Annotated in this window: 48 protein-coding genes and 1 pseudogene (2 of these 49 only partly in view); 31 read left to right on the plus strand and 18 right to left on the minus strand. The window is 38.3% G+C overall.

Going from position 1 to position 57671, the window contains the following annotated elements; genetic code table 11:
* Positions 1–7188, plus strand: the 3' portion of a protein-coding gene (locus ADU73_RS05505; RefSeq protein ID WP_062913259.1) for an MBG domain-containing protein. Its footprint begins 3627 nt before the window's first position; the window shows 7188 of its 10815 coding nt (coding positions 3628–10815); the start codon falls outside the window, past its left edge; its stop codon occupies positions 7186–7188.
* A 427-nt stretch (positions 7189–7615) separates the two neighbouring features.
* Here ADU73_RS05505 and ADU73_RS05510 read toward each other — a convergent pair whose 3' ends face one another.
* Positions 7616–8794: an SAM-dependent methyltransferase gene (locus tag ADU73_RS05510; RefSeq protein ID WP_056985968.1), complete on the minus strand. Its 1179-nt coding sequence runs from the start codon at positions 8792–8794 to the stop codon at positions 7616–7618.
* Positions 8795–8974: 180 nt separating this feature from the next.
* Here ADU73_RS05510 and ADU73_RS05515 point away from each other — a divergent pair, with 180 nt between their 5' ends.
* From ADU73_RS05515 to ADU73_RS05550, 9 genes are all read left to right on the plus strand, one after another.
* Positions 8975–9901, plus strand: coding sequence for a hypothetical protein (locus ADU73_RS05515; protein ID WP_046870935.1), 927 nt, complete (start codon positions 8975–8977; stop codon positions 9899–9901).
* Between the two features lie 120 nt (positions 9902–10021).
* A complete protein-coding gene (locus tag ADU73_RS05520) occupies positions 10022–10711 on the plus strand; it encodes a 2,3-diphosphoglycerate-dependent phosphoglycerate mutase (protein WP_046870936.1) in 690 nt (229 codons plus the stop codon).
* A gap of 501 nt (positions 10712–11212) precedes the next feature.
* Entirely contained in the window at positions 11213–11344 is a 132-nt protein-coding gene (locus ADU73_RS10720) for a KxYKxGKxW signal peptide domain-containing protein (protein WP_080945490.1), read from the plus strand.
* Complete coding sequence (locus ADU73_RS05525; RefSeq protein WP_062913260.1) at positions 11328–15683, plus strand: lectin-like domain-containing protein; 4356 nt, start codon at positions 11328–11330, stop codon at positions 15681–15683. Before ADU73_RS10720 ends, ADU73_RS05525 begins: the two co-directional genes overlap by 17 nt.
* A 385-nt stretch (positions 15684–16068) precedes the next feature.
* Positions 16069–17016: a helix-turn-helix transcriptional regulator gene (locus ADU73_RS05530; RefSeq protein WP_226996016.1), complete on the plus strand. Its 948-nt coding sequence runs from the start codon at positions 16069–16071 to the stop codon at positions 17014–17016.
* 177 nt (positions 17017–17193) lie between these two features.
* Positions 17194–18069, plus strand: coding sequence for a GW dipeptide domain-containing protein (locus ADU73_RS05535; protein WP_062916598.1), 876 nt, complete (start codon positions 17194–17196; stop codon positions 18067–18069).
* A gap of 24 nt (positions 18070–18093) precedes the next feature.
* Entirely contained in the window at positions 18094–18723 is a 630-nt protein-coding gene (locus tag ADU73_RS05540) for a uracil-DNA glycosylase family protein (protein ID WP_046871760.1), read from the plus strand.
* A gap of 93 nt (positions 18724–18816) precedes the next feature.
* Positions 18817–19497 (plus strand): hypothetical protein, encoded by a 681-nt coding sequence (locus ADU73_RS05545; RefSeq protein WP_046871759.1) that lies wholly within the window; start codon positions 18817–18819, stop codon positions 19495–19497.
* A gap of 185 nt (positions 19498–19682) precedes the next feature.
* Positions 19683–20621 (plus strand): hypothetical protein, encoded by a 939-nt coding sequence (locus tag ADU73_RS05550; RefSeq protein ID WP_062913261.1) that lies wholly within the window; start codon positions 19683–19685, stop codon positions 20619–20621.
* Positions 20622–20763: 142 nt separating this feature from the next.
* Here the strand turns inward: ADU73_RS05550 and ADU73_RS05555 are convergent, their stop codons facing one another.
* Genes ADU73_RS05555 through ADU73_RS05570 form a run of 4 tightly spaced genes read right to left on the minus strand, consistent with a single transcriptional unit; the run spans position 20764 to position 24809 of the window.
* A complete protein-coding gene (locus ADU73_RS05555) occupies positions 20764–22023 on the minus strand; it encodes an ABC transporter substrate-binding protein (RefSeq protein WP_046871758.1) in 1260 nt (419 codons plus the stop codon).
* A gap of 5 nt (positions 22024–22028) precedes the next feature.
* A complete protein-coding gene (locus ADU73_RS05560) occupies positions 22029–22850 on the minus strand; it encodes a carbohydrate ABC transporter permease (RefSeq protein WP_062913262.1) in 822 nt (273 codons plus the stop codon).
* Positions 22847–23758, minus strand: a complete 912-nt coding sequence (locus tag ADU73_RS05565) for a carbohydrate ABC transporter permease (protein ID WP_046871756.1) — start codon at positions 23756–23758, stop codon at positions 22847–22849. The genes ADU73_RS05560 and ADU73_RS05565 overlap by 4 nt, the downstream gene beginning before the upstream one ends.
* Complete coding sequence (locus ADU73_RS05570) at positions 23751–24809, minus strand: ABC transporter ATP-binding protein (protein WP_046871755.1); 1059 nt, start codon at positions 24807–24809, stop codon at positions 23751–23753. The genes ADU73_RS05565 and ADU73_RS05570 overlap by 8 nt, the downstream gene beginning before the upstream one ends.
* Before the next feature lie 262 nt (positions 24810–25071).
* On the opposite strand from ADU73_RS05570, the gene ADU73_RS05575 reads away from it, so the two are divergent.
* Positions 25072–26730, plus strand: coding sequence for an Ig-like domain-containing protein (locus ADU73_RS05575; protein WP_062913263.1), 1659 nt, complete (start codon positions 25072–25074; stop codon positions 26728–26730).
* Positions 26731–27401: 671 nt separating this feature from the next.
* Here the strand turns inward: ADU73_RS05575 and ADU73_RS05580 are convergent.
* Both ADU73_RS05580 and ADU73_RS05585 read right to left on the minus strand, forming a co-directional pair.
* Positions 27402–28256 carry an alpha/beta fold hydrolase gene (locus tag ADU73_RS05580; RefSeq protein WP_046871753.1) on the minus strand — a complete coding sequence of 285 codons (855 nt, stop codon included), beginning with the start codon at positions 28254–28256 and terminating at the stop codon, positions 27402–27404.
* A 27-nt stretch (positions 28257–28283) separates the two neighbouring features.
* Positions 28284–29231, minus strand: coding sequence for an amidohydrolase family protein (locus ADU73_RS05585; protein WP_046871752.1), 948 nt, complete (start codon positions 29229–29231; stop codon positions 28284–28286).
* Positions 29232–29337: 106 nt separating this feature from the next.
* On the opposite strand from ADU73_RS05585, the gene ADU73_RS05590 reads away from it, so the two are divergent.
* The gene (locus tag ADU73_RS05590) at positions 29338–29895 is read left to right on the plus strand and encodes a TetR/AcrR family transcriptional regulator (protein WP_046871751.1); all 558 of its coding nucleotides are present in this window, start codon (positions 29338–29340) and stop codon (positions 29893–29895) included.
* A 318-nt stretch (positions 29896–30213) separates the two neighbouring features.
* Here ADU73_RS05590 and ADU73_RS05595 read toward each other — a convergent pair whose 3' ends face one another.
* Entirely contained in the window at positions 30214–30675 is a 462-nt protein-coding gene (locus ADU73_RS05595) for a MarR family winged helix-turn-helix transcriptional regulator (RefSeq protein ID WP_046871750.1), read from the minus strand.
* 131 nt (positions 30676–30806) lie between these two features.
* Here ADU73_RS05595 and ADU73_RS05600 point away from each other — a divergent pair, with 131 nt between their 5' ends.
* From ADU73_RS05600 to ADU73_RS05620, 5 genes are all read left to right on the plus strand, one after another.
* A complete protein-coding gene (locus ADU73_RS05600) occupies positions 30807–33158 on the plus strand; it encodes an ABC transporter ATP-binding protein/permease (protein ID WP_046871749.1) in 2352 nt (783 codons plus the stop codon).
* Positions 33159–33183: 25 nt separating this feature from the next.
* Positions 33184–33804 carry a nuclear transport factor 2 family protein gene (locus tag ADU73_RS05605; RefSeq protein WP_158231695.1) on the plus strand — a complete coding sequence of 207 codons (621 nt, stop codon included), beginning with the start codon at positions 33184–33186 and terminating at the stop codon, positions 33802–33804.
* A 44-nt stretch (positions 33805–33848) separates the two neighbouring features.
* Positions 33849–34832 (plus strand): amidohydrolase family protein, encoded by a 984-nt coding sequence (locus ADU73_RS05610; protein ID WP_046871747.1) that lies wholly within the window; start codon positions 33849–33851, stop codon positions 34830–34832.
* A gap of 78 nt (positions 34833–34910) precedes the next feature.
* On the plus strand, positions 34911–35663 hold the full coding sequence (locus ADU73_RS05615; protein WP_046871746.1) for an SDR family NAD(P)-dependent oxidoreductase: 753 nt from the start codon (positions 34911–34913) through the stop codon (positions 35661–35663).
* Between the two features lie 22 nt (positions 35664–35685).
* Positions 35686–36285, plus strand: a complete 600-nt coding sequence (locus ADU73_RS05620) for a hypothetical protein (RefSeq protein ID WP_062913264.1) — start codon at positions 35686–35688, stop codon at positions 36283–36285.
* 52 nt (positions 36286–36337) lie between these two features.
* On the opposite strand, the gene ADU73_RS10425 is transcribed toward ADU73_RS05620, so the two are convergent.
* Positions 36338–36622 carry a hypothetical protein gene (locus ADU73_RS10425; RefSeq protein ID WP_145930486.1) on the minus strand — a complete coding sequence of 95 codons (285 nt, stop codon included), beginning with the start codon at positions 36620–36622 and terminating at the stop codon, positions 36338–36340.
* 79 nt (positions 36623–36701) lie between these two features.
* Between ADU73_RS10425 and ADU73_RS05625 the strand changes: the two genes are divergently transcribed.
* The 5 genes from ADU73_RS05625 to ltrA all read left to right on the plus strand — a co-directional run bounded on the left by ADU73_RS05625 (position 36702) and on the right by ltrA (position 41251).
* The gene (locus ADU73_RS05625; RefSeq protein ID WP_046871744.1) at positions 36702–37523 is read left to right on the plus strand and encodes a glycosyltransferase family 8 protein; all 822 of its coding nucleotides are present in this window, start codon (positions 36702–36704) and stop codon (positions 37521–37523) included.
* 159 nt (positions 37524–37682) lie between these two features.
* Positions 37683–38588: an ABC transporter ATP-binding protein gene (locus tag ADU73_RS05630; protein ID WP_062913265.1), complete on the plus strand. Its 906-nt coding sequence runs from the start codon at positions 37683–37685 to the stop codon at positions 38586–38588.
* A 13-nt stretch (positions 38589–38601) separates the two neighbouring features.
* The gene (locus tag ADU73_RS05635; RefSeq protein ID WP_046871742.1) at positions 38602–39375 is read left to right on the plus strand and encodes an ABC transporter permease; all 774 of its coding nucleotides are present in this window, start codon (positions 38602–38604) and stop codon (positions 39373–39375) included.
* 188 nt (positions 39376–39563) lie between these two features.
* Entirely contained in the window at positions 39564–39761 is a 198-nt protein-coding gene (locus ADU73_RS05640; protein ID WP_046870766.1) for a hypothetical protein, read from the plus strand.
* Positions 39762–39865: 104 nt separating this feature from the next.
* Positions 39866–41251, plus strand: a complete 1386-nt coding sequence (gene ltrA / locus ADU73_RS05645) for a group II intron reverse transcriptase/maturase (RefSeq protein ID WP_046870767.1) — start codon at positions 39866–39868, stop codon at positions 41249–41251.
* Positions 41252–41346: 95 nt separating this feature from the next.
* Here ltrA and ADU73_RS05650 read toward each other — a convergent pair whose 3' ends face one another.
* The 9 genes from ADU73_RS05650 to ADU73_RS05690 all read right to left on the minus strand — a co-directional run bounded on the left by ADU73_RS05650 (position 41347) and on the right by ADU73_RS05690 (position 49587).
* Positions 41347–41790 carry a GtrA family protein gene (locus tag ADU73_RS05650; RefSeq protein ID WP_046871867.1) on the minus strand — a complete coding sequence of 148 codons (444 nt, stop codon included), beginning with the start codon at positions 41788–41790 and terminating at the stop codon, positions 41347–41349.
* 21 nt (positions 41791–41811) lie between these two features.
* Positions 41812–43782, minus strand: coding sequence for a hypothetical protein (locus ADU73_RS05655; protein WP_062913266.1), 1971 nt, complete (start codon positions 43780–43782; stop codon positions 41812–41814).
* A 6-nt stretch (positions 43783–43788) separates the two neighbouring features.
* Positions 43789–44730 (minus strand): glycosyltransferase family 2 protein, encoded by a 942-nt coding sequence (locus ADU73_RS05660; protein WP_062913267.1) that lies wholly within the window; start codon positions 44728–44730, stop codon positions 43789–43791.
* A 33-nt stretch (positions 44731–44763) separates the two neighbouring features.
* The gene (locus ADU73_RS05665) at positions 44764–45384 is read right to left on the minus strand and encodes a phosphatase PAP2 family protein (protein ID WP_046871870.1); all 621 of its coding nucleotides are present in this window, start codon (positions 45382–45384) and stop codon (positions 44764–44766) included.
* Positions 45371–46030 carry a VTT domain-containing protein gene (locus ADU73_RS05670; protein WP_046871871.1) on the minus strand — a complete coding sequence of 220 codons (660 nt, stop codon included), beginning with the start codon at positions 46028–46030 and terminating at the stop codon, positions 45371–45373. The genes ADU73_RS05665 and ADU73_RS05670 overlap by 14 nt, the downstream gene beginning before the upstream one ends.
* 16 nt (positions 46031–46046) lie before the next feature.
* The gene (locus ADU73_RS05675; protein WP_046871872.1) at positions 46047–46718 is read right to left on the minus strand and encodes a hypothetical protein; all 672 of its coding nucleotides are present in this window, start codon (positions 46716–46718) and stop codon (positions 46047–46049) included.
* Between the two features lie 216 nt (positions 46719–46934).
* Positions 46935–48293, minus strand: coding sequence for a sensor histidine kinase (locus ADU73_RS05680; RefSeq protein ID WP_062903927.1), 1359 nt, complete (start codon positions 48291–48293; stop codon positions 46935–46937).
* Positions 48294–48336: 43 nt separating this feature from the next.
* Positions 48337–49035, minus strand: a complete 699-nt coding sequence (locus ADU73_RS05685) for a response regulator transcription factor (RefSeq protein WP_046871874.1) — start codon at positions 49033–49035, stop codon at positions 48337–48339.
* A gap of 141 nt (positions 49036–49176) precedes the next feature.
* Complete coding sequence (locus tag ADU73_RS05690; RefSeq protein WP_046871875.1) at positions 49177–49587, minus strand: peptide deformylase; 411 nt, start codon at positions 49585–49587, stop codon at positions 49177–49179.
* 304 nt (positions 49588–49891) lie between these two features.
* On the opposite strand from ADU73_RS05690, the gene ADU73_RS05695 reads away from it, so the two are divergent.
* The 9 genes and pseudogenes from ADU73_RS05695 to ADU73_RS10725 all read left to right on the plus strand — a co-directional run.
* A complete protein-coding gene (locus tag ADU73_RS05695) occupies positions 49892–50521 on the plus strand; it encodes an LPXTG cell wall anchor domain-containing protein (RefSeq protein ID WP_046871876.1) in 630 nt (209 codons plus the stop codon).
* A 130-nt stretch (positions 50522–50651) separates the two neighbouring features.
* A complete protein-coding gene (locus ADU73_RS05700) occupies positions 50652–51170 on the plus strand; it encodes a GNAT family N-acetyltransferase (protein ID WP_056986190.1) in 519 nt (172 codons plus the stop codon).
* Positions 51171–51460: 290 nt separating this feature from the next.
* Entirely contained in the window at positions 51461–54214 is a 2754-nt protein-coding gene (locus ADU73_RS05705) for a sigma 54-interacting transcriptional regulator (RefSeq protein ID WP_226996017.1), read from the plus strand.
* An 86-nt stretch (positions 54215–54300) separates the two neighbouring features.
* Positions 54301–54798 carry a PTS sugar transporter subunit IIB gene (locus ADU73_RS05710; RefSeq protein WP_046871879.1) on the plus strand — a complete coding sequence of 166 codons (498 nt, stop codon included), beginning with the start codon at positions 54301–54303 and terminating at the stop codon, positions 54796–54798.
* A gap of 17 nt (positions 54799–54815) precedes the next feature.
* Positions 54816–55289: a PTS sugar transporter subunit IIB gene (locus tag ADU73_RS05715; protein WP_046871880.1), complete on the plus strand. Its 474-nt coding sequence runs from the start codon at positions 54816–54818 to the stop codon at positions 55287–55289.
* Positions 55290–55312: 23 nt separating this feature from the next.
* Positions 55313–56116: a PTS mannose/fructose/sorbose/N-acetylgalactosamine transporter subunit IIC gene (locus tag ADU73_RS05720; RefSeq protein ID WP_046871881.1), complete on the plus strand. Its 804-nt coding sequence runs from the start codon at positions 55313–55315 to the stop codon at positions 56114–56116.
* The gene (locus ADU73_RS05725) at positions 56109–56969 is read left to right on the plus strand and encodes a PTS system mannose/fructose/sorbose family transporter subunit IID (protein ID WP_046871882.1); all 861 of its coding nucleotides are present in this window, start codon (positions 56109–56111) and stop codon (positions 56967–56969) included. Before ADU73_RS05720 ends, ADU73_RS05725 begins: the two co-directional genes overlap by 8 nt.
* A gap of 73 nt (positions 56970–57042) precedes the next feature.
* Entirely contained in the window at positions 57043–57459 is a 417-nt protein-coding gene (locus ADU73_RS05730; RefSeq protein ID WP_046871883.1) for a PTS sugar transporter subunit IIA, read from the plus strand.
* Between the two features lie 80 nt (positions 57460–57539).
* Positions 57540–57671, plus strand: a pseudogene (locus ADU73_RS10725) (glycoside hydrolase family 31 protein) (it continues 2067 nt past the right edge of the window).

The raw sequence follows: 57671 nt of genomic DNA on the forward strand, positions 1-57671 counted from the left end.
GTTTCATTTGATTCGGCCACGGCACCATTTATTATTGTTTCTGCTAAAGTAGCTGCCGAATTAAGCAAAACTAATTTTGATTATGACGGGACTACAAAAGCAAGCGGTACAACTGATTTGTATGTAGTGATTGCTGTTAATGATGGTTCAGCAACAACGCTTAAAGTTCCGTTATCAAATGAAGACGTTGATTTTGTAACTAACGGAACTAATGTCAATTCGTATGAATTTAATTTAAATACTGCAGGTTTGAAGGCGGCTAATGAGGCCCTTAGCAAGGCGACTAACGGCAATTATCAATTGGCGGCAGCAAGTGATGTAATGACTGGTTCGGTAACAATTAATAAAGCAAAAGCGACTATTAGTATTATTAGCAATGACAAGATCACGTATGATGGTAATGCACATAGTTTGAATATTGAAGTAACTGGGGCAGTGAATGGCGAAAAAATCACTTACGCATCTGTCAACAATAGTCATACGACGGTCGGCCAGTACACGGTTACGGCAATTGCTGATGCTAATGTTGTTAATAGCAACTATGAGATTGCCGTAAAAAATGGCTCAATGACAATCGTCAAAGCGCCAGTAACTCCTGGTGAAATTACTATTGGGGATGCAAATGCTGAAGATCTCAAAAAGACTTATAATGGCCAAACATTTAGTGGCAGCCCTATAGTTCAAGGACCAGAGACTGATGTTACCCTAACAAACGATGATTATGAGTATTTGGACGCTAACGGGAAGATTGTTACAGATCCCGTTAACGCTGGAAGTTATACGATCAAACTGACCCAATATGGAATCAACGCGGTTACTGATGCGAATAGTGATTATGACTTGGGTAATCTAAGTAATTTGACGAATAATGCCACAATTCAAAAAGCACAAGCAAAGATTAATATCACAAGTAATGACAACATCACTTATGATGGTGCTGCGCATAGTTTAGATACTGAGGCAATTGGGGCTGTCAATGGCGAGACAATCACCTATACAGTTACTAATAATAGTCACACGGCAGTCGGTCAATATGATGTATCGGCAAATGCGGATGCAAATGCAATAAATAGTAACTATGAAATCACTCCTGGGTCTGGTTCGATGAAGATTGTCAAGGCACCAATAACACCTGGTGAAATCATCATCGGTGACGCAAACGGAAATGATCTTGAGAAAACTTACAATGGCAAAACGTTTGATGAAAGCCCTGTGGTTCAAGGACCAGAGAAAGATGTTACCTTATCAAGTGGCGATTACGAGTATTTGGACGCTAACGGTAATGTTATTACCGATCCGGTTAATGCTGGTGATTACACGATTAAATTAACTGAATCTGGGATCAAAGTGGTTACTGATGCAAATCGTAATTTTGATTTAGGTGAATTAAGCAGTTTAACAAATAACGCTACCATTAAAAAGGCGAATGCAAATATTAATATCGTAAGTAATGACAAGATTACGTATGATGGTGCGGCACACAGTTTGGATGTTGCCGTGACTGGTGCAGTAAACGGTGAAACAATCGCGTATACAGTTACCAACAATAGTCATACAGCTGTTGGTCAATATGATGTTGCAGCAACCGCTGACGATGATGCCATCAATGACAATTACAATATTATGGTCACTAATGGCTCAATGACGATTGTGAAAGCAACAATACCGGAAGGCCAGATTAGTATTGGTGATGCGAATGGTTATGACTTGAGTAAGACTTACGATGGGAAGACATTCACCGAGAATTCAGCAATAGTCGTGCAAGGACCAGAAAAAGATGTCACCTTAGCAAATGGGGAGTACGCGTTTTACGATGAAGGTGGCAACGAAATTACGGATCCTGTAAATGCAGGTAATTATATGATCAAATTTACGGAAGCCGGAATCAAGGCCGTTACAGATGAAAATAGTGGATATGAATTAGGTGACTTAAGCATTTTGACGAATAATGCCACGATTAATAAAGCGAAGGCAAGTATCAACATCACAAGTAATGACAAGATTACGTATGATGGTGCTGCGCATAGTTTGGATGTTGCCGTGACTGGCGCGGTAAACGGTGAAACGATCACTTATCTAGTTACCAACAACATTCAGACAACGGTCGGCCAATATGATGTCGCGGCAACTGCTGATGATAACGCGGTTAACAGTAACTATGAAATTACCGCAGGAACTGGCTCAATGGTGATTGTTAAAGCACCAATAGCTCCTGGTGAAATTACTATCGGGGATGTAAATGGCGAAAACCTCAATAAGACGTACGACGGAAAAACATTTGATGGCAGTCCAGTAGTGCAAGGACCAGAAAAAGATGTCACTTTGGAAATCGGTGACTATGAGTATCTGGATGCTAACGGTGTTGTTGTTAAAGATCCTAAAAACGCAGGCAATTACACAATTAAGTTAACCAATGCCGGAATTAAAGCCGTTACTGCCGTAAATAGTAACTATGATTTAGGTGATTTAAGTAGTTTGACGAATGAGGCCACGATTAATAAAGCGAAAGCAAGCATCAACGTCGCAAGCAATGACGACATTACGTACGATGGTACGGCACACAGTTTGAAAATTGAGGTAGTTGGGGCAGCCAATGGTGAGACGATCATCTATACGGCTGAAAACAATAGTCAAACGACGGTCGGCCAATATGATGTTACGTCGACGGCTGATAAAAACGCGGTTAACAGCAACTACGAGATTACAGCAGAAACTGGATCAATGACAATTTTAAAGGCTCCGACGATGCCAGGTGAGATTATCATTGGGGATGCAAACGGTGCTGAATTAAGTAAAACGTATGACGGTAAGACGTTTAGTGGAAATCCAGAGTTAGTAGTACAAGGACCAGAAAATAATGTTTCCTTAACGCCTGGTGAATACGCCTATTACGATAAAGATGGTAACAAAGTTAATAATCCGGTCAACGCAGATCATTACACAATTAAATTAACTAAAGCCGGAATTGACGCGGTCACTGCCGCAAATAGTAATTATGATTTGGGCGATTTAAGTAGTTTGACGAATAATGCCACGATTAATAGAGCACCGGCGAATATTAATATCGTTAGTGATGACAACATTGTGTATGATGGCGATGCGCATAGTTTGGATATTGAAGTAACTGGTGCAGTCGATGGTGAGACGATCACCTATACACCAGCCAACAATAACCATACGACAGTTGGACAATATGATGTGACGGCCACTGCTGATGACGACAATCCAGTCAACAGCAACTACGAGATCACCTCTGAACCTGGCTCGATGACGATTGTTAAAGCACCAACGACGCCTGGTGAGATCACTGTTGGTGATGCAAATGGTGAGGATCTCAATAAAACTTATGATGGTAAGACGTTTAGTGGGAACCCTGTAGTGCAAGGGCCAGAGAAAGATGTTACCCTAACAACCGAAGAGTATGCATATTACGATAAAGATGGTAATAAAGTGCTTGATCCGGTAAATGCCGGCGATTACACAATTAAGTTAACCGATCTTGGGATCCAAGCGGTCATAGATGCCAACAGTGATTACGACTTAGGCAACTTAACTGTGTTAGCTAACAAGGCCACAATTCAAAAAGCGAAGGCTAGCATCAATATCACCAGTGATGATGCCATCACATATGATGGTACAACACACAGCTTGGATATTGAAGTGACTGGTGCAGTCAATGGTGAAACGATTACCTATACACCAGTCAACAATAACCATACAACTGTTGGTCAATATGATGTGTTGGCCAATGCAGATGATAATTTAATTAACAGTAACTACGAGATTACCAATGGTACCGGCTCAATGACGATTGTTAAAGCACCAACAACATCTGGTGAAATTACGATTGGTAATGCGAATGGTAATGATTTAAATAAGACGTATGATGGAAAGACGTTTAGTGATAGCACTGTAGTTCAAGGGCCAGAGAAAGATGTAACTTTAGCAAGTGGGGACTATGAGTATCTTGACGCTGACGATAACGTCGTTACAGATCTTAAAGACGTCGGCAATTACAAGATTAAATTGACTGAGTCTGGGATTGACGCGGTCACTACTGCGAATAGTAATTATGAATTAGGCGATCTAACTGCCGTGGTCAACAAGGCCACAATTAATAAAGCAAAATCAAGTGTCAACATTACAAGTAATGATGACATTACCTATGATGGTGATGCACATAGTTTAGCTATTGAGGTGGCTGGTGCGGTAAATGGTGAAACTATCACTTATAAATCAGTCAATAATAGTCAGACAATAGTTGGTCAATACGATGTGACGGCAACGGCAGATGAAAATGCAGTTAACAATAACTATGAGATTGCCAATGGTTCGGGTTCAATGACGATTGTTAAAGCACCAACGACGCCTGGTGAAATTACGATTGGTAATGCGAATGGTAATGATTTAAATAAGACGTATGATGGTAAGTCATTTGGTGAAAGGCCTGTGGTTCAAGGACCAGAAAAGGATGTAACTTTAGCAAGTGGCGACTACGAATATTTGGATGCCAAAGGTAATGTCATTACAAAGCCGGTTAATGCCGATGATTACACAATTAAACTGACTGAGTCTGGGATCAAAGCTGTGACGGCTGCAAATAGTGATTATGATTTAGGTAACTTAAGTAGTTTGACGAATGATGCCACGATCCGCAAAGCGCCAGCTAAAATTAATATTGTAAGTAATGACAATATTATGTACGACGGCGATGCACACAGCTTAGATATTGAGGTAACTGGCGTCGTCAATGGTGAGACGATCACCTACACGACAGAAAATAATAGCCAGACGACAGCTGGTCAATATGATGTGACGGCAACCGCAGACAATAATGCAGTTAATAGTAACTATGAGATTATTGACGGCAAGGGTTTAATGACAATTGTTAAAGCACCAACAACACCAGGAGAAATCACTATCGGTGATGCAGATGGCGAAGGCTTCAGTAAAACTTATGACGGTAAGACGTTTAGTGATAGCCCTGTAGTTCAAGGGCCAGAGAAAGATGTAACTTTAGCAAGTGGTGGCTATGAGTATCTTGACGCTGACGGTAACGTTGTTACAAGCCCTAAAAATGCAGGGAATTACACGATTAAGTTAACTGAATCCGGAATCAAAGCAGTTACTGATGCCAACAGCGATTATGACTTGGGCGATTTAAGTAAGATTGTCAACAAAGCTACAATTAGTAGAGCCAAGGCAACCTTAACAGTTACAAGTAATGATGACGTCACGTACGATGGTAAGGCACATAGCTTAGAGGTCGTTTCTAAAGGTGCAGTTAACGGTGAAACTATCACTTATACAACTGATCACAACAGCAATACTAATGTTGGTCAGTATGATGTGATCGTAATTGCCGATGATACTGCGGTTAACGAAAACTATGACATTACGGTCGTTAAAGGTTCAATGACGATTGTCAAGACAACGACACCTGAGGGCGAGATCAGCATTGGTAATGCCCAAGGTGAAAATATCAACAAGACTTACGATGGCAAGACATTTGATGAAAATCCAGTGGTTCAAGGACCAGAGATTGATGTTACATTAGAAACTGGCGACTACGAATATCTTGGCGTCAATGGTAATGTGGTTAAGGATCCAGTTAACGCAGGTGATTATCAAGTTAGGTTAACAGAAAGTGGAATTGATAAGGTTAAAGTTGCAAATAGTAACTATGATTTAGGTGACTTAACTGCACTCGTTAACAAAGTCTCAATCAATAAAGCTAAAGCAAGTTTGACAGTCACGAGTAATGACGACATTACGTATGATGGTAAAGCACATAGCTTAAGTGTTATTGTCGACGGGGCTGTCAATGGAGAAGCCATCACCTATACAACTGGCAACAATAATCACACTAATGTTGGTCAGTATGATGTAACGGTTGCTGCCGATCAAAATGCGGTCAACAGCAATTATGACATTACAGTAGTAGATGGATCGATGACGATTGTCAAAGCAACGACTGGGCCTGGCGAAACCACAACGCAAGTTAAAGTCAATGATGTGTCATCAAATTATGGTGACCCCACACCAGATTTCAGCATCACCATTGGATCTACTCTCAAGGATCCGGGTAACTTAACCAATGCAGATTTCACCTTTGTGGATAAGGCGACTGGTGAAGTGGTTGAAGGTGTTCCAACAAACGTTGGTGACTACGAGGTTAGTTTGAACGCTAGTGGCAAAGCTAAAGTGGCCGTGGCTAATCCAAATTATGATTTGACTGACAAAGATTTTATCAGTGGAATGTACACGATTAATGACGTTATTACCCACAGTGAAATTATCGTGTCACAGACAGTGCATTACACCGGGGCAGGATTAAGAAACCCGGCGGATAAAGTTCAGTCGATTACCTATGATGTGGCAACCAGCAATGCGACTGGTCAGTCAGTTTATACACCCGAGGCTGGGTATAGTACAGTAGATACACCAGAAATCGCTGGATTTACAAATGGCGGTGATGTCGCTGGATATACGCCTGAAACTACGACAGTTAAGCCAACAGATTCAACCGTTACGGTTACCTATAAACCAACCAATGAGCTTGTATATAGTGAAATTACTGTTACTCGGACCATTCATTACGAGGGTGCTGGTAATCAGACGCCACGTGATGTTATCGAAAAGGTAATTTACAAGGTTGTGACTAATAAGACTACCGGAGAAGTTTCCTATACACCACAGGGAGTCTTTGATGCTGTGACAACACCAACATTAGCTGGTTATACAAACAGTGGTGATGTGGCAGAATCAATTCCAACGGCGACAATGGATAAACCAGAAGATAGTTTAGTTGTTGTTCAATATAAGAAGATTTCTGACGGTAATGGAACTAATCCAGGTAATCCTTCGAACCCTGGTGGTAACAATAATAAGCCAGGCAATGGTGGGGCAACACCTACCACACCTGGTACAGGTTCTGATTCTGGAACCGGTAATTCAAGTGCAACTACTGAAGGAGTTAAGAATTCCGCAGGCTCACAGGCTAAATTGGAAACTTTGGAGAATTCAAACCAGAAAGATAATAAAAATATTTCTGTTGTTAAAGCAGGAATATTGCCACAAACTGATGAACAACATGAAAATATTCTTTCAGTGATTGGCATGATGCTCTTAAGCGGTTTTCTTGCATTGTTTGGATTAAAACGTCGGAAACGTGATGATGAGAAATAACAAGTTCGAAAATTTGAATGAGATTTTATAACTGATTTTTAAAACTTGTTGTTAAATTAAGCAGACTTAGAAGTGAAACGACTTCTAAGTCTGCTTTTTTGGAATCAAGTTATATATAGTAGTAAATATTTAAAAAAATCCTGTTGATAAATTAACAATTGCTAATCTATTAACAGGAAAAGTATGGAACTTACTTTGTTTCACTCACTGTTTGAGGACAGTTCAACAAAGCAAGACCCAAGATATAAGAATTCTTCCCGCGGGATTGCGCTCCTACCTCCAAGACTCTTATATCTTGAGCCTTAATCGCTTTGTTTCACTCACTATCTGAAAGACAGCCTTAAAAATAGAAGCATACCTAACCGCGAGATGCGATCTCGCTACCGGCACGCTTCTATTTTTAAGACTAATCGTCTTCATTCACTCACTATTTGTACATGTATTCTCTAGTCATTGGCAACACATTGTTGCTTGCGCCAGTACCCTTTGTTAATAAGTACTGGATGACATCGATATTTCTAGATTCGAATGATGCTGAACACGCTTGTAGATAGAGATCCCACATGCGCACAAAGCGTTCGTCAAACATTTCTTTGACTTCTTCGCGATGTTCATTGAAGTTCTTATCCCAAATTTCTGTCGTTTTTTGATAATGACGGCGTAGAGGTTCCAAATCATCAATCTGTAATCCGTTTTCGATAATGTGATGAATGTTTTCTTCCAAGCCGGGCACATAGCCACCTGGGAAGATCCATTTGTTTAACCAACCGTTGTTAGCACCGCCCTGTTGACGAGTGATTCCGTGAATCAAAGCAACACCATCAGTTTTTAGGTAATCAGCAACACACTTGAAGTAGGTTTGGAGATTTTCCTTACCGACATGTTCAAACATCCCAACGCTGGTTATGTAGTCGAATTGTTCGTCTTTGATTTCGCGATAATCTTGTAAACGGACTTCAGCCACATTTTCTAAGCCTTCATCCTTAATTTTTTTATTCACTAAGTTGAATTGTTCCTGAGAAAGAGTCACACCAACAACGCGTAAATCATATTCTTTAGCAGCTGTTAGCATTAAAGTTCCCCAGCCACAGCCAATGTCTAAAAGGGTCCGGCGTGGTTGTGGGTGCAACTTGTTTAGAATATGGTGAACTTTGTTGATTTGAGCAGTTTCAAGATCATCGGTATCTTTCTCAAAATAAGCACAAGAATAAGTCATGGTTGGGTCTAACCATAAACTGTAAAAGTCATTTCCGATGTCATAATGATTCTGAACATCTTCTTTGCTTTCTTTTTCATCATGTTTTTGTTTGGGAAGAAAATGAATAAACTTCTTGTCATGGAAAAAGCTCCCAGCCGTTTCGTAGGCCGAAGTTAGTAAAGCCTGGATACTGCCATCAATTTCGATTCTGCCATCCATGTAGGCCTCACCAAGCGCAATGGAGGCATTATTGATAACCTGCTTGATTGGCACCTCTTCTTTAAGGGTGATTGAGACTTCTGGAGTACCATCTCCGTATACTTCAGAACTACCATCCCAATAAGTAACTTTAATTGGAATATTGAAAGAGTGCTTAAAAAACGTCTTGTAAAATTTCTTTTCTAACATCAATTCGGGTCCTTTCTTATTAAATGGCAATATTAAACAAGCCTATTATACGCTCCCTTATTTAGTTTTTCGAATCTTAAGTTTTTTTCGAAACTGGAAAAAAGATTTTCAAGCTGTTAACATGATATAATTAAATACGTTTCAAGTTGGAGTTAAACATAATAGTAGGGGGTGGCACGTTTGAGAAAATGGGCATGGGTAATTGTGACATTTGTTGTGATCTTAATAGTTGGAGGCTATGCATTTTCACGACACCAATCGATTGAAAAACAATATCATCTGGAGATGGAGAATGCGGCAGCAGCTATCAAAGATAAAAATTATACGGCCGCAGAGAACTATTTTCAATCGGCTTTGACGCGCCGAAATAGTGATCCGACTGCCACACATCGTTTGAAGCAAACAAAAACGTTTGTAAATGGAATGGATCAGCTCGAAAACCATCATTTCTCAGCTTCAAAACGAACTTTCCAGCAAGTGTATACGATTCACAACGGTTCGGAAGTATTAAATGATCGGGCGCATCAACAAATTAAAGAAATTGAAGTTGTTCAAAAAAATGTGACAAAATACAATAAAACGTTAGATTACGCGCGTGAGTTAAATCAAGCGCAGTCGTTTGAACTTTCAAATGAACAATTAGATACTTTATTCAATACCAAGGAATTTAAGAAGGGGTATTATACTTCAATTTGGAAAGCTGCTAGGGCGCTGCAAAAGAGTAACAAAACTGGGTTAGCACAAACAGTAATACCGGATGTTGCTGACAATAGGTCCTCATCACAGAGTAATGCGGCTGCAAGTGAAAGTAGTACAAATGGTACGAGCCAAGCAGCAGGAAATGGTAGTGTGTCTAGCTTGCCAAAGCCTAACTTGAGTTCTTCTGAACAACAAGCGGCAAACAATTATTCCGGGAGTAATGAATTTACGGTCACCAAAAAAGATACGGAGTTAAATGGTAAAGTGATTAGTCAGGATCAAATCACAAAAGCTCGCCAAGAATTAGGTAATCGAGCTGGTCAATTTAGTGATCAGGATGTCCGTAACTTGATCAAAGAAGCCGGTCAAAAGGGCATTTCTGTGACTGACGCGGCTAACAACCAATAAGGTAGGCCAAAAATATATAATTAATTTAATTTAAACGTTTAGTTAGAGACTGCAAAAGTTTGTGATTTAGTGTAAAATAGCAAATGTAAACTTAAAAAAAGAAAGAGGTTTTCATACATTATGGCAAAATTAGTATTAATCCGTCATGGTCAAAGTGAATGGAATTTATCTAACCAGTTTACTGGTTGGGTTGACGTTGACTTGAGCGAAAAAGGCGTTGAACAAGCAAAAAATGCTGGTAAGTTAATCAAGGCACAAGGCATTGAATTTGATTATGCTTTTACTTCAGTATTAACTCGTGCAATCAAGACTTTGCATTATGTTTTGGAAGAATCCGATCAACTTTGGATTCCAGAAGTTAAGACTTGGCGTTTAAACGAACGTCATTACGGTGCTTTACAAGGCCAAAACAAAGCTGAAGCTGCTAAAAAGTGGGGCGACGAACAGGTTCATATCTGGCGTCGTTCATACGATACTTTGCCTCCATTGTTGGATAAAGATGCTGAAGGTTCAGCAGCAAATGATCGTCGTTACGCTAACTTAGATCCACGGATGATTCCTGGTGGTGAAAACCTTAAAGTTACTTTGGAACGAGTTATTCCTTTCTGGGAAGACCAAATTGCTCCTAAGTTGTTAGATGGCAAGAACGTTGTTATTGCTGCACATGGTAATTCATTACGTGCTTTAAGCAAGTACATCGAAAACATTTCAGATGAAGATATTATGAATCTTGAAATGGCAACTGGCGAACCAGTTGTTTATGACTTCAACGACAAGTTGGAAGTTCAAAACAAATCTAAATTAGATTAATAGTAATTTTAAGTAAGCAATTTTCGGTTAGAAGGTTGCTTATTTTTTTTGCTTTTTTTAATACTAAGACAATCAAAATGTAGTAAACTTTTTTTGAAAAATTGAATTATTTTTACAGAAGTAACATTAATTGATAATAAAATAGTAAATAATTAAACTTTGGTTTTAGCTATTCACCAGGCAAATACTAGTTATTTAATTTTCTAATATTTGGTGTTGATTTTTCTAATATCAGGAGGTAATATGGATGAATAGATATATTTTAATATATATTTATAATAAATAGTTTATACGTAAGCATGTGCAAATTGTACACATTTTTTTGATCTAAATTTGTAAATGGTGTGCTGTTGTACTTTGACGAAATGTATACAATATTATTTGATTTAAATCAATCATATTAAACCACAGGTTGTTTTATAACAATCGGCGCATTTTTTTTACTATTAGGTAGGTAAGCACTTGATTCTAGGATTTAAGGATATATAGTGGAGAACAAAAATGGAAAACAATCTTTTCGAAAAGAAGCTTCATTATAAGATGTATAAAAAAGGTAAGGCATGGGTTTACGCTGGAATCGCGGTTTTCAGCTTAGGTATCGGACTTTCTCAAACCAATGTCCAAGTCTGTTAATGCTGCCACAGTTAAGTCAGCAGACGAAAGCACAGTAACCAGTCAGGCTGCATCACAAGATTCCAAGGCCAGTTTAACGACCTCAAGTAGTGACAGTGAGAAAACTAATTCGAAAGTTGATGTTAATAGTAATACTGATGAAACAGCTACTTCATCTGAGAGTACCTCATCAGCTGCTAAAAGTGCAGCTACAGTTAGTAAAGCACAGAATGACACGTCAGCTACTAGGGCTGCTGTTGAAAGCTCATCTGTAAGTGATGCCACCAGTGCGTCGATAAGTTCACCCACAGAAGCTACAAAGCCAGCTAACTCAGAAACAACTGACAACACAGTAGTTGCTACAAATAATAGCAGTTCGAATTCTTCTGTAGCATCAACTACTAGTACTGCTACTTCAAGCAAACAAGTAAATGTAACGAGCCGTTCAGATAGCGCGGAGAGTACAACTAAAACTACTGTAATTCCAGAATTACCTACCGGAGTATCAGCGGTTACTAAGAATGACGGTAAGTTGGTTGTTTCATTGCCAGATGATGCTTCAACAACGTTAATTAAATCAGTACAAAATGCATTTGCTAACTATACAGAGCCAGTAACTTTAGAAACTAAGGCCGCTGATGCTGCCGCACCTGCGGGAACCGTTGTAGTTACTGCTGATAATTTTTTGGATTATTTTAAATTGAACGGGACAGCTACTTACAATAAAGGGGTAGTTACCTTTACATCTGATAATCCAGATCAGAGTGGAAATGTAACTCTGAAAAACAAAATTTCAACGGATCAAAGCTTTACACTTACTGGACAAATCAATTTAGGCAATAAATCCCAACCAGCTGGTGCTGATGGCCTTTCTCTAGGTTTTCATGATGGAGATACTGATGCAGTCGGGATGGACGGTGGGTCGTTAGGTTTCGGTGGACTTGAAAATGCTTTTGGATGGAAAGCTGATACGTATTGGGATTCCCAACCAATTAACAATGCGGATACAGGCTATTTTGATGCTGATCCTCAAAAGTATCATAATAATCATTATAATTGGTTCAATAGTAGTTCAAGTTCATTTGGTGGTTTTGTTCACACTGAATTAGTGAATGGTAAAAACAAGGCAATTACTGAAGATGGTACGAATGGCACTAAAGACTTAACAAAGGAAATTAAGGATCCTAATGGACAGTTTAAAGATTTTACAGTTTCATACAATGGAACTACCAAGTCGCTTACAGTAACTTACGATGGTAAGAACTGGAACGAAGATGTTTCTAACTATATTGGTGACAGTAATAGCTTATCATTGTTTATTGCTGCAGCTACTGGGACTTCATTTAACCTACAACAATTAAGAAATATCAATTTAACATACGTTGCTCTGGGGGTAACTAATATTCAATATGTTGATGATGATAACAATGGCAAACAAGTTGGAGATTTGGTGGAATTGACTAGTGGCAATGATGGCACAGCAACCTGGGATGCAACAGTTGGTTCGACAGTCTGGAAGAAGGCTAGTATTGCCAATTCAGAAAATTACAAGTTAGCCGTTGGTCAAGATACTTCAGGCGATTACACATTTGATGTTAGTGATAATGCACCTATTGTTATCCATTTAAATCACGTCCATTCGTCTGTACTCCCTGATACCTTTAATGGTAAGACAACTGCAGAGGTTACTTATTCTGGAGCTGGTGAAAATACGCCAAGCAAAGAATCACAAACGGTCACGTGGACAACGGATACTGATATGGTTACTGGAGCTGTTACGTATATACCTAATAAATCATATACACAGGTTGATACGCCAGATATTCTAGGTTATACACCGACGCATAACTATGTGCCTGCAGTTGAATTAAGTGCTACAACTGAAATACCAAGTGATGTGGAAACGGTCAATGTAAATTACATGCCCAATACAGCTAACATAAAGATTAACTATGTTGCAGTTGATAATGGTGGTAATCAGGTATTGATTTCATCTGAGACTCTGGAGGGCTTTCATGGTGAAGGCTCAAGTTATACTGCAACAGTGCCAACTGGTTATCACTTTACCGTTAACACAGATGGTGCAGCGCAAGAAGTTACTAAGGAGTTTAAATTCAATAGTCTTGAAAATCAGACATTGACATTCTTTGTAGCATCTGACGAACCGCAAACAGGGAATGGTACAAAACACTATGAGATCACCATTCATACAGCCGACGAAACTAAGGCTGCACAAGACAAGATCAACGATCTGATTACTAAGGATAAAGATAACGGGATCATCTCAACAGGCAAAGTTAATTTAATTACAACCAATGAGGGTGTAAGTACAAGCCATGAACTTGGGAATGGAACAAAGCACTATGAAATCACCATTCATACAGCAGACGAAACCAAGGCTGCGCAAGACAAGATCAACGGTCTGATTACTAAGGATAAGGATAACGGGATCATTTCAACAGGCAAAGTTAGTTTGATTCCAACTAATGAAGGTGTAAGTACCAGTCATGAGCTTGGGAATGGAACAAAGCACTATGAAATCACCATTCATACAGCCGACGAAACTAAGGTTGCACAAGAAAAGATCGCCGATCTGATCGCTAAAGATAAAGAAAAAGGGATCATTTCAACAGGTAAAGTTAGCTTAGTTCCAACCAATGAAGGTGTAAGTACCAGCCATGAGCTTGGGAATGGAACAAAGCACTATGAAATCACCATTCATACAACCGATGAAACTAAGGCTGCACAAGAAAAGATCGCCGATCTGATCGCTAAGGATAAAGATAACGGGATCATTTCAACAGGCAAAGTTAGTTTGATTCCAACTAATGAAGGTGTAAGTACCAGTCATGAGCTTGGGAATGGTACAAAGCACTATGAAATCATTGTTCACACAACTGCAGAAATTGCGGCTGCACAAGCTAAAATTCATGCCATGATTGCCGCTGATGAGACTAATGGAATTACTTCAACTGGTAAAGTTGTTTTGGCTCCCACAGATGATGCTGTAAGTACCAGTCATGAGCTTGGAAATGGGACAAAGCACTATGAAATCACCATTCATACAGCAGACGAAACTAAGGCTGCACAAGGCAAGATTGCCGATCTGATTGCTAAGGATAAAGAAAACGGGATCACCTCAACAGGCAAAGTTAATTTAATTCCAACCAATGAGGGTGTAAGCACCAGTCATGAGCTTGGGAATGGAACAAAGCACTATGAAATCACCATTCATACAGCCGACGAAACTAAGGTTGCGCAAGAAAAGATCGCCGATCTGATCGCTAAAGATAAAGAAAACGGGATCATTTCAACAGGTAAAGTTAGCTTAGTTCCAACCAATGAAGGTGTAAGTACCAGCCATGAGCTTGGAAATGGTACAAAGCACTATGAAATCACCATTCATACAGCCGACGAAACTAAGGTTGCGCAAGAAAAGATCGCCGATCTGATCGCTAAAGATAAAGAAAAAGGGATCATTTCAACAGGTAAAGTTAGTTTAATTCCAACCAATGAGGGTGTAAATACAAGCCATGAGCTTGGAAATGGTACAAAGCACTATGAAATCACCATTCATACAGCCGACGAAACTAAGACTGCACAAGACAAGATTGCCGATCTGATTGCTAAGGATAAAGATAACGGGATCATCTCAACAGGCAAAGTTAGTTTAATTCTAACCAATGAGGGTGTAAATACAAGCCATGAGCTTGGAAATGGTACAAAGCACTATGAAATCACCATTCATACAGCCGACGAAACTAAGACTGCACAAGACAAGATTGCCGATCTGATTGCTAAGGATAAAGATAACGGGATCATCTCAACAGGCAAAGTTAGTTTAATTCCAACCAATGAGGGTGTAAATACAAGCCATGAGCTTGGAAATGGTACAAAGCACTATGAAATCACCATTCATACAGCCGACGAAACTAAGGCTGCACAAGGCAAGATTGCCGATCTGATTGCTAAGGATAAAGAAAACGGGATCACCTCAACAGGCAAAGTTAATTTAATTCCAACCAATGAGGGTGTAAGCACAAGCCGTGAGCTTCTTAATCATGAATTTCTTAATAATGATAAGAAAAAAACAGTACAACTGTTAATTAACCATGGTAATGAGCACGAAAATGTAATCAAAAAAACAGTCATTCCAACTGTTAATGGTAAAGAAGCCACTAAAAATTCAGCAACTAAATCGATTGATTCGTCTAACGCTGATCAAAATAAGACAAAAGTTAATAGACTTCCCCAAACAGGTGAAAAACAGTCCGCAGGTCTTTCTGAGTTAGGTTTTCTTGCAGCATTGTGTGCTCTTTTTGGTTTTACTTTCATACCAAAAAGAAAGCATCAAGATTAATTACAGGTAAATAAATTCGCTAACAACTTATTTCTCACTAGTACCCAAAATTATGCTAATGAGGATGAAGTTATAGGCTAACGTTAGGGCTTATATTCATAACATGAATATGAGCCCTTTTGTTATGATCTGACGTAGCCGGGACTTATAGACTAAGCATACTTTTATCAAATCTTACTGATAAATTATTCTACTTCTTTATTACTTCAGGAATTCTGATATCTTTGAAGTTGATGGTGTAATGATTAGCTTTTATGGATTGCCACTTTTAAGAGGATATGAAGTAATATGATACATGCTATAATGTAGTGAAAATAAACATAAGACTTTGGAAACTGTTTTTAATTAGTTGCTTATAGTTTTACTAAAGGATGAAGGTGAAATAATGAAAAGCAATTATCGGGTTGTTGAACTATTAGTTCAGCTGATGGCCGGCAAAACACTTAAACAAGCAGATATTCAAAAAAAGTATGCGATTAGTTTGCGTACCTCCCAACGTGACTTGTCCTATATCAAGAATGCATTGGCGGAATACGATGCTGGAGAGATGATAGAGCAACAGGGGACATATTATTTATCGCACCAAAGCGAAACAAAAGATCTTGAGATGGCTTTAGCAACCAGCAACATTCTATTGGGTAGCAGAGCCTTAACACCGGATGAATTAACCCACACATTAGATTTTCTTAGTCGTGGATTATCTCCAGCTATGCAAAAAGCTGTTCATAAACAGTTAGCTTTTCCTCGTGAAAGTTATACGCCACTTTCTGCACCAAAACCGTTACTTAGTCGATTACGAGGGATTGCAGCCTGCATTGCCAACAATGAGAAACTGGTTTTTACATATCATAGTAGTCATTCAGGAGAACCAAAGCCCCTCATTCATCATGCTCAGCCGGTTGCAGTGTTTTTTGAAATACACTATTTTTATGTGGCTATGTGGAGCAGAGAACGCGGTGGGTATTGGCTATATCGCCTTGACCGCATCGTTGATATTTTGGATAAATCACCCGGAAAGAAACTCGATTACGCAAAACGTTTTTCATTACAGGATCATCGTCACCAAGTCTATTTGGTAGATTCAGGGTCGTTGACCAAAATTAAATTTATTTATCGAAACTATATACAGACGGCGTTGGATAACTTTCCTGATGCCCGTGTCATTCAGAAAAATGCGGATGGCAGTACGGTTATTGAGGCCTATGTTAAAGTTGACGGCGCAATGATGTGGTTACTGAGCCAAGGAGCCGGTTTACAGGTTGTTTCGCCACCCTCACTGGTCAAACGGATGCGAGATGCGTTGAGTGCAGCTCGTGAACAATATCTTGAATAAGAACTAAACAAATAACGTGGTATTGAATTAATTTTCAATATCGCGTTATTTTTTTGGTTGCTTAAATAAAATTTTGTATAGCACTCACAAATGACATAATATGACACCCACTATTAGTACTATGTAGAAGGATATATGTAGCCATGTTTACATAGAAAAATAAGGAGGAGTTTTATGATGATTAATTCGAAAAGCTTAAAAATAACAGGAAAGAAATTTATACTTACTTCGTTAGCAGCTATCTCATTAATGGGTGTAGGCGTTGGAATAACAACTGCAGTGTTAAATGCTCAACCGACTGAGGTAAGTGCTGCTACTGATCTCGGTTATCTTATTCGGGATTATACGCCTAGCGAAGGCGATTACAAACATTCTGTTCCATTGCCTATGTTAGATCTTAAAGTAGGTCAAACAAAAACAATTAAGGTACCACAAATTAAAGGATACACATCAAACGTAAAAACAGTAAAAATCACTGAATATGGACCCTACTCTATGTTATCAAATTATTTTTATTATACAAAGAACAAATCAACGCCAAAGGCACCAGCAAAGGATCCTGTAAGTTATAAATCTCAGAAATCGTCTATGCAAGTTCGTTTAGTACCAGGTCACGATTTTTATAATCACGTTCCAGGTAGTAAATATAATGCTAAACGCACTCATTATGGCAAAACTTACAAAGGTCGCACCGTCACAATCAACATGACAGCAAAACGACCAGGCGTCAAAACACCATATTATCGTTGTGTAGTCGGTGGTAAAACTATCGGTTGGATCTACGGCGGTGCACTTGTAAATGTTGCTAAATATAAAACTGTGAAGAAGACAGCTACGGTTGTTTCGAAGCCTACCAACAACTTCTACAATCACGTAACTTCAAGTATCTATGCCACGAAATTAACGCATTTTGGTAAGACCTACAGAAACAGAAAAGTAACTATTAACATGCAAGCTACGCGGCAAGGAACCAAGACGCCATATTACCGTTGTTCTGTAAATGGCAAGAGTATTGGTTGGATTTATGGTAGGGCGTTAAGCAATGTTCGTTAGATTAAAAAACAAGGAGAAAAAACAATGATTAAAGACGAAGCTTATTTCACTTTAAAAAAAGAATATGCTAAATATGGTAGTTGGGCACTTTGGAATGTGTCAGATGTGACAAAAACTATTCACACACCTGACTGTTCTATTGATCCCGTTAATTTACAATTAAAAGATGCTGATTATCGGCATAAAAACTTAACTAACAACGGAATCATTTTAGGCTTAAATTGGTCCGAACGCGGAGCATGCAGTACCGATGATTGGGCTAATTTCCATGATGTAACTAAAAATAGTCGTGATTTTAATATTGTTAAAATGATTTTGAACACACCTTTTAAAGGTAGTTATATGACCGATATCATTAAGAATCATCTTGAGACGAATGGATCGGATGTTGCACAAGCAAGTAAACGGCCTGAAAATGCTGAGAAATTAAGTAAAAACGCCAAGTTGCTACAAGGTGAGCTCGATCTGATTCGACCAAATTATTTAATTGTATTTGGTAAAGCAGCAGAGAAAGTGCTTAAACTCATGATGGATCGTGACTTACTAGACATTAAAGCGGCCAAAATTGTTGAGTTAGATCACTATTCCGCTGCATTGTCCGCAGAAAAAATATCTGCAGCAGTCGAAAAGCTACAAAAATTACCGCTTAATTAGTTTTCAAAGAGTAGCGCACAAATGAAGTTGTGCGCTACTCTTTGAGTTAGTCAGTACATTGTTTTTAAACATGTTTTGAAGGAGTTGTTAGCTTTGAGTAAAGATGAAAATGACCAACAAGACACACCAAAATTGGTGAGTCGAGCGAACAATAATGATAGTGAAAAACCGATAGAATTACAACCCGAGTATGGTAAATATATCTATGGTGAAATTATTCGTGATTTTCCTGATATGATTGATTACCTTGGGCGACTGAAATTTTCTGCCACCAGTACTTGTATCGATTTATTGGCATTGGCGCAGTCGTTACGAGTCCGAATTAATTATAGTAGCGATTTAGATAAGGATTTTATGCTTTATCAACCAAAAACAGAGGCCATGAATCGGCATAACGTTGAGGCTGTATTAGTTGTTACAGATAAACAAATGACTTATCAGAATCAAGCATGGTTTGTCGCACAGGGATTGGCGACGTATATCCTTGATTTTGCAGAATATATTCCTGATTTTAGCGAAAATAAAGATGCCATGAACAAGTGGACCGTTTTCAAACTTGCAGAGGCGTTGTTGCTACCAAACGATTTGGTGGAGCGAGTCGTTGATCTTTCGATGGCGTTGAATGAAAAAACGTTGGATAAAGTAGATCAACAAAATCATTTTTTGGTTTTCAATGCACCACGGACAAGCATTATTACACATACGGCAGCACAATTGGCAAATGTACCAGAGTGGCTTATGTCGCAACGAATAGAGGAATTCTATAACGGTTAATAAATGCCAAATGTTCACTTTTTTGAAATCGACGTCCAAATGATTAAAGATGAAGCGTTTAAAAAAACTGATTAAAAAGTAATTTTATTTGTTACTAAGTTTGTTAGCGACATAATGTGTCACGTCCATTTTATATAATAGCCACTGTTGTAAATAAAAAATATTGAACGAGGGAAGATAGGAAAATGAAAAAGGCAATTATTGGAACCATTTTAGGTCTAAGTTTATTTGGATTTAGTGCATCAGGAATTACGACTGCTCAAGCAAGCAGAACAAGTGTTGTAAGATACACTAATATTCGGGATGCAAAAGTCCATGTGGCAAAAGGAACGATGTATACATCTGCTAAGCTAAGTAAGACAGCACATTATGCCAAAAATTATAAGTACACAACTTTTACCAAAACTGAACAGGCAACTGTTAAGAAGAATGGTAAAAAAGCCGTCTATCAATATATTAAAGCTGGCAAGATTAAAGGCTGGATTTGGCATGGATATGTTAAAAATGGTAAGGCTAGTAATGGTGTTTTGAAATATACTAATATTAAAGACACCAAGGTTCATGTTTCAAAAGGAACATTATTTACAACTGCTAAACTAAGTAAGGTTGCTCATTATGGTAAAAACTATAAGAGTACGACTTTCACGAGAACAGAACAAGCAAAGATTAGAAAAACTGATGGTAAGACTTATACTTACCAGTACATTAAATCAAACAAAGCATCAGGCTGGATTTGGAGTGGCTATGTAAAGGCGGGTAATGCACCTCGATCATTTAGTAGTTATAGAGCCGCATTTCAGGATTATATTCAAGGGACGGGTCTAGCTTCCACGATATATACTCAAAATGATTTACAAGATATTGCCGTTCAATTAGAAAACTATGGTTCAGGTTGGAATATTGACGAATCATATAATGGAACACAAAAGGATCTTGCAGCGTTTGAAAATATTTATAATTTATTTAAGAGTCGTTTTTCTTCCAGTCAGCGGACGCACTTCACTTCTATGATTAATAAGACGAAAGCGGAAAAAGCATCAAGTGCTGATGATAATGATGCAATCAAGTCAGATTTAGGACAATTATCGAATGCTTTAGGTGAAGCAGTTGCAGCATTTAAATAATATAAAAAGATTTTATTAAGTTAGTAGATTACTAATGTTTTAAGATAAAAAGAGGCCAGAAGCAAAATCAATTCTGATTTTGTCTCTGGCCTTTTGGTTACTTAAGTTTGTGGTTCGAGTTTATTATATATTTTTAAATCAATTAATTTTGTGTATCCATCTTTCCAATCTGTACTTGCAACTGTCCCAGTGCTTTTTCAGGGGTCACATGATTAGCCGTCATTTGACCGATGGATTTATTTAAGGCGGAGAAATACTGTTCGTACCCGATAAATGCTGGGTCTTGGAAACCAAAACTAAGTGACCGTACCGCGGCCTTTGCAGTCGGATTCTTTACTAAGTAATTTTGGTAATCAGTATCTTTTTGAGCCGATTTGGTCAACGGCACGTAACCCGTTTTTTCTGCCCAACTAATGGTTTGCTTCTTGCTCATTAAATATTTTACAAAGGCAGCGGCGCCTTTACGTTGTGATTTTGAAGCAGATTTAAACATTACAATATCATTTCCTGCCATTCCTGCTGACTTTTTACCCTTATAACTTGGTAATGACGTTGTACTCCAGTGCAAATTTTTAGGTGTGGACGCCTGAAGTGTCGAAATTGCAGCCGAAGAACCACTGTAGAAGAGGGTTTTACCTTCAAAAAAATTTGTGCTTCCATACCCATCTGTCCCAGCGGTTGTGGCTGTTCCATTCTGGAGCATATCCCAAATCACATGTGTAGCGGTCAGTGTTTGTTTTTTCCCCAAATTAGTCTTTAGTTTATTGGTAAGTAGTGGTGTGCCGGCCTGCCGGCAAAGGCCTCCCAATTCAGTTAAAAAGCTCTGATCAAATGCTATTGCAGTGATTCCTCTTGCTTTGAGCTTTATACCATCTTTTTGAATATCTGTCCAAGTGGCAGGGACACTGAGACCATATTTTTTTAATAAGTCTTTGTTGTAAAACAAAATACGTACTGATTTTGAAAACGGCATTGCATAATATTTACCTTGGTAGGTACTTGATTGTAAAAATACTGGATAAATATCACTGAGGTCGGATTTACTGATGTAGGAATTAAACGGGGTGATAAACCCACCACGGACGTATTCCGGAACATTAGTATATGCAGTTTGTGCAATCGTAGGCAGTGTCTTGGACTTAGCCGCGGCGGTAATTTTTTGTTGGACACTGGCAAAGTCACCTTGTGAGCTTCCCACAACTTGATATTTTGATTGAGATTCATTGAAATTACGAATGATTTTATTTAAGGCAGTTTTGCGGTCACCAGTCATGCCATGCCAAAAAGTGATTTTGACCCGATTTGTTGAGGTGTTGGCCTGTTTACTGGCACAGGCACTGAATGTAGTGATGATTGCTAGTGCAAAAAAGCTGAGTAAAAGTAGATGACGTAATCGTTTCATGATAATTATCCTTTCAAATCGGCTTTAGTAATGCCGGCAATAATGTATTTTTGAAGCAGTAAGTACAAAACTAGTAACGGTAAAATAACAAATAAAGTGGCGGCCATTAATAACGGGTAGTTGGTGCCTACTTCACTGGTAAAAGCAGTTAGACCTACTGGTAATGTTCGTAATCGATCTGAATTGGTGACAATCAGTGGCCACATGAAAGAATTCCAAGAACCAATAATTTGTAAAACTGCGACGGCTGTGATGGTGGTGCGATTGGCGGGTACCAAAATGTGCCAAAGATACTGCCAGTCATTGGCACCATCAATGCGCGCGGCATAGTAGGTCGATCGGGGTTGCGCTTGGAAAGCTTGACGCAAAACAAACATCGTAAAAATACTGGCAAGCCAAGGAACAATTAAGGCAGCGTAGGTATCGATCCAATGTAAATGGGCTAACGTAACAAAGTTTGGGATTAAAAGTAGTTCACCCGGAACCATCATTAAAGCAATCAGAACTGCAAAAAGCGTTCGCCGTCCATAAAATTGCAGGTGGGTAAAAGCAAATGCAGCCAAAATACTGGTGAATAATTGGCCTAGGGTAGTTACACTGGTTACAAGCAATGAATTGAGATAGTAACGGGCAAACGGAGCAGCATGCCAAGCCTTGACATAGTTAGTCCATTGCAAAGTTTTCGGTAACCACATTTTTGGGATGACAATGGCTTCGGCTGGCGTTTTTAAGCTCGTCACAAGCATCCAGATAAAAGGGAGGAGCATAACAGCAGCTCCGAGGCTGAGTAACGTATAGCTAATGATATTTTTGCAAGCTTTCTTCATAACTGGTTACCACCTAATAGTTTAGCGTGACGGCGAAAATACCAGCATGCCAGAATAGTTACAATGGCAATGAACCCAAACAGGACAATGCCACTAGCAGCTGCGACTGTGTACTGGTTTTCAACATAAAATTTTTGATATAGATAATACATCATAGTCAGATCCGCATTTGCCGGTCCGGCAGTACCATGAAATAACGCAAAAACCTGATCAAAAACTTTGAAACTAGTGATAATTGCGTTAACGGTGACTAAAACGATAGTTGATGTTAACAATGGCCATGTGATATTTGTAAGCTGCTGTTTGGAACTAGCGCCATCAACACTGGCGGCTCTGTAATACCGACGATCAATGTTATTGAGACCAGCCAAAAACAAAATGATATTAAACCCTAATTCTCGCCAAATGCAGACGATGATTAATGCAATTAGGGAGTAACGAGGATTGTTTAACCAATCAATCGGGTGAACGCCAAAGCAACTTAATAGTTGATTTAGTAAGCCATGATTGTAGTGAAAAATCCAGTTCCAAACTAAAGCAATGGCCACAGTTGAGGTTACGAAAGGTAAAAAATAAATTGTACGAAAAAAGCTTGCTAACCGGTTGATACGATTAAGTAGCAGGGCGATTCCCAAAGATAGCAGAACAGTTACAGGGACCACAATGACGACAAAAATAAGGGTATTGCGGACTGCTAAATGAAAATCAGGATCGTGCCAAAGATAAACGAAATTTGCGCCACCTAATGCACTGACTTTGTTTGTGAAGTAATTATATTTGGTGTAAAAACTCATCAAAAAAGAACTGATTAGTGGCCAGATCGTGAATACCAAGGTAATGATTAATAAAGGTGCAAGGTACAGTAACGCTTTAAAGGTAGACTTTAGCGTTGGCTTGGCGTTAATCATGTTCATCACCTGCCCAAATACATTCACCATCGCGGTTAAATAGGTAGCAACCCTTCGCAAGCACATAGACTGAAATGGCCTGTGAACTGGCGGTAGTCTCAGAAATTGCTGTGCTGATTAATTGACTGGTTTGAAAACAGATATGGGTTCGTATTTCACGTCCAAATTGATTCTGTTTTTCAATTATTGCTGGAATTTTGGCAATGACGGGTTGCTCTATGGAATTTAGTGAAACAGCTTCACTGCGAATCCCAATGGTTGTAGCTTTGACCAAAATATCGTCTGGAATCGTGGGTGTTATGTATGGTTTGAACTCTGCAATGGGAATTAGATTAATTTTTGGTGTCCCCACGAATTGAGCGACAAAGAGATTATGTGGGTGATGATACAACTCAGTTCCAGTACCAATTTGTTGAATTTGACCATTAGCAAGCACGATGATTTTATCAGCAATTTGTAAGGCGTCACTTTGATCATGGGTCACAAAAACCGTGGTCACACCGGTAGTTTGTTGGATTCGGCGAATTTCATCACGTAATTCGATTCGCAAAGTAGCATCAAGGTTTGACAGTGGTTCATCCAACAATAAAATTGCCGGATCTTTAGCCAAGGCCCGGGCAATGGCAACGCGTTGCTGTTGGCCACCAGAAAGTTCACGAGGTAATTTAGCTAATTGTGTTTCAACATGAACTAACTTAGCAAGCTTTTGGGCTTGTTTGCGACGCGCTGATTTTTTAACGTGCGCCATTTTAAAGGGAAAGGCGATATTATCCAGCACACTTAAATGCGGATATAGTGCATAATCTTGAAACACCATCCCGATATTGCGAGCACGGACGTCTTGTTTGGTGACGTCTGACTCATTAAACAAAATTTTTCCAGTCGTGGGCGTTAGAAGCCCAGCTATTAAATTAAGCATCGTCGTTTTTCCGCTCCCACTTGGGCCAAGCAGCGCAACTAATTCACCGTCATTAAATGTGCAGTTGAGACGTTCAAAAATATTATGATGTTTTTCATAAGTTAGTTTGATGTCTTGAAGTTTGACCTGCATGCTGGAATCCTTCTTCCCGATTTGGCGCTCTTTGTACCCGCTTATACGCTCTGTATAGAGTATAGCAATAAAAAAGGGCTTGAGGTTATCATATTATAATAAAAAACCTATTTTTTTGAACAATAATTTATAGCATGATTCGAAAAGTGCCAATCTATTGAATAAGATTGGCACTTTTTGTGCACAGGATAATCAAAAGTATTCAAAAATTATATTTTAAAAAGTGATAAGCTATATAGCATAGGGGAGATATTATTATATTATGAAAAAATTCGTGTTTTATCTTAGCACTTTTTTAGTGTTATTTGGTTTGATCTATACATATCAAGGAATTTCGGTTCAAGCTTCAACGGCAGATTCCGTAAGCTCTTCAAGTTCATCGGCTTCAAACGAGCCTTCTCAATCAGAATCCATCAAGGCATCTTCATCAGCAGAAGGATCATCAGCGGTGGTGCCAAAGCTAAATTTGACGGGAAGTTCAACGGTTATCATTGGAGCTAACGATCAGTTAAAAGGAAATGTCACAAACGTAAAGAATGCTAAACCAGTTTGGTCTTCAAGTCGATCTGACATCGCTACGGTCACCCAAAAAGGACTTGTAAAAGGTAAAAGAGCTGGTAAAACAACAATTACACTTACTTATCAAGGGCAAACAAAACAAATTGTGGTGACTGTTCCAAGGCCTAATTTGAGTCTTACAGGGAGTTCTGCTGTCAATGTTGGGGCTAGTAAACAGTTAAAAGGCAAAATTACTAACGTAAAAAACGCTCATTTTTCGTGGAAATCTAACCATGCCAGTATTGTGAGTGTTTCCAAAAACGGATTGATAAATGGAAAGAGGGCCGGTAAAGCGACAATTACAGTTGCTTGCCAAGGAATTACTAAAAAAATTACGGTTAACGTTTCCCAGCAAGGCAGTTCTACGCTGAATAGCCAATTTAAGAAGGCTCGTGCAGGTAAAACGGTAACCTTGGTTGGAAACTTTAAAATGAGTTCCAACGTTAAATTACCACTGGCTTCAAATGTGCATGTTAACGCAACTAAGGCAACTTTCACTGGGAAATCTGGTTTCTTTTATAGCGTGTTAGGTCGGGGACTAAACTGGCGTGGCGGGATATTTTATGGTGGCGGCCATGAATTTCGTTTGCTACGAATTAGCAAAGCCACGTTTAACGGACTAACTTTCCATCAAGCCTGTGGAATTGGTGGTCACATCTTTGATTTGATGGGTTGCTCACATGTTTCAATTACAAAAAGCCACTTCTATGGCTATGGACACACTTTGAGTACCAAAGTTATGCGTAAAAATGGGAACCATGGTGAATACGGTGAATCGATTCAAACCGACTATGCTAATTTTAATAGTGGTGGTCCTGGTTTTAATAAGTATGGGAAGGGTCATTTTAACGGCGCCCCATCGACGTATATTACAGTTACGCACAATACCTGGGCACCGGAATATAGCGGAAAAAAGTTGGTTTCATTAGCCCAAGTTGCAATTGGTCAACATGATACGATTAGCAGTAATCGACGGATGATTGCCCACATTACATTTTCTGACAACACGGTTAAAAATGCGGTTCGTTTAAGTGGCATGGGTGCAGATGTTACGTATTTTGGAGCTCCGGTTCATTTTGAGTCTTCGAAATCATTGACAGTTACGCATAATACTTTCAGTACGACGTTAAAACGAGCACGTCCAGAAAATGGAATTATCATTTCCAATCAGTATGGTCACATGCCGCATACGACTTCGGTTTCAATTCAAAATAATTCATTTACCGGCTATCATGCCAGTCGATCAGCGATTCAATTATACGCACGAAGGGGCCATTCGATTACTGGCGTTAAAGTAAAACGGAATGCCACCCATGGGATGCGCTTGATCAGACGGTTTGGCAACACAAAAGTTAGTTATTAAAAGGTTGAAAGTACAAAAATGGTTTCAGTCACTGCTATTAACTATTAAGTAGTTTAGTCCACCAAAATCAAGTTAATTGCCGCTCTCCGGCTCACTTGGCCTGGAGCGGGGTGCGAGTTCTTGCGGCTATCTTTGCCACTAGAATCGACAGCGTATGAAGCATTGCGGGTTTTCGGTACGAAAACCGACCTTTATGCGTAATAGCGGGCACGATTTGAAGCCAAGAAAGTCACTTATCTTCAAACTCGACCTTTATCTAAGCGAAAATCGCTAAGATAAATTTCACCCCTGAGGCCAAAACGCCTCCGACCTGGTGAAGTCGTTGTCTTTAGATAGCCCGTATGAACGTTATCATAACAAGCTTTTCGCTAAATATAATTAGTTTTAAAAATTTAAACAGTCTGGAAGCAAATGGGCTCAGTAGTGTCGTTTGTCTTAGCAATTTATTGCTTAGATAAAGGCCGAGCTTAGAGACGTGTATTTCGGCTCTAAGTCGTGCCCACTACGTTCCAGCCCAAATTGCTGGAAGACGAAATCTAAACTAATTTTCTTATTGTGAGCCCTTTTTACCAGGCATTTAGGTAAAACTTTGTACTTTCAACCTTTAGTTATTAGAAAGCACATAAAAGGCCTCCACTTCGCTTTGAAATGGAGGCCTTTTACGTATTTATTTAAGCTAAAACTTGTTTCAAGACTTTGGCAAAACCTTCTGGTAATTGGGCGTAACCCAAGTGACCACCAGGAATTTGTGTGACTGGTACATTTACCTTAGTTGAAATATCTTTGGTGACTTCAACTGGGAATGAGTTGTGTGAATCCGTACCAACAAGCAAAACGAGCTTGTCACGGTTCTTTTCGAAGATTGAAAAATCAATCTTGCGACTTGTATACTGACGGATTTCATTCACAAACCAAAAGGCTTGGCCACGTGTTTTTGCATTGGTTGCATTTACAGCAGCATCGTTGATATTAGAAACATTTGTTGCTGGTTTTGACATCATTTTAGCATCAATTGCGCCGATTCGCATAAATTCACCAAATTTTTGCATGGCTGGCATCATACCTTCAGTTTGGGCAACATCAACAACGGTTTGATTATTATCTTGTTGTTGTTTTGCATCTGATCGGAAAACGTTGATAGGTGATTCATGAATCAAAACTTTCTTGAAGATTTCAGGATAATCTTGTAGAGTTTCCATCACAACAATTGAACCGGAACTACTGCCAAGAATAGAGACGGGTTCATCACTGACGGCTTTTGCTAAAGCAGCCAAATCACTAGCATCAGTCTTGATGCGGTAAGTATCATGCGGATCGCTAATCCCATCAGGCAAAGGCTTTGTTAATTCGCTTTCACCATAGTTACGGCGGTCGTACATAACAACTTTGTAACTATCTTTCAAATAATCAGCAGCGTGGCTGAAGATGTTACCTGTCCCATTTGCACCAGGAACAAAGATTAAAACGGGGCCTTCTCCAACTGTTTCATAATGTAACGTTGCACCATCTAATTTTAATTCACTCATATTAAACACTCCTCGAATTATATTTATTTATTTAAGTTCATCCAGTAATTGTTTACCGTTCTTATAGAAAATCATTTGCTTAGTTGCTTCGGATAAGACGCCAGTATTTTCTAACTCTTTAGTTAGTTGGATAACTTGTGGTGCTGGTGTATATGGAGCGTCGGTTGCGTACAACAAATGCGTAGGATCCGAAACTTGTTGAAGCACTGGTAGTTGATGGGGAAGAACCATTCCGGCAACATCAAAGTACTGTGTTGCTAAAACACTGCCCATATCTACTTGGTCGTCTTTCAAATCAGGATTGAGTTTCTGTGCAAGTGAAAGTCGATCTGAAATAACTGGGAGTAAGGCACCAGCATGTGGAATAATGAATTTAATATTGGTATAACGAGTGAAGACACTGTGTAACACCATATTGGTGACCGCTCGGGTAGTATCAAAGAAGAATTCCATGATCGGCGCTGGCAACTCACTATTAACATCTTTTGCAATTGGTTTTGGTTCATTTGGATGCAACATAACTAGTGTTTTTTGTTCGTTTAATTTTTCCATGATGGGATCTAAACTTGGATCACCAAGATAGGTACCATTAGCGTTAGTTGGCAATGTAAAAGCAGAAGCGTGATTTGCTCGGGCACGATCAATTTCGGCAATGCTTTCATCAACATATGGAAGTGGCAATGAAGCTGCAAAACCAATTTTATCTGGATAAGTTTGCTGTTGCTTAGCACCATACTCGTTAGCTTCAGTGGCTAAATCGCTAGTTTTACCAGCATCGTTTGTATTTGAAATATGTGGTGAAGATAGTGAAATAATGGAATACTCAACATTATTGTCGGCCATTGTTTTTAAAGTTGAATCAATTGTGTAGTCAGGTGTTTTAACACCGTCGCCATGATCATCGAAATAAGTTTTTAGAAATGATTTGAAACCTGGTGAGAGATAATGTGCATGAAAATCAATTTTTTTATACATATAAAAGCTTCCTTTCGTTGTTAAAGGTTGATTTAATTAATTCACACTGTGTATAATAAACTCACGGTGTGAATATGTCAACAAAAAAAGATCGGAGAAATTAAAAATGGCACGAAAAACTAATTTATCAACAGCAATTGTTATTCGAAAGGCTTATGAAATAGTGCAAGCAGGCGATTTTAACGATTTATCTTATCGAGGGCTTGCGCGTGAATTGAATGTTCAACCGCAAACTTTGTATCGATATGTGGCTAATATAGAAGAACTTCAAATAAAAGTAGTACTAGTTTTTCTAAATCAATTGATCGATTATGCGCAGGATGCGGTGATTGGATTGAGTGGCGAAGAAGCAATTTTAGCCTTTGCGAGGGCAATATTTGAATTTTCGGAACAAAATCATTCACTAAACAGCATGTTAACGCTGGTAAGTAAAATTAAGGATCACGATGAAATTGTGGCAAAAATAATGGAATTAAGAGATATTCCGACTAAAATATTGCAGCGAAGTTCTAGTGATCCAAGCAAATTAAACCAACACGTTCAAATTTTAATGAGTCTTATTTTTGGTTTTATTGAATTTACAGATTTGGGGTTATATAGAGATAAAGAAAAGATGACGGAGACTTTAATAGCAGGAATGAAAGAAGCTATTGTGAATTGGTAAAAAGTGAGTGGATTGAAACGGGAGCTATAAAGATATAAGGACGACGATAGCGGGATGGCATCCCGCGGTAAGGCGTGCTTATATCTTTATAGCTGTTTCAAGAAACTGTCCTAAAAAAGTGAGTGGATTGAAACGGGAGCTATAGAGATATAAGGGCGACGATAGCGGGATGGTATCCCGCGGTAAGACGTGCTTATATCTCTATAGGTGTTTCAAGAAGCTGTCCTAAAAAACGTGGAAAACAAGGCCGAATAATCCGCCTTATTTCCCACGTTTTTTAAATAGCAAAGATTCTCTATTTGCGTTTATAATCTAATTTTACTTTTTCTCAATTTCTGTTTTAACAAACCCAGCTTTTTCTATCAAACGAGTGCTCTCTTTTAAATGATGGATTAGGGCTTCTTGATCGTTGGCATCTAGGGAGCCGACGAGACGTTGAATTCGCGACTGAATGAGCTCCATATGCTTTTTTATAATTCTTTTGCCTTTTTGGGTTTGTTGAACATTGATGACACGCCGGTTTTTCTCATTATGGTGACGATGAACAAGGCCACGTTCTTCAAGCGTATTGACGATCCGTGTGAGCTGAGGTCTGGTGATACCAACACTTTGGGCAAGCTGCGTCATAGTGATTCCTGAATGTTGATAGACGTTTCTTAACGTGGTTGCTTGTAGATTTGTGAGCCCAAACTCGTCTAAAGATCGACTTTGTGAAATGACTTGGGCAAAAGTTTGAAAAAATTTTGCGAAAATATCACTACTGGTGGATTCTGTTTCCATTTGTTAACTCTCCCATTTTTTAAATAAAAATTTAAGCATTGTTAATAGTTGACAATTATGAAGTATGTGCTTATAGTTAACAATTGTCAAACGTAAATAATCAAAAAATAATTATAAAAGAGGATATGCCGTTGTTAAAATTAAGTCACATCAACAAATATTACCACGTTGGCGACACTGTCACAAAGGCACAAGATGATGTTTCAGTCGAATTCCGCAAACAAGAATTTGTCGCAATTCTCGGTCCTAGTGGATCAGGGAAAACAACCATGCTGAACATTATTGGCGGGTTGGATCGCTATGATTCTGGTGATCTTCTTATTAAAGGAAAATCTACCAAAAATTTTAAAGATTCTGAATGGGATGCTTATCGAAATAATTCTGTCGGTTTTATTTTTCAGTCCTACAATCTAATTTCACATCTTTCGATTATGGAAAATGTGGAGATGGGAATGACATTAAGTGGTGTTCCCGCTGCGCAAAAGAAAAAGCAAGCGACTGACGCCTTAATTCGAGTTGGTTTAAAAGATCAAATGTATAAACAACCAAATCAACTTTCCGGTGGTCAAATGCAGCGGGTAGCGATTGCACGGGCAATTGCCAATGATCCAGAGATTCTCCTTGCAGACGAACCAACGGGGGCTTTGGATTCCGAAACAAGTGACGAAATTATGCAGTTGATCCGTGATTTAAGTAAGGATCGCCTTGTCATCATGGTCACTCATAATCCAGATCTTGCGAACAAGTATGCAGATCGGATTATCAATTTTGCGGATGGCCAAATACAAAACGATTCCAATCCGTTTGAAGAAGAACAGAAACAGTCTGATTTTTCATTAAACAACACCAAAATGAGTTATTGGACGGCTCTTAAACTTTCCTATACAAATATTCGAACCAAAAAAGGACGAACGTTCCTGACCGTGTTTGCCTCAAGTATCGGGATTATTAGTATTGCGGTTGTTTTGGCTCTTTCAAATGGGTTCCAAAAGCAAGTGGATCAAACGCAAAGTAATGCCTTATCGACAATGCCAGTGACGGTCTCGCCCACTAGTAACGATCCGAGTGCGATGAGTTCAAGTAGTAGTGGCAGTTCTGATAATTCTAATAATAAGGCTGCTAAGAATAATCAAGTGTTGGCAGAAAAAAGTGCTGAAGATAAAGCACAACATACAAATAAAATTACAACTGACTATCTTGACTATTTGAATAAAATGCCTAAAAAAGATGCTAAAAACATTGCGGTGAGTTACGGGACCGGAATGAATTTATTACGCGAAGTTAATGGCAAATACAAGCCAGTGACGTTTTCAACGAATGATCCTGACAGTTCCTCAACTAGTGCAAGAGCCGCGATGAGTGCTTCAACAGGGATGAATGGTAGTGTTTATCCAGTGGAACGGAATGGCAAACAAAGTTTCTTGAGAACTTACTATAAAGTGCTTTCGGGAAGTTATCCAACGAAATCAACTGACATTGTGTTGGTTGTGGATAAAGATAACACCGTGAACATTAATGCATTAAAGAATCTTGGTTTTAATGTAAAAGAAGGCCAGAAGTACAATTATAAAGATTTAGTGGGTACAAAAATTAAGGTAGTTGCAAATGATGATTACTATACAAAACTACCTACTGGTAATTATGTTTCTGGAACCGATTATTCAAAAATGGCTGCTAAAGCGAATACGAAGACTTTAACGGTTAAAGGAATCCTGCGGGTAAAGAAATCTGGTAATTCAGACGGGATTCTCACAAACGGGATTGCCTACAGTGCTAATTTAACCAAAGATGTCTTAAACGCTAATAAGGATTCGAAGGTTGTGGCTGCTCAAAAGAAGAGCGACAACAATGTGATGACTGGCCAAAAAATGGATAAAGCTGCTCGCTCGGCAATTTTGACAACGCTTGGTGGTGATTCAACCCCAACCAATATTCAAATTTATCCAACTAAGTTTAAACAAAAAGATAAAGTTCTTTCCTATTTAGATAAATACAATCAGGGTAAGAGCAAGTCAAACAAGGTCGTTTATACGGATTTGGCAAGCACCATTTCTAGCATGACTGGGGGCATCATGGACGCGATTACGTACGTCTTAGTCGCCTTCGCCGGAATTTCATTGATCACTTCCATGATTATGATTTCGATTATCACATACACAAGTGTCTTGGAACGGACAAAAGAAATTGGTGTATTAAAAGCCTTAGGTGCCCGTAAAAAAGATATTACGCGTGTCTTTGATGCCGAAACGTTTATCTTAGGATTCGGTGCCGGTGTATTTGGAATTGTCGTTGCTTGGGCGTTAACTTTCCCAATCAATGCAATTTTGGAAAATGTGACCGGACTAGCCGGAGTTGCGGTATTGAACCCAACCCAGGCCGTTATCTTAGTGATTGTTTCGACTGTATTGACCATGTTGGGTGGCCACATTCCAGCCCGGATGGCAGCAAAGAAAGATGCAGCCGTTGCGTTACGAGCAGAATAAGTTAAAAAATTTGAGAGGAAGATTCATGATGACATTTGAAAATCAAAGACCCACAACAAATACAGTTGAAGAGATGCTAGACAAACAGCAGATTACTGAATTAGTGCAATATGAGCGATACGCTCGGGACTATGGTTTATGGGATGGCATGGCCACATGCTATACCGATGATGCGACGATTGAAATTTCTTGGTATAAAGGTGACATTAAGGGCTTTTTGAAGGCTTCGAAACCATCCCCTGATGCGCAAACTGATTCCTTACCAGCCCATAAATTACACGAAACCCTTGTGTGGTTGAATGGTGATAAGGCTGTGGCGGTCATTGTAACAACTATGACAGGTCGGACACCCGTTCAAGGCAAAACAATGGATAATTTGATCTACGTTCGATTAGTTTATTCAGTAAAGAAAGTTAATGGCGAGTGGAAAGTTTACAGTATGACTCCTGTTTATGAGCGTGATACCTTATTACCAGTTACTCCAGATGATGTGAAACCTGTTGAAGGTGCGCGTGATAGCTACAAGAACCTCGCAATTGTTTTGAAAGGCATGGGTGTTAAAGCTAGCGATGATTTGCCTGGGTTGGACGAACCCAAGTCAGTTAATAAATTTTTGACGCAAGTTAACGACTGGTTTAATAAATAATAAGTAACTTTTAAACGTCAATATAAAGAAATTGGAGGATTATGATGAGAAAAATTATTACCGTCGAAGAGCATTACGAAATTCCTGCTCCAGCAACAAAAGGCAATTTTAAAACGCAGGTTAATGCCAAAGGTGAAAATCCGAGTGCAGTTACGCAACTGTTGACTGATTTTGATCAAAAACTGAAGTATATGGATAAATACGGCATTACGATGCAAGTGATTTCCAATGCTGGTCATTCTCCTCAATTACTTGATGACGTTAAGGAATCAATTGCTGGTTGTCGTAAATCCAATGACTTCTTGGCAGAACAGGTCAAAAAACATCCGGATCGTTTTGCCGGACTGGCTGTCCTTCCAGTTGGTGATCCTGATGCGGCCGCAGAAGAACTCAAGCGTTCAATTAATGAGTTAGGATTAAGTGGAGCGTTGATTGCTGGTGTGCCAAATGGTCATTTTCTGGATGAGCCACAATATTTACCGATTTTTGCCGAAGCTGAAGAGTTGAATGTGCCGCTGTATCTACATCCCGGAATGATTAGTAAAGCTGAACGTGACCTCTTGTATAAGAGTCCCTCTTATTCAGATAAACTTGGCGATATGATTGGACTAGCAGGGTGGGGTTGGCATATTGAATCCGGAACTCAAATGATTCGGTTAATTGCCTCTGGATTGTTTGATAAGTATCCTAACTTACATTTAGTCTCCGGCCATTGGGGTGAAAATGTCCCTAATTTTTTGGAACGATTAGACGAATTTACTGGAATGGTTCATCCACCTTTGGATCGTAAATTTTCTGATTATTATCGTGACAACGTTTATGTAACGGCATCGGGGATGTTTACTGAACCTCAGATGACTTTAGCTCTATCAGAAATGGGCCCAGATCATGTTTTATGGGCCGAAGATTTTCCTTTCCTTCAGCGTAAAGAACAAGTTGCAGATTTTTTGGAAAATGCCAAAATTGATGAGGAAACGAAAGACAAAATTTCTCATCAAAATAGTGAAAAATTGTTTAACTTAAAATAATAACCATAATCTAATTTAGAAAGACTGACGCATGTAGGTTCGGTCTTTTTAGATTCAACTAAAAGGATGGCAAAACAAATGGCAGAAAAAGAAATCATTACCTTAATCACTGGTGCTAATAAAGGAATTGGATTTGCTACAGCGGAAGGCTTAGGTAAATTAGGGCAGCACATTTTAGTTGGCGCACGCGATGCTAAACGTGGCCAAAATGCGGTTGAAAAATTGCAGGCAGAGGGGTATAAAGCGACATTTATTCAATTAGATGTGACGAATAAAGCTCAAATTCAGAATGCTGCTGATGAAATCAAACAAAAGTTTGGTTACTTAAGCGTTTTGGTTAATAACGCTGGAATCACACTTGGTCATCATACAAAAGCTTCAGAAATGAGCACTGATGAAATTCGTAAGATTTTTGATGTCAATTTCTTTGGTTTACTTGATGTAACGCAAGCGATGGTTCCTTTACTGAAAAAAGGACGACCGGCAAAAATTGTAAATGTGTCTAGTGACATGGGTTCTTTAGGGTTAGCAACGGATCCCCAATCACGTTTTTACCGTATTTCATCAGTTGGGTACCAAGCATCTAAGGCTGCGGCAAATTTTGCAACGATCGATTTCAGTAAAGAATTATCGGCTAGTGATATTATAGTTAACGCGGTAAATCCTGGTGCAACAAACACTGAGTTTGGTGGGCGACCAAAAGGATTAAAAATTCCAGGTATGAATAGTGTAGAGGCCGGAGCTGCTCAGATTGTCAAAATGGCTAGCCTACCATTTGATGAGAAAGTAACTGGTACGTTTACGGAAAATGTGGGAACATTACCTTGGTAAAAGACATAGGAGGATAAAAAACATGGCAGCACTTGAGATTAATGGGCACACGTATTCAGAATTACCAATTCCAGATGATTATCATCAAGTTTACGATAAAATCGTCACACGAGATGGTGAACAAGTTCATCTTCGACGTTATCAACCGGCCAAGTTGAAAGATGAGGCACTTCAACATGAAAGAGTCGTGGTCTTATATCGTGATGATGGTTATGTGATGGCGTATAAGGCTTTGATTCATCCTAGCGATGGTAAGATGCCTAACAAAAAGCAGACATGGGAAAAGGCTGAACTTGTTTGGAAAAACGTAGATCCTGATGGAAGCTATCGTGATCGGCTTGATCGTCTGAGTACCAGTCATCAAGAACGAACTTATATTAATGATGCTGGTGAAACCATTACAGTTCCGATTACCTGGGCTAAGTATATTGATGTTGCAGATGAGGGAAACTACTGCTGGGTTGGTCTTGGTGCCAATAGTGAAGTCCTTGAATTTGAGCGGGACAGCTATTGGGACTATGCGGCTGGTCGAGAAAGTTCAGAAATGTGGAACTATGATGAATGGATTCTTGCCCGTCGTGGTGATGGTCCACAACTAGATGCGCCACTGGCTCTTGCGTAAAAGCTTGAATAAAATAAGGAAATGAGAAAAATATTTTTCTCGGTTTCCTTTTTTATTCCCAAATATTATATCTAAAACGTGGAAAATAAGGCAGATTCCTCCGCTTGCCATGCTTCTTGCGGTCTGATTTTCGACCACAAGAATGGCCAACGCCCGAAGCATGAAAGATTTTCGGAACGAAAATCATCTCCATTTGCAGAGTAGTAGCTACGATAGCAAAATGATTCCTAACCCGAATCATTAAGCTATCTAGGCTGCCATGAGAACTTGTTGCTTTAGCAACTTTAGTTCCATGGACAACGTAGTATGCTCGAAATCTAATCGCCTTATTTCCCACTCTTTTTGTTTTGAATTGAAATAATCCTTTCTTCTACCATGATGGCTATATTATAATGGGGCTAGGAGATGTTACGGATATGAATTTACTGTTTGCTATTGATAATCACGTGGTGGATCAGCTGCTCACAACCCTCTATTCAATCACGGTTAATACGCCTAACCATACCTTTGATGTGTATGTGATTCAGAAAAATAAGTTAAAGAAAACCAAAAAAATTATGACCTTTTGTCACCAATTAGGTTTAAATTACCATCCTGTTATTTTGGGAGAAACTTTCTTAAAGGACGCTCCGGTGACTGATCGCTATCCAGAAACAATTTATTATCGGTTGTTGGCCCAAGAGTATTTACCCAGCGATATGGAGCGGATCCTATACTTAGACGTCGATATTTTGGCGATTAATGATTTGTCGAAACTCTATCAGCTAGATTTAGGGAATTTTTTATATGCCGCAGCAAGTCATTCTGCGCTGTCTAATAATGTCACTGAGCCAATCAACAAATTACGACTTGGTAATTATGAAGCGGAAAGTTATTATAATTCAGGAATTATGATGCTCAATTTAAAGGCGATTCGAAGTAATGTGAAAATTGACGATATTATTGCCTATATTAATAAAAATAAAATGGCGCTTTTTTTACCAGACCAAGATGTGTTAAACGGATTGTATGGGCACCAAATTAAGAAAATTCCTGATGAACTTTATAACTTTGATGCGCGGCGCAGTCCCCTATACTACGGATTGAGTAACGGTAAGTGGGATCTTGATTGGGTAATTCAACATACAGTAATTTTGCATTTTTGTGGCCGTGATAAGCCATGGAAAAAGGATTATCATACGCGTTATGCGGGACTATATAAGCATTATGCGTATCGGGCTCAGAATATATTGCAGTAAACAAGTTAAGAAGAAAATGATTTCGGATTCGTTGGTCAAAAGACTAATAAATAGAAAGAAGACTGACTGGTCTTCTTTTTTTGTGCCTTGACAGGAGTAGATGTGCCATGTATAGTTAATCACGTAAGTAACTAACTGGTTTACTTTATGGAGGGAAATATGGCAAATATTCTGGAAGTTAAACATCTAGATAAGAGTTTTGGACGCAAAAAAGTTTTACATGATATTAATTTTACCGTGCAAAAAAGGCGCATTGTGGGGCTTGTGGGACCTAATGGAGCAGGAAAATCAACAATCATGAAAACTGTTTTAGGATTAACAGATTTTTCTAAAGGCGAAATTCTTGTTGAAGGACAAAAAGTGACGGCAACAAAACATGCGAGTTTAGAACATGTCGGAGCCTTAATTGAGTATCCCGGCATTTATCCATTTTTGAGTGGTCTCGATCACTTGCGATTATTTGCAACTGGTGATGATCAAAAGCAGCGTATTGATGAAGTAGTCACTGAATTGCGAATGACTAAATATATTAAACGAAAAGCGAAATCCTATTCTTTAGGGATGAAACAAAAACTAGGAATTGCGTTAGCTTTGGTTAATCATCCTCATTTTATCGTGTTAGATGAACCGATGAATGGTTTGGATCCGGAATCAAATAAGGATTTACGCAATATTATTACTAAATTAGCCCAAGATGGGGCAACTATTTTAATTTCTAGTCATATTTTAAGTGAACTCGAAAAGTTAGTCGATGATGTGTTGGTGATTGATAAAGGGCGCATTGTGTCGCAATCTTCCATGCAAGCGTTGATGGATCAAGGCAAGAAATACCTTGTGATTAAATCGGCTGATGATGAACACGCCAAACAGTTGTTGACTAAGGCTGGTTATACGTTGGGTGATGGTTCCGAAGTCCGGATTCTTGCAGATGAAGGTCAAAAATTAATGCCAATTCTAAAATTATATGTAGAAAATGACATCGAAATTTTGGATATTCAACATCAGCAAAGCGATTTGGAAACATCGTTATTGGCATTATTAGCTGATGATCAACTGACGGAATAGGGGGAGAAACTAAATGTTAACTTTAATAAATCAAGAGCTATTTAAATTACTGCATAAAAAAAGTACCTATTTTGCGACAATTTTATTGATTGTCCTAATGAGCCTTTTTGCAGGGTTAGCCAAAGCACATCCAAATTATTTTGATCCAGAAGGATTATTCAAATCAAACTTTACGGGAACGGAATGGGTGGTCTTTTTAATGATTGCCGGTTGTGGGGCCATTGTTTCAATGGAATTCCAATACGGAACGGTTAAAGAGCTTTTATACCGCAAATATAATCGTGGCCAAGTAATCGTAAGCAAATGGTTGACGATGTTTATCTATTCCGTTTATCTGTATGCCCTAACGTTTGTTATGACCATTATTTTAAAAGTCGTTTTGTTTAATGATACGTTTGAACTTACAAAAACCGCTAGTAATGGCCGGACGTTAATTGAAAACCTCGGGATTACGATGGGTGGAAAGTTTATTGGATTATGGCTCATCTTGACCCTAGTGTTACTTTTGGCAACGCTGTTTAAAAATGCAACGGTGGCGGTCTCAGTAGGTATTATTGGCTATTTTGCCAGCAGCATCATTGCTAATTTGATGTTTATATTAATTGCTAAGTGGGACTGGTTGAAATGGAATCCAATTAATATGCTGAATTTATCCAGTCAGGTGGTTGAATCTTCCTACAAAACGCTAACTAAATTATCGGTTGATCAAATGGTGTGGGGAAACCTAGGGTACATCGTTGTTTTCCTATTTTGTGGGTACTTGGTCTTTAAAAAACGAAACGTATAAAATTTAGGAGTTATAAAAAAGTGTTGAGACAATTTTGTCTCAACACTTTTTTTGGTGCGCCCGGCATGGGCGCTAACTAGGCGGTGAAAGTCCGTTATGGGCCGTAGTAGTCGGAACCATGAGCCAATGGCAAGGGTGTCCACTGTGAAGTGGAATCCGAAGGAAGCCGCAGGCGAAGTACTGCACCGATGAACAAGAAGTGGCTACAAGGCCGAAATGACTGGATAAGGTTGCCTAACAAACTGAAGTCCGATACTACTCGAAGTCATGACGGTAAAGCCAACGGTGAGATGGTACGAAAGTTAGCGTTCTTACCCGGGGAGACCTGTATTACACGTTTCCGACAAGAGGAACGTTATGTTCCACAAAGACAAGCACTTCAGTGATGGAATGTTGAGTAATGCAGGAGTCAGCCGAGGTCATAGTAGTCCACGAAGTGAACGAAGGACCGAACAGTAATAACTCGTAATTGATATTGGAGGTGGAAGCAGTGCGAAAATCGCAGAAAACAGAACAAATAGCTGACCACCGATGGATGGCAGGTCTGGAAGACCAAGAGCATATCGGGGCGCGTAGCACTGCCTCTGGTGAAAATACAAGAATGAGTGGCATTAAGTTTCAAGACTTGGTTTTAGCCCGAAATAATCTGAATTTAGCCTATCAACGGGTGACCAAGAATAAAGGAGCAGCTGGTTTAGACGGCATGACCGTTGAAGACCTTTTGCCATACCTGAAAGAACACCGGAAAGAGCTACTTGAACAACTAGCAAATGGCACATATAAACCAGCGCCGGTTAAACGAGTAGAGATTCCCAAGCCCAACGGAGGTACCCGTAAATTAGGAATTCCGACAGTTGTTGACCGTATGGTCCAACAGGCGGTAGCCCAAGTTATGAGCCCAGTGTTTGAGCAAGCGTTCTCAGAGAGTAGTTTTGGTTTTCGTCCAGGAAGAAGTGCCCAACAAGCCATTAAACAGGTCGTTTCATTTTATAACGAAGGATTTCACCGAGTGGTTGACCTAGACCTAAAAGCGTACTTTGATACTGTGAACCACGATTTATTAATTAAGTTCATTGAACAATACGTGAATGATCCATGGTTAACAAAATTGATTCGTCGATTTTTAACCAGTGGGGTCATGAATCATGGCTTATTTGAAAGCAGTGAAAAAGGAACTCCCCAAGGAGGTCCACTTTCACCATTGTTAGCCAACATTTATTTGAACGAACTTGATAAAGAATTGACAAAACGAGGCCATAAATTTGTCCGATATGCGGATGACTGTAATATTTACGTTAAAAGTCAGCGAGCTGGGCAACGAGTTCTTGAAAGTATCTCTAATTTTCTGGAAGGTCGACTAAAAGTAACGGTCAATCAAAAGAAGACACAGGTTGGATCACCTCTACGACTAAAATTCTTAGGATTTTCATTGGGAGTCGGACATGGTGGTGCTTATGTACGACCAGCCAAAGAACCCAAGCTTAGAATTAAGCAAGCGCTTAAGCAAATTACTAAGCGCAATCGTGGGGTGTCAACTGACAAGATATTTCAAGAAATTCAGCAAAAGATGCGCGGCTGGATCCAATATTTTTCTGTTGGAAAGATGACTACTTTTATTCAGACATTGGACAAATGGTTAAGGTCTCGTATACGGCAGTATATCTGGAAACAGTGGAAGAAGACCAAGACAAAGATAAATAACTTGAAACGATTAGGATTATCTACAAGTGATGCGGTTAAGTCTGCCAATACCCGTAAGGGTTACTGGCGTACAGCGCATAGTAAAACCTTGTTATATACCTTAACAAATGAAAAACTGGAACGCCTTGGATTAATGAATCTAACCAAGACACTCCAGTTCATTCAAAGTGCTTAAATTACTGAACCGCCGTATACGGATCCGTACGTACGGTGGTGTGAGAGGTCGGTAGTTGAATTAATCAACTACCTCCTACTCGATTGAAATAGATTCTAATCTTCCTGCTTTTTTGAGGAACTCAGTGGTGAAGATTTAAAAATAAACAGCTTGCTGAAAACGTAATTTATGATGACGATTAAAACGTTATCAATGATTTTTACTAAGATGGCATTTCCGCCTAACAGTGAGATGCCGACCCACATAATTAAAGTATCAAATAGGAGTGAAACGATTCGGAAAAAGAAAAAAGAACTAATTTCCTGAATGAAGGCCTTGGGAGTAGATGTTTTGGAATTGAATACCCACAATTTATTAGTTATATATGCAAACAAAACTGATAAGAACCAGGCCAGAACGTTTGAAACTTGATAGTTCCAAGTAGTCATATTGTGTAGAACGGTAAAAACACCAATATTGATCAAAGTTGTTAAACCACCGAAAAACAGATAACTGATCACACTATAGTACTGGATAAAAAGGGCCTTAATTTTTTTCATAACTTAACCTCTTAACTGATTTTAGGATGATACTTTATTACTGAAAGTGTAGATCAAAGATGCATAAGCATGCTGAGTGTCCTTGATTCTAAGCGGATATGGGGCTAACCGATAGCTTTGAGTTTGAACAATTTGAAGCTTTTGAGCCTTACAATTGAAATTGTTCAAAACAATTTGGTAAGTGCCCCTTTTAAATTTACCATGGACGATAAAATAAGTTTTCGTTCGTTTAAAAGTATAACGTTTTTGATTATTTAGTGAAACTAAGGTTCCAGTTAGATGAGCCCTTTTAGGAACTAGGATTGAAACTTTCGTTGTTGGTTGTTTGATTTTAACCTTTTGCGTTACGGTCGTCCCAGGTTGAATGGTGGCTAGTTTAGCGTCATATTGGGCCGATAACTGACTGCGCTGACTAGCCACAACTACTTCTTTGGGTCTTACGAAAGAGGTTGATTCAGTAACAAAAACAAGAACTGCAAGAACAGCAATGCCACCGGTTATTAATCCCCGTTTGCGCATGCTAAACGTTTTGGTCGACTGCAGGATTGATGGCGTCGGAAAGGCACTGACTATAAATAAAAGGGGTAATAAGGCCTGGCCATAGCGGCTTTCAGTTTCCCAGACAAACGTGTGAAACAGAAGATACCCAACCGCTGTAATAACCGCCAAACCAATGATTGGTTTTCCGGAAGCTTTTTTTGCCGTTAGCATAACTAAGCATTTGAAAAAGGCAATGCCATAGATAAAAATAAAGCCGACCCGCATAATTAAGGATCCCAACATTGTCAATATAATTTGCAACTTCGGCTGAATATTGGGAGCCTCGATAAGGCCACCGCTATAGGATGCCTGCAGATCGCCTACCTTAAGAAGAATTCCAGTTTTAATCAACCACTGTTCAATGACTCCGCGGGGGCCTAAAGCTTTAATCCGTTTGGGGATCGCTTTTTTTAAGTAGGTTTTTCGGTCCGCGATGGTAGAAAAAGTATTCATTTTCTTAACTGCCGAATTTGAGTAGGTTCCATAACTTTTGTGATCATAACTCATCCAAATCCAATTGGCAGTTGGTAATTCATACTTGGTATTATTCGTAAAGTGGACATTATTTTGAATGGCGGCCTTGGCTGGAATGCTTGCGCCAAAGCCGATTAAAATAATGGCTAAGGGGATTCCGTAGATTAAAAGCTGAGATCGATTACGAATAAGAAATATTCCAAGTAGAACGATAATTGCAATGCCAAATACAATTAGATTTGGTTTGATGAGTTGACCAATTAGAATTAACAAAAATAAACCCAACCCCTGAAAAAGGCGGTTCTTTTTGGAAAGGGTCGGCCATCGCATTAAAACATTGAATCCAAACAAAAGGCATACCATTGCTGGTAAATCAGAGTAAAAGACTTGTAAATAGTACGTGTAGGCAAAGGGACTAATTAAAAAGAAAATCAGAGCCGCTAACACCAAACCATTTTGTTTGGAAAATCTCCGAATATTTTTAAGGGAAAGACTAATAAAACTATCTAAGAAAATTAGTGACAAAAAGTGAAGCCCAGCATTAGTTGTGAGTCCCAAAAAATTTGTAAATTTCAACCATTGACCTAATAGAAACGTTATCGAAACGTTATTAGGATAGCGCCAAAAATAAGTGGAGTTGCTCCAAGAGTAGTTATTTTTGCTCAGCAATTCAGCCTGTGAAAGAACACGAAATGGATCATGATAGACAGTTACCGGTAGGAAATGTAAAACAAGTAACTGGATAACAACCATCAATAACAATCCACTAATAATAAATCGTGTAACTGATTTAGAAGATAGGCGATTGGTTAATGTTTGGAATAATGGCCAAACAAAGGCTAATCCAGCGCATGCAATCACGACCAAACAACTTAATTTAACATCTTGCGGAAAGAAGATGTTTGAAACAATTCCGATTAAGAGACCAAAAGCCAAAATTAATGGAAATATTTTAAAAACAGTTAATTTTTTACTCATTTGAAGTTACCCGATTTTGCTTTCAATAGTAAAGCGTGGACGCTTTTTGGTTTCTTTCGTGAGTTTACCAATGTACTCACCAATAATTCCTAAACTGATCATTTGAAAACCACCTAATATCCAAATAGAAATCATTAATGAAGACCAGCCATGGACAGTTAAGCCCATCCATTTACTAATGAAGGAATAAAGTAAGGCGATCACACCTAACAGACTAGCAAAGACACCTAGCAAGAGAACAGTGCGAACTGGTGCAATTGAAAGTGAGGTAATTCCGTTCCAGGCAAAAGCTAGCATCTTTTTGAGTGGATATTTAGATTTACCGGCCATGCGGGGAGTCCGTTTGTAATAGATCTTTTCGGATTTAAAACCCAACATTGGAATGATACCACGAATAAATAAATTTCGCTCTTTATATTGAAGTAGTGTCTGAACGGCACGCTTTGACATCAGACGGAAATCCGCATGGTTTTGAACGAGTTTCACGCCCAAAAGATTTAGAGTTTTATAAAATAGATTGGCACTTGTCCGTTTGAACCAAGTATCGGTATCTCGATTATTCCGAACACCATACACAATGTCAGTACCGGCTAAAAATTTATGCACCATTGCCGGAATGGCATCAGGATCATCTTGTAAATCGGCATCAATGCTTACGATAACATCAGCTGTTTTAACTGCTTCTGTCATGCCAGCAATGAGCGCATTTTGGTGACCAAAATTACGGCTGAATTTAATGCCAGCCACATGAGAATCCCTTTTATTTGCCTCAGTAATCAGTGACCAAGTTTTATCTGTAGAGCCATCATCGACTACGATGATATTAGAATCAGGGTTAATTGTTTGAGCAGTTATTAAATTATTTTCAATTTTTAGAAGTCGTTGCAACGTTGAAGGAAGAACTTCTTCTTCATCAAATGCTGGAATGACAATGGTTAATTTTTTCATAGGTTATTCTTCTTTCTTTTGAATAGATTGTGATCAGAATTTATATTGGAAGTATATGACGCGCATCCATTCCCACCACGAAAGGGCTAGTAAAAAGCTGGCGAAAACATCACTCGGAAAATGATCACGCAGATAAAACCGCGAAAATGCGACAAAGCAAAACCACGTGATGGTCAGCAGTGAAACGGTTAGTTCAGTTTCACGATTTTTGATATAAGGAACAATGATAAATAAAATTGTTAAACCAAGCAGGGCAGTACTAAACGTGTGACCACTCGGATAGCTAAATCCAGTATCTTTTACAAGTTGCATATTAGGTCGCGGTCTGCGGATAATTTCTTTAATTAGAAAAGCGACGGCATCGCCACCAAGTTGGACGAGCATTATCCAACTTGCAATCACCCGATTTTTAAAATGCCAAAAAGCGCCCGCAATGAGTAACGTTGCAATAATTGTTACGGTTGGGCTGCCAAAGAAAGCAATAATCGTAAACACATGAGTTTGTGACGGATTTACGGAATTTCTCACAGTTTCCTGAATACTTCTATCAATGAAGGCGAGGCCGGAAGAATTGGTGTAAACGGCAATCGTTAGGCTTAGAAATAAAATGGTTGCGATAATACCAACGAAAAGCCAATTTCTATTCTTCTGCATTTGAGTCAGATCCTTTTCGGGTTCTTTTTAAGAGCATCACCATCATGGGGATAAGAGAGATAAGAACAATGGCTAACATAATTAATTCAAAATGGGCTTTAATTATTGGAATGTTACCAAAGAAGTAGCCTGATAGAACGGCGATACTAACCCAAGTAATTCCACCAATGACGTTATACAGAATAAATTGACGATAATGCATTTTACTTATTCCTGCTGTGAAGGGAACAAAAGTCCGAATAATCGGAATGAAACGGCCTAAAAAAATAGCCCAATTTCCGTATTTTTTAAAGAAGAGTTCGGCTTCGGCAAGGTATTTCGGCTTAATCCACCGTTGCCACTTGGGACTCGATAAATGGCCTCCAAAGTGATGACCCAGTTCAAAATTTAAGCTATCTCCTGCAATCGCGGCAATTGATAGGAGAACAATTAATGTGATGTAATTGAGCGAGTGAGTCGACATGGCAGCAATCGAGCCGCTTAAAAATAAGATTGAATCTCCGGGTAAAAAGGGAAAAATAACCAAACCAGTTTCAATAAAAATAAGGGCAAAGAGACCCACGTAGACAAGTGATCCATATTGAGCAATCAAGTGAGGTAGCAAATGGTTCATATTCAATAAACCTGTTAGTAAAGTGGTTATCATTGAAGGTCCTCTTTTCTTAATGAATTTGATTCGTTAGGATTACCCCAACGACAGTGAAAAACTGCCGGCCTAAAATAGGATCAATAAAATTGCTAAGCACGAGGTTTACCACTGTCATTAGAAATAATAAGATGATAAACACTGACGGTTGAATCAAATGCCTGAATATAAAAATCAAAATCAGGGTTGTTAAAGCAATAATTACTAGGACAATTAACCGATTTGAAGTTTGTGAAATACTAAGTAACCAGTCACCAGCGTTAAAGGTAAAAATCATCAAAAAAACGGATGTAAATTGCAATGGATATTTGAGAGTTACCAAGTGAGCATGCTGATTGAACGCGAGAAGTCCTAAGATAAAACTTGCCCCAATAAATAATGAAGAACAAGAAAGACCAAAACTTTTATGCCAGGCGTCAACAAGCGAAGTACTAATACTGGTAATTGTGGCCGTATTAACAAAGCAAACTAATGGTTGATTTGAGTTTTCTTGCCAATAATCATTTAAGATGATGAGCAACGAAATAATCGCGACTAACAAGGTGACCGGTCGGGAGATGATTAAGGTCAGAAAGTCGGTAATTAAGTTCCCAACACTCATTGCAATTAGAATCAGTAAACCAGTTTTAATTGCGGATGGATGCAGTTTAGAAAAGACGTGAATAGATTTTTGACCGTTTGCCGACATTTGAATGTCACCTCACTTTTTTGATTGTCTTCATCATATTTTGTTAATGATTTTCTAGAAAGAGGATCAAAATAAAACGTAAATGAGAATTTTTCAGAAACAAAAAGAAACCTCACTAAAGGTTGCCATAGTGAGGTTTAAAATTAGAAATTCTCAAAATTAGATTTTTGAGTACAAAAAAATTCCTTGAAAAATCCAAGAAATTTAAAGTAATCATTAAAATGTTAACGAAAAAATGGTGCCTTGGGGTTGGTTTGCTTCAAACGAAAGCTGAGCATGGTTTAAATCAGCTAGTTGTTTAGCAATCGCCAGACCCAATCCGGTTCCGGAAGTAGACCCACGAATTTCGCTACTTCTATAAAAGCGTTCAAATATATGAGATCCGTCCTCCGCGGAAATTCCGTTGCCTTGATCCGCAACTTGAACAACAACATGATCATTCAATTTTTTTACACTTAGTTTAATTTCACTAGTGGGATCAGAATACTTACCAGCATTGCTCAAAAGATTGATGATGATTTGTTCTACGCTCTCCTTGTGAGCTTTGACAGTTATCTGTTCAGAAATATCGGTTGTCAATTGTTGTTTTAAGAGGGGAGCCATTTTATCTTTAATGACTAATAATGATTTGCTTAAATCAAATTCTTTTAAATCTAATGATGTGCGATCGGCCCGAGTCAGGGTCAGTAATTCGTCCACAAGATTTGCCATTTGGTGTGATTCTTCATTAATATAACCGACCGATTTATCAATAACTTCGGGATGCTCTTTGCCACGGCGTTCAATGAGTTGAGCATGGGTTCGAATGGTTGCAATGGGGGTTCGTAATTCATGAGCAGCATTTGAAATGAACGTTTTTTCCTTCTCAGATTGTTCATATAAGTGCGTAAGTAAACGGTCAAAACTAGTGGCCAAGTTTGTTACCTCAGTGGGACTTGCTGGCACCGGAAGTTGAGAAGCATGGCGCAACATATGACTACTTGAACTGGCTTCTGCACTTTTGGTCAGTTTAGTTAAAGAGTTGGTTAGGCGGTTTGCTACCAGCTGGATATATAAAGGACTGATTATTACAGTTAATAGCAAAATGACGATCATGACCATAACCACGCGGACCAAGGTTTCAAATTGGGCGTCGAGACTAACCCATAGTTTGTAGTCAATGCCTCTAGCGTGGCCGGTGGCATAGTATAAGAATCCCATATCATGGCGATAATAGAGATTTTTAATTAACGGAATCTTTTTGGGCTTTATTTTTAATAAATTGCGCGTATCCGGTGAATAATAATACTTTGTATTCGCATCTTTTCGCATATTATGAACGAAGACGTGGCTCGTGCTGGTATCAAGTGCATTAGTAGCACGCCAATTTTTCCAGTCATCGTTGCCATCAATATCTGTTTTTTTTAGGCTTTTAATGATACCACTTGCGCTTTTCTGGCTCGTCTCCATCAATTGATTTCCAACCGCAATAACGGTAATTATTCCTGAGATCAAAATGATAACAGTAATTAAGAACATGAAACTGCGTAACATAATCGAAGAACTGTCTTGTTTGAATTTAAATTTCTTTTTCATATATCAGAGCTCCTTGTTCTAATAACTAGTTTGAATTATCTGGTTAATCGTTAACCGTTAGGGTGTAGCCAACGCCGCGAATGGTGTGAATGAGTTTTTTTGAGTCAGGAAACTTATCAATTTTATTGCGTAAGTAACGAATGTAAACGTCCACGATATTTGGTTGGCCATCAAAATCAACGCCCCAGACTGAGTCGAGCAATTCATCACGTGTAAATGTTTTCCCAATTGCTTTAAACATTTCTAAGAGTAATTTATATTCCCGTTGCGTTAGTTGAATGTGATGATCGCCACGCGTTACTTGGCGTTTGGCAGTATCCAAAGTTAAATCGTCTAACTGATAAATAGGTGTTTTGTTGTTGGTTTGAATTTGACGCGGACGGCGAAGGACAACTTGCATGCGAGCCAAAAGTTCTTCGGTATCAAATGGCTTGGTAATATAATCGTCAGCGCCGGACATTAAGCCTGCCACTTTATCGCCAGTGTAATCGCGAGCAGTTAGCATAATGATTGGTACGTCACTTTCACGACGAACCCGGCGTAAGACCCCCAAGCCATCTAGTTTTGGTAACATCCAATCCAGAACAATCAGATCAATTTTATTTTGATTTTTTAAATATGTTTCGACAGCACTAACACCATCCAAGGCAGTTAGGACTTGATAATCCTCAAATTGAAATTCAGAAGTTAAAGCATCAACTAAACCTACTTCATCTTCAACCAAAAGCACTGTTTTCCCCATTTTATTTATCCCCCAAATTAATGTGTACATTGTTAATTATATTTTACTGCAGATTCTCGAAAAAAAGAAATTAAGACGAAAAAACAAAAAACTCCCTGAGCCGGATGGTACTGGCTTTAAGAGCTCAATTTTGAATTATGTTTAAATTAAGATTCCTTCACAATGATCAACTTCATGTTGGATAATTTGGGCAATCCACTCGGAAAATTGTTGTTTATGAGGGGCAAACTTTTGATCCAAATAAGTAACTTCAATTTTTTTGTATCTGGTCGTCGATCGTTCACCTAACAAGGATAAACAGCCTTCTTTAGTGGTAAATGGATCGATTTTTTTGGTGATCACCGGATTAATCATAGGAATCGCCAAGGGTCCCATTTGAACGACAATAATTCGTTTATTAATGCCAATCATATTAGCGGCCATGCCAACACAATCTGCTTGATGAGCCTTAAGGGTGTCCAGTAAATCAGTAACCGTTTGCCGATCAGCCTTGGTAGCTTGGTCGGCCTTTTTTGAAAGTGTGCTTTGATTGCGATTAATTGGTTTAATCATAGTTTTCTCCTGATTTTATAATTTGTAGAAAATAATGAGTTCAAATCAAGTTTAGATTACTTTGGTGATTTTAACAATTGTTCGAGGTAAACTAAAAGCCCTAATTTTAATTGTAGTTAATTAAACAAATGCAAGTTAGTTCACAAGGATATGTGCGATCCATAATTTTTTTTGGCTCCTTTCGCCAGTCATATTTAAAGAAATTTTATGTATTATCAAAAATAGGTTAGCCTTTTCATGCCCAACAAGAGTAGACTTTATTACATGGTATGTTAAAAGATATAAATATGGGAGATAGCTCGTTATGAAAAAATCTAAATTTTTATTAATTAGTTTGATAGCATTAGGAATATTTGGTGGTGGGGTGTTTGGACAAACAGTTAAGGCTGATTCTGGAACCACTGCAAGTAGCAAAGTAGTTAGCACTGAATCATCTGCTAATGTTACCAAAAATTCAGCTTCAAGTGGGTCAAACATGAGTTCTTCAGATGCCATTCAAGGTTCCATGCATGATCCAGAATTTTATATTGTCAGCTATAATAAAAAGACTCACACAGAAACAGTCAGTCGAACACCCGTTGCACCCGATTCAGAGTCAAACTACGATAGGATGAAGAGTTCCAATCCAAATGGCCATATAAATGATAGTAAAAAAGTAAATGATAGTAAAAAAGTTCAAACTGTAACGTACAGCAAAACGGCACCACAATCCAAGGCAAATACAACAAGTGAAAACAATGGTAATGCTGACAACAAGGTGCAACCAACTACTTCGAATAAACTAGTAGCAAATAAAGAAAATTATAAAAACATTTCTGAAAACTCAAACGTTTTACCACAAACATCTGAACACCAAAGCAATACCATTAGAATAATTGGGGTTATATTGATGCTTATTGCTTTTGCAAGTTTCTTTTTTGGAAGAAGAAAATAAATAGTGATCAGAGTTTCTGGTTATTTTTTATTCATTCACTTTTTAAAATTCCGGTTCAATAAAATATGACATAATGTTATAATATCCTTCATTCAAATAAATTTCGATGTGCTATGGAGGTATTAAAACGATGACACAAGGACAACTTAAAAAGATCGGTGTACAAGACTGGCAAAGATTACAGCAAATTAGTATTGAAACATATACGGATACATTTGAGCCTTATAATTCACCAGAAATTATGGATGCTTACCTAACGACCGCGTATGAGCCTCAAAAATTACAACGAGAACTTAAAAACCCAGATTCAAGTTTTTACTTTATTGAAAAAAATAATGAGGTTGCTGGCTATTTAAAAATTAACCTAAACGGTTCCCAGACCGAAAAAATGGGACCGGACAGTTTGGAAGTGGAACGAATCTACATTCGGCCGGCTTTTAAACACCAAAGCTTAGGAACTCAGTTGATTGAGAACGCAGAAAAACTAGCACAGAAATATCACAAATCAAAAATATGGCTTGGTGTGTGGGAACACAATGAACCCGCTAAACATTTTTATGCTAAGTTTGGCTTTAAACGGATTGGTCAGCACTCCTTCTTTATGGGGGACGATGAACAAACGGATTATTTGATGCAAAAAGTTCTTTAATGTAAGGAAGATTAACTAAAAAAATTTTAGAATATTTATATAAATACCCCCATGGAATAAGAGAGCCAGAAACGAGATTTTTCACTCGTCTGTGCACTTACTTCATGGGGTTTTTACATCTTTTTATATTTTTAGTGGCAACTGCTGATTCTTGAGAATATGCTTTGCCTACAATTGAAATCATATTAAGAGATCCACCTTATTTTTAATTTGTTTATTCGTTTTGGAGCGACTTATGCTAACATTGAACTATTATGAACCGTTTTCAAAAGATTTGGGGAGGCGACAGCTTGAGTGTTAAAAGACCAAAGACAAATCGTGAAAGAGTCATTGAAAGCTTGAAAACTTTAAGCTTGGCTCTGCTAGATAACAACGAGTTAGGAGTTTCAGCTAATACAATTGCCCAAAAAATTGATATTCAACGTAGTACGGTCAGTCTTTATTTAAACGAACTGGTTAGAAATAAGGAAGCTATTAAGATTAATACGCGACCAGTATATTTTTTGGACGCAAATATCTATCAAAATAACAAAGATAAGCTTTCAAGAATTACGGAGTATATTGAAAACAAAGAAACTGAGCAAGGCAATCAAGATCCTTTTGATGAGTTAGTGGGTAGTGATGGTAGTTTAAAAGATGTGGTTGATCAAATAAAATCAGCTGTTATTTATCCGCCTAGAGGGCTCTCCACACTTCTCGTAGGAGAATCAGGAGTTGGTAAAAGTTTTATTGCGCAATTGGCTTATAAATTTGCGCAACAAAAAGGTTTGGTTAAAGGTAAATGGATTGTGCTTAACTGTGCAGAATATGCAGATAACCCAGAACTACTATCGAGTATTTTGTTTGGTAACGTAAAAGGTGCTTTTACTGGTGCAGATACAGATAAGAGTGGATTATTAAAGGCAGCCGAAGATGGGTATCTGTTTTTGGATGAAGTTCACAGATTGACACCAGAAAATCAGGAAAAATTATTTCAATACATGGATAAGGGTACCTATCGACGAGTTGGAGAAACTGATCAGGTGCACACGTCAAATGCTAGATTAATTTTTGCAACGACCGAAAAGCAAAACGCCGACTTTTTACAAACTTTTTTGAGGAGAATCCCTCTTGTAATTCAAATTCCAAATTTTCAAGAACGAACTCGTAAAGAGCGGATTGATTTAATTACGATGTTGTTTTTTAAAGAAGCCAAGACAATCCAACACAATCTATACATTGCTTCGGAAGTGGTACAGGTCCTTATTCAAAATGTAAATAAAGGAAATGTCGGGAAACTAGCGAGTATCGTGAAACTTTCTTGTGCCGAAGCATTGTTACGTGCAGGATCTGGCGAAAAAGATATTCACATAAAGTTGGACAGCTTACCGCATGATTTTTTGCGTACAACAAGCGTCCAAGACATTTCCACAACTAAAGATTATAAAATTCAAATTCATTTCAAATCTGAACAGATTAAGAGTCGCAATACCATTGAACGAGATCATCTTTATCAGTTTGCAGATAAGCTTATTCAAAATGTTTTGCAGTATGGATCAAACAAAATTTCAAAACAAGAATTTTATAATCAAGTTGGTAATGTGGCAAATGGCGTAATTGATTATATTTCGTTTGAATTACGAAGAATAAAAACAAATGCGTTTTCCGAATATGTAGAGCAAACATTAAAGAGTATTCTGGCTAATTTATATGTAAATATTGGAATTAGTCAATTCAATAGTAGTGCAAATCTGCTGACTAAGTTGATTATTTATGTGAATGATTATGAAGATGATCAAGAAATTGAGAATCTTGACCAAACTATATTGATTCTCAAACAAAAGTTTTCTGATGAAATGAAATTAACTGACCGTGTTGTGACTGCAATTAAGAAACAATTTGATGTTCATAATACGTCGTTATATCAAATATTAGTTTTTGTATTTATTTATTCTCAAAATCAAAAAATGGTTGATCGAGAAACTAATGCGGTAATTATTACCCATGGCTACTCAACGGCTGAAAGTTTGGCTTCAACTGTCAACCGACTATTAGGCAGTTATGTTTATGAAAGTTTTGACATGCCTTTAGATGCCAGTGTGGACGATATTATTCGGGAAATAAAGGCGTATTTTAAAACTGTGGATATTGAAAAACCGCTGGTTATTTTGGTGGATATGGGATCTTTAAAAGCGTTAGATCAGCGGCTAAAGAAAATTTATTCAGGAGCCATTGCTATTATTTCTGGAGTATCTACGGAGATTGCCTTGGATATTGGCAATAAAGTGCTTCAAAATAATATTGATGAGGATGTCCTTAAAAGAAGTGCCAGGGAAGCTGCTCCTAAAATTACGACTGTTGAGCCGGTCAAACGAAAAAATGTGATTTTGACCACATGCATTACAGGGATTGGGGCTGCTACCTATTTACAAAAACTGATTCAAGATAATACACATGGCGAAATTACAGTTATTTCAAAGGATTTTTACGAATTAAAGAAAAATGGAATTAAAGATTCAGTGTTTAACAAATATCGTGTGAAGATTATTGTTGGGACGGACGATCCAAGTATTCCTGAAATTCCATATCTATCTGTGGAAGGTCTGATTAATCGGGATGTTGGTGATCCAGTATTTCTAACAGCTTTTCCAGATGTGTTTACAAATGCCAGTTTGAAAAGTATGAACGATAGTATTGTACGTGCTTTTACGGTTGACAATATTGCGAATAATATGACAGCTTTAGACCCAGCTGTAACAGTTTCACAAGTAGAGGGCTGTGTGACAAAACTGGAGCGTAGTTTAGGCACAAAGATGGATGTTTACTTAAAGATTAGTCTTTATATGCATCTTTGCTTTATGTTTGAACGGGTTGTTCAGGGTGAGCCAAACTTGGATTACCATAATGTAGACCATTTTAGGCAGTGTTATGGACGCTTCATCGAAATCACGGAAGATGCGCTTAGTGATATGCAACACTATTATAGTGTTAAGATACCGGTTTCAGAAATTGGATTTATTTTCGATATTTTAAAAAATCGAGTAGATCTATCAAATATAGAATAGTTGAAAGCGTGGGATTTGTGCGCCTTTTAAGAAAGGGCTTACACTAATTGGCACGCTTTTTGCTTATATAAAGGTGAGGACAAAAAATGGCAAATGAAGAATTAGTTGTGCGAGTTGATAATCGTCTGATTCATGGACAAACCGCTGTAATGTGGAAAGAAGCATTAAATTTTGATCGAATCGTTGTTCCCGATGATGAAGTTATGCATAATTCGATGATTCGACAGTTAATGCGGATGTCAGTTGCAACAAGTAATGCAAAAAGCTATTTTTCTTTAGTTAATCAAGCTCCAAAATTGATAAAAAAGTTGTCACAAGAACAGAGCTCTTTGTTAACTAATAAGAAAGGCAATCCAATTTTTATTGTATGTCGAAATCCATTTGTCGTCAGAAAACTTATAGAAGGAGGAGTTAAGTTTAACAAAGTTAGTATTTGGAATATGTTTGCAGATGAAGGAAAGCAAAAAGTAGTGGGGTCGGTTTATATGGATAAAAAAGATAGAGAGGACGTCGAATTTATCAAACAAGCAGGCGTGCGAGTTGTTATTCAGGAAACGCCTTTTTCCAAAGAGTATGAATTATAAAGGAAGAGATGATTTAAATGTCAGTAATTTTAGCACGAGTGGATCAGCGTTTAATCCATGGAATTGTGGTCAATCAATGGGCCGCAGAAACGCAAGCAGGTCGATATATGGTAATTGACGATGAAGTCAGTAAAAATGAGAATTTGAAAGCCAGCATGCGATTATCAAAACCAGTTGGAACTGGAATGTCCATCATTGATACTGAAAAGGCTATTCGTAATTTCAAAAATGGTAACTATGATAAGCAACGAGTGTTTGTGATTGTAAAAGAGCCAAGCACTTTAATTAAGTTATTAGATGCGGGAATCGAAATTCCAAAAGTAACGGTTGGTATTATTTTTAATGAAAATGGACGTAAGAACATCTCCAAATTTGTTTCAGTTAATGACGAAGAAGTTAAAGACTTTAAGGAAATTGAGAAGCGTAAAGTTCCTTGTGTAATTCAGTATGTACCAAATGATTCAGAAGAAAATATAAACAAATTTATTTAATTTTGAGAAAAGAGGTTTTTTAAATGACAGTAATGATGCAGGATATTTTAATCATTGCGCTTGCAATGTGGATACCAATTGAAAGTGGTGGTATTGCAATTTTAACAGGATTCCCAGCGATTGTTAGTATTTTTGCTGGTTTAATTATGGGAAATATGCATACTGCGTTATTGATTGGTGGTACATTTCAATTAATGAATTTAGGTGTTTCAGGATTTGGTGGTTCATCAGTTCCTGATTATGGGCTTGCCACGATTGTAAGTACTTTTCTTGCTGCAAGAACAGGTGCAAGTTTTGCTACTGCAATGGCTGTTGGATTACCAGTTGGTATGCTAGCAATTAATTTGGATGTTGTGGTAAAGCTTTTAAATAACTTTGTTGCGCATCGCTCACAAAAATATGCTCACCAAGGACAGTTTGGAAAAATGAAGGGAATTATGTGGCTTGGGCCGTTAATGGCTGCAATGAAACAATTAATTCCAATGTCAATTATTGTGTTTTTCGGACCACAGGCCGTCAAGATTGTTTTAAATGTAATTCCAAAATGGGTTACTACTGGATTGAATATTGCCGGTGGTATATTACCAGTTGTTGGTATTGCGTTATTGCTTCGTTATATGCCAGCAAAAAAATACTTTTCTTATTTGATTGCTGGATTTGTGTTAGCCGCATACTTAAAGGTTTCAATCCTTGGAATTGCTCTTCTTGGTTTTGCTGCTGCATATGTGATTTATCAAAACGGTATCAAAGAAGCTAACGCTAAAGAGAATGCTACTCAAAATAGTAAGGATGTAAATATTCAACAAGGAGATGACTATGATGAGTAAAAATGAAAAAAAGGAAACATCAGTTGCAGAAGAAGCAAAACAAAATGGTGTTCTAAATAAACATGATCTTCGTAAAGCAGCTGTTCGTTACAATTTTATGGGTGTAAATACATTTAACTATGAAACACAACAAGGACCAGGTTTAGTCTGGTCTCTAGAGCCTGCTTTGAGAAAAATATATAAGAACGATGACGAAGGCTTTAAGAAATCACTAGATAATCAGTTTAAGTATTTTAATACAACTACCGCAATGGCTAACATCATTATGGGTGCTGGATTAGCAATGGAAGAAAAGGATAAGACTAAATCTTTGGATGCTGTCCAGTCTCTAAAAACCTCTTTAATGGGACCATTTGCGGGAATTGGCGATACAATCATCTGGGTTCTTTATCCAACCATCATGGGTTCAATTGCAGCTTATATGGAACTCCAAGGAAATATGACTGGTGGGCTTATCTGGATGGCATTAAATGCTGCCTTCCTATGGATAAAATATAAGATGTTTGATCTGGGCTATTTTTCAGGTGTTAAATTAGTTAGTGCTTTGGGTGATCGCATGTCAGTATTTACAAATGCTGCATCTGTTATGGGCCTTGCAGTAGTTGGTGCATTAGTTGCCACAGTTGTAAAAATATATACACCACTCACCTTTAAAACTGGAAAGGTTACATTGGCTTTACAAAGCGGTGTTATTGACAAGATAATGCCAGCGTTATTACCGGCTCTTGCTGCTTGGGGTATCTATGTACTACTTGGTAAAAAAGGTTGGACTACTAATCGAATTATTCTTTTAGTAATTGTGATTTCATTGTTAGGCGCATTTACAGGAATCTTAGGTGTTCAACCAGCATAGAATTATAGAGGCGTCATAATTCGGAATAGTCTCAAAGACTATCCCGTTTTTAGTTAAGAGAGGAGAATACTATATGCAAAGACAAATTGTGATAGCTTCCCATAATCGGTTGGCCGAGGGATTTAAAGCAACGATTGAGTTTATATCGGGTAAACAGGAAAACTTGCATGTTTTAGCAGCATACATTGACAATAAGCCCATTGAAAAATCTGTTGAAGAAATCATGACCAAAATTCCATCTGATAATGAAGCTGTAATTCTAACCGATATGTTGGCAGGAAGTGTTAATCAAAAATTCTTTTTATACAAGAATCGTCCACATACACATATTATTACTGGAATGAACTTGCCACTTGCACTGGCTATGGTTATGGAACCAAGCAATGATTATCTCACTGATGATCGTGTACGAGAGTTAGTAAAGCAAGCACAATCGCAGCTAATCTATGTTAATGACATCGACACGTCAGCCGATTCAGAGGATGAATAGATATTAAAGAAAGTGGGTACTTTATTGTGAGCAATATTATACAAGGAAAAAAATACCGTTTTACTATTTTGACTGAACGAATGATTCGTTTGGAATATTCGGAGAGTGGCCAGTTTGAAGATCGGACAACTCAAGTTGTTCAGAATCGAAAATTAGATAATCCTGAATACCAGGTCTATCGTGAGCGTAATGGTCATAAGCTGGAAATCACT

Source organism: Pediococcus damnosus (assembly GCF_001611155.1).
Lineage (GTDB): Bacteria > Bacillota > Bacilli > Lactobacillales > Lactobacillaceae > Pediococcus > Pediococcus damnosus.

Coding starts and splice junctions, on each gene's coding strand:
- ADU73_RS05510 (WP_056985968.1), bottom strand. CDS start 8,794: ATGTTAGAAAAGAAATTTTACAAGACGTTTTTTAAGCACTCTTTCAAT.
- ADU73_RS05520 (WP_046870936.1), top strand. CDS start 10,022: ATGGCAAAATTAGTATTAATCCGTCATGGTCAAAGTGAATGGAATTTA.
- ADU73_RS10720 (WP_080945490.1), top strand. CDS start 11,213: ATGGAAAACAATCTTTTCGAAAAGAAGCTTCATTATAAGATGTATAAA.
- ADU73_RS05525 (WP_062913260.1), top strand. CDS start 11,328: ATGTCCAAGTCTGTTAATGCTGCCACAGTTAAGTCAGCAGACGAAAGC.
- ADU73_RS05530 (WP_226996016.1), top strand. CDS start 16,069: ATGAAAAGCAATTATCGGGTTGTTGAACTATTAGTTCAGCTGATGGCC.
- ADU73_RS05535 (WP_062916598.1), top strand. CDS start 17,194: ATGATTAATTCGAAAAGCTTAAAAATAACAGGAAAGAAATTTATACTT.
- ADU73_RS05540 (WP_046871760.1), top strand. CDS start 18,094: ATGATTAAAGACGAAGCTTATTTCACTTTAAAAAAAGAATATGCTAAA.
- ADU73_RS05550 (WP_062913261.1), top strand. CDS start 19,683: ATGAAAAAGGCAATTATTGGAACCATTTTAGGTCTAAGTTTATTTGGA.
- ADU73_RS05555 (WP_046871758.1), bottom strand. CDS start 22,023: ATGAAACGATTACGTCATCTACTTTTACTCAGCTTTTTTGCACTAGCA.
- ADU73_RS05560 (WP_062913262.1), bottom strand. CDS start 22,850: ATGAAGAAAGCTTGCAAAAATATCATTAGCTATACGTTACTCAGCCTC.
- ADU73_RS05565 (WP_046871756.1), bottom strand. CDS start 23,758: ATGATTAACGCCAAGCCAACGCTAAAGTCTACCTTTAAAGCGTTACTG.
- ADU73_RS05570 (WP_046871755.1), bottom strand. CDS start 24,809: ATGCAGGTCAAACTTCAAGACATCAAACTAACTTATGAAAAACATCAT.
- ADU73_RS05575 (WP_062913263.1), top strand. CDS start 25,072: ATGAAAAAATTCGTGTTTTATCTTAGCACTTTTTTAGTGTTATTTGGT.
- ADU73_RS05580 (WP_046871753.1), bottom strand. CDS start 28,256: ATGAGTGAATTAAAATTAGATGGTGCAACGTTACATTATGAAACAGTT.
- ADU73_RS05585 (WP_046871752.1), bottom strand. CDS start 29,231: ATGTATAAAAAAATTGATTTTCATGCACATTATCTCTCACCAGGTTTC.
- ADU73_RS05590 (WP_046871751.1), top strand. CDS start 29,338: ATGGCACGAAAAACTAATTTATCAACAGCAATTGTTATTCGAAAGGCT.
- ADU73_RS05595 (WP_046871750.1), bottom strand. CDS start 30,675: ATGGAAACAGAATCCACCAGTAGTGATATTTTCGCAAAATTTTTTCAA.
- ADU73_RS05605 (WP_158231695.1), top strand. CDS start 33,184: ATGATGACATTTGAAAATCAAAGACCCACAACAAATACAGTTGAAGAG.
- ADU73_RS05610 (WP_046871747.1), top strand. CDS start 33,849: ATGAGAAAAATTATTACCGTCGAAGAGCATTACGAAATTCCTGCTCCA.
- ADU73_RS05615 (WP_046871746.1), top strand. CDS start 34,911: ATGGCAGAAAAAGAAATCATTACCTTAATCACTGGTGCTAATAAAGGA.
- ADU73_RS05620 (WP_062913264.1), top strand. CDS start 35,686: ATGGCAGCACTTGAGATTAATGGGCACACGTATTCAGAATTACCAATT.
- ADU73_RS05625 (WP_046871744.1), top strand. CDS start 36,702: ATGAATTTACTGTTTGCTATTGATAATCACGTGGTGGATCAGCTGCTC.
- ADU73_RS05630 (WP_062913265.1), top strand. CDS start 37,683: ATGGCAAATATTCTGGAAGTTAAACATCTAGATAAGAGTTTTGGACGC.
- ADU73_RS05635 (WP_046871742.1), top strand. CDS start 38,602: ATGTTAACTTTAATAAATCAAGAGCTATTTAAATTACTGCATAAAAAA.
- ADU73_RS05640 (WP_046870766.1), top strand. CDS start 39,564: ATGAACAAGAAGTGGCTACAAGGCCGAAATGACTGGATAAGGTTGCCT.
- ADU73_RS05650 (WP_046871867.1), bottom strand. CDS start 41,790: ATGAAAAAAATTAAGGCCCTTTTTATCCAGTACTATAGTGTGATCAGT.
- ADU73_RS05655 (WP_062913266.1), bottom strand. CDS start 43,782: ATGAGTAAAAAATTAACTGTTTTTAAAATATTTCCATTAATTTTGGCT.
- ADU73_RS05660 (WP_062913267.1), bottom strand. CDS start 44,730: ATGAAAAAATTAACCATTGTCATTCCAGCATTTGATGAAGAAGAAGTT.
- ADU73_RS05665 (WP_046871870.1), bottom strand. CDS start 45,384: ATGCAGAAGAATAGAAATTGGCTTTTCGTTGGTATTATCGCAACCATT.
- ADU73_RS05670 (WP_046871871.1), bottom strand. CDS start 46,030: ATGATAACCACTTTACTAACAGGTTTATTGAATATGAACCATTTGCTA.
- ADU73_RS05675 (WP_046871872.1), bottom strand. CDS start 46,718: ATGTCGGCAAACGGTCAAAAATCTATTCACGTCTTTTCTAAACTGCAT.
- ADU73_RS05680 (WP_062903927.1), bottom strand. CDS start 48,293: ATGAAAAAGAAATTTAAATTCAAACAAGACAGTTCTTCGATTATGTTA.
- ADU73_RS05685 (WP_046871874.1), bottom strand. CDS start 49,035: ATGGGGAAAACAGTGCTTTTGGTTGAAGATGAAGTAGGTTTAGTTGAT.
- ADU73_RS05690 (WP_046871875.1), bottom strand. CDS start 49,587: ATGATTAAACCAATTAATCGCAATCAAAGCACACTTTCAAAAAAGGCC.
- ADU73_RS05695 (WP_046871876.1), top strand. CDS start 49,892: ATGAAAAAATCTAAATTTTTATTAATTAGTTTGATAGCATTAGGAATA.
- ADU73_RS05700 (WP_056986190.1), top strand. CDS start 50,652: ATGACACAAGGACAACTTAAAAAGATCGGTGTACAAGACTGGCAAAGA.
- ADU73_RS05710 (WP_046871879.1), top strand. CDS start 54,301: ATGGCAAATGAAGAATTAGTTGTGCGAGTTGATAATCGTCTGATTCAT.
- ADU73_RS05715 (WP_046871880.1), top strand. CDS start 54,816: ATGTCAGTAATTTTAGCACGAGTGGATCAGCGTTTAATCCATGGAATT.
- ADU73_RS05720 (WP_046871881.1), top strand. CDS start 55,313: ATGACAGTAATGATGCAGGATATTTTAATCATTGCGCTTGCAATGTGG.
- ADU73_RS05725 (WP_046871882.1), top strand. CDS start 56,109: ATGAGTAAAAATGAAAAAAAGGAAACATCAGTTGCAGAAGAAGCAAAA.
- ADU73_RS05730 (WP_046871883.1), top strand. CDS start 57,043: ATGCAAAGACAAATTGTGATAGCTTCCCATAATCGGTTGGCCGAGGGA.